Origin of the sequence: Citrobacter tructae, assembly GCF_004684345.1 — a bacterium.
Taxonomy (GTDB): Bacteria; Pseudomonadota; Gammaproteobacteria; order Enterobacterales; family Enterobacteriaceae; genus Citrobacter; species Citrobacter tructae.
Map to the genome: position 1 here is coordinate 2,120,863 of NZ_CP038469.1, position 57,671 is coordinate 2,178,533.

The 57,671-nt window shown below is 53.3% G+C and carries 52 protein-coding genes, 1 other RNA gene and 1 other annotated feature (2 of these 54 only partly in view); of the genes, 29 read left to right on the forward strand and 24 right to left on the reverse strand.

Annotation, left to right across the window (positions count from 1 at the left end):
• A protein-coding gene (locus E4Z61_RS11045; RefSeq protein ID WP_135322803.1) for a PA5441 family protein crosses the window boundary here: on the forward strand, positions 1-1,242 show its 3' portion. It extends 903 nt beyond the left edge of the window; the window shows 1,242 of its 2,145 coding nt (coding positions 904-2,145); its start codon lies off the left edge, out of view; its stop codon occupies positions 1,240-1,242.
• Entirely contained in the window at positions 1,212-1,928 is a 717-nt protein-coding gene (locus E4Z61_RS11050; protein WP_135322804.1) for a DUF3142 domain-containing protein, read from the forward strand. Before E4Z61_RS11045 ends, E4Z61_RS11050 begins: the two co-directional genes overlap by 31 nt.
• Here E4Z61_RS11050 and cueR read toward each other — a convergent pair.
• Positions 1,925-2,335 (reverse strand): Cu(I)-responsive transcriptional regulator, encoded by a 411-nt coding sequence (gene cueR, locus E4Z61_RS11055; RefSeq protein ID WP_135324924.1) that lies wholly within the window; start codon positions 2,333-2,335, stop codon positions 1,925-1,927. The genes E4Z61_RS11050 and cueR overlap by 4 nt on opposite strands.
• Before the next feature lie 290 nt (positions 2,336-2,625).
• On the opposite strand from cueR, the gene E4Z61_RS11060 reads away from it, so the two are divergent.
• The 10 genes from E4Z61_RS11060 (at position 2,626) to ybaK (ending at position 14,128) form a co-directional block, all read left to right on the forward strand.
• Positions 2,626-4,770: a TonB-dependent receptor plug domain-containing protein gene (locus E4Z61_RS11060; protein ID WP_135322805.1), complete on the forward strand. Its 2,145-nt coding sequence runs from the start codon at positions 2,626-2,628 to the stop codon at positions 4,768-4,770.
• A 2-nt stretch (positions 4,771-4,772) separates the two neighbouring features.
• Positions 4,773-5,597 carry a heme/hemin ABC transporter substrate-binding protein gene (locus tag E4Z61_RS11065; RefSeq protein ID WP_135322806.1) on the forward strand — a complete coding sequence of 275 codons (825 nt, stop codon included), beginning with the start codon at positions 4,773-4,775 and terminating at the stop codon, positions 5,595-5,597.
• Between the two features lie 18 nt (positions 5,598-5,615).
• Positions 5,616-6,953, forward strand: a complete 1,338-nt coding sequence (gene hutW / locus E4Z61_RS11070) for a heme anaerobic degradation radical SAM methyltransferase ChuW/HutW (RefSeq protein ID WP_135322807.1) — start codon at positions 5,616-5,618, stop codon at positions 6,951-6,953.
• Between the two features lie 12 nt (positions 6,954-6,965).
• On the forward strand, positions 6,966-7,460 hold the full coding sequence (hutX, locus tag E4Z61_RS11075) for a heme utilization cystosolic carrier protein HutX (protein ID WP_016155886.1): 495 nt from the start codon (positions 6,966-6,968) through the stop codon (positions 7,458-7,460).
• Positions 7,460-8,083, forward strand: a complete 624-nt coding sequence (chuY, locus tag E4Z61_RS11080; RefSeq protein ID WP_135322808.1) for an anaerobilin reductase — start codon at positions 7,460-7,462, stop codon at positions 8,081-8,083. Before hutX ends, chuY begins: the two co-directional genes overlap by 1 nt.
• 50 nt (positions 8,084-8,133) lie before the next feature.
• Positions 8,134-9,126: a FecCD family ABC transporter permease gene (locus E4Z61_RS11085; RefSeq protein ID WP_240703868.1), complete on the forward strand. Its 993-nt coding sequence runs from the start codon at positions 8,134-8,136 to the stop codon at positions 9,124-9,126.
• Positions 9,123-9,893, forward strand: a complete 771-nt coding sequence (locus E4Z61_RS11090; RefSeq protein WP_135322810.1) for a heme ABC transporter ATP-binding protein — start codon at positions 9,123-9,125, stop codon at positions 9,891-9,893. Before E4Z61_RS11085 ends, E4Z61_RS11090 begins: the two co-directional genes overlap by 4 nt.
• A 146-nt stretch (positions 9,894-10,039) precedes the next feature.
• Positions 10,040-12,541, forward strand: coding sequence for a copper-exporting P-type ATPase CopA (gene copA / locus E4Z61_RS11095; protein ID WP_135322811.1), 2,502 nt, complete (start codon positions 10,040-10,042; stop codon positions 12,539-12,541).
• 111 nt (positions 12,542-12,652) lie between these two features.
• Entirely contained in the window at positions 12,653-13,447 is a 795-nt protein-coding gene (locus tag E4Z61_RS11100) for a TraB/GumN family protein (RefSeq protein ID WP_135322812.1), read from the forward strand.
• Positions 13,448-13,648: 201 nt separating this feature from the next.
• Positions 13,649-14,128 (forward strand): Cys-tRNA(Pro)/Cys-tRNA(Cys) deacylase YbaK, encoded by a 480-nt coding sequence (ybaK, locus tag E4Z61_RS11105; protein ID WP_135322813.1) that lies wholly within the window; start codon positions 13,649-13,651, stop codon positions 14,126-14,128.
• A gap of 52 nt (positions 14,129-14,180) precedes the next feature.
• Here ybaK and ushA read toward each other — a convergent pair whose 3' ends face one another.
• The gene (gene ushA / locus E4Z61_RS11110; RefSeq protein ID WP_135322814.1) at positions 14,181-15,833 is read right to left on the reverse strand and encodes a bifunctional UDP-sugar hydrolase/5'-nucleotidase UshA; all 1,653 of its coding nucleotides are present in this window, start codon (positions 15,831-15,833) and stop codon (positions 14,181-14,183) included.
• Positions 15,834-15,995: 162 nt separating this feature from the next.
• Here ushA and E4Z61_RS11115 point away from each other — a divergent pair, with 162 nt between their 5' ends.
• Together E4Z61_RS11115 and ybaL are read left to right on the forward strand one after the other, a co-directional pair.
• Positions 15,996-17,216 carry an MFS transporter gene (locus E4Z61_RS11115; protein WP_135322815.1) on the forward strand — a complete coding sequence of 407 codons (1,221 nt, stop codon included), beginning with the start codon at positions 15,996-15,998 and terminating at the stop codon, positions 17,214-17,216.
• A gap of 225 nt (positions 17,217-17,441) precedes the next feature.
• Positions 17,442-19,118, forward strand: a complete 1,677-nt coding sequence (gene ybaL / locus E4Z61_RS11120) for a YbaL family putative K(+) efflux transporter (protein WP_135322816.1) — start codon at positions 17,442-17,444, stop codon at positions 19,116-19,118.
• 56 nt (positions 19,119-19,174) lie between these two features.
• On the opposite strand, the gene E4Z61_RS11125 is transcribed toward ybaL, so the two are convergent.
• Positions 19,175-20,479 (reverse strand): inosine/guanosine kinase, encoded by a 1,305-nt coding sequence (locus E4Z61_RS11125; protein ID WP_135322817.1) that lies wholly within the window; start codon positions 20,477-20,479, stop codon positions 19,175-19,177.
• Between the two features lie 153 nt (positions 20,480-20,632).
• On the opposite strand from E4Z61_RS11125, the gene aes reads away from it, so the two are divergent.
• Positions 20,633-21,592: an acetyl esterase gene (aes, locus tag E4Z61_RS11130; RefSeq protein ID WP_135322818.1), complete on the forward strand. Its 960-nt coding sequence runs from the start codon at positions 20,633-20,635 to the stop codon at positions 21,590-21,592.
• Here aes and hemH read toward each other — a convergent pair.
• The 4 genes from hemH to E4Z61_RS11150 form a co-directional block, all read right to left on the reverse strand.
• Positions 21,589-22,551, reverse strand: a complete 963-nt coding sequence (gene hemH / locus E4Z61_RS11135) for a ferrochelatase (RefSeq protein WP_135322819.1) — start codon at positions 22,549-22,551, stop codon at positions 21,589-21,591. The genes aes and hemH overlap by 4 nt on opposite strands.
• Before the next feature lie 119 nt (positions 22,552-22,670).
• A complete protein-coding gene (adk, locus tag E4Z61_RS11140; protein WP_096758027.1) occupies positions 22,671-23,315 on the reverse strand; it encodes an adenylate kinase in 645 nt (214 codons plus the stop codon).
• 166 nt (positions 23,316-23,481) lie between these two features.
• Positions 23,482-24,387, reverse strand: a complete 906-nt coding sequence (locus E4Z61_RS11145; RefSeq protein ID WP_135322820.1) for a glycyl-radical enzyme activating protein — start codon at positions 24,385-24,387, stop codon at positions 23,482-23,484.
• Between the two features lie 8 nt (positions 24,388-24,395).
• Positions 24,396-26,687 (reverse strand): pyruvate formate lyase family protein, encoded by a 2,292-nt coding sequence (locus E4Z61_RS11150; protein ID WP_135322821.1) that lies wholly within the window; start codon positions 26,685-26,687, stop codon positions 24,396-24,398.
• Between the two features lie 242 nt (positions 26,688-26,929).
• Here E4Z61_RS11150 and E4Z61_RS11155 point away from each other — a divergent pair, with 242 nt between their 5' ends.
• A complete protein-coding gene (locus tag E4Z61_RS11155; RefSeq protein WP_135322822.1) occupies positions 26,930-28,840 on the forward strand; it encodes a PTS fructose transporter subunit IIABC in 1,911 nt (636 codons plus the stop codon).
• Positions 28,841-28,877: 37 nt separating this feature from the next.
• Positions 28,878-29,564, forward strand: a complete 687-nt coding sequence (locus E4Z61_RS11160) for a GntR family transcriptional regulator (RefSeq protein ID WP_135322823.1) — start codon at positions 28,878-28,880, stop codon at positions 29,562-29,564.
• 59 nt (positions 29,565-29,623) lie between these two features.
• On the opposite strand, the gene htpG is transcribed toward E4Z61_RS11160, so the two are convergent.
• From htpG to E4Z61_RS11190, 6 genes are all read right to left on the reverse strand, one after another.
• The gene (htpG, locus tag E4Z61_RS11165) at positions 29,624-31,498 is read right to left on the reverse strand and encodes a molecular chaperone HtpG (protein WP_135322824.1); all 1,875 of its coding nucleotides are present in this window, start codon (positions 31,496-31,498) and stop codon (positions 29,624-29,626) included.
• 110 nt (positions 31,499-31,608) lie between these two features.
• A complete protein-coding gene (gene recR / locus E4Z61_RS11170; RefSeq protein ID WP_135322825.1) occupies positions 31,609-32,214 on the reverse strand; it encodes a recombination mediator RecR in 606 nt (201 codons plus the stop codon).
• The gene (locus E4Z61_RS11175) at positions 32,214-32,543 is read right to left on the reverse strand and encodes a YbaB/EbfC family nucleoid-associated protein (protein ID WP_003021764.1); all 330 of its coding nucleotides are present in this window, start codon (positions 32,541-32,543) and stop codon (positions 32,214-32,216) included. The genes recR and E4Z61_RS11175 overlap by 1 nt, the downstream gene beginning before the upstream one ends.
• 62 nt (positions 32,544-32,605) lie before the next feature.
• Entirely contained in the window at positions 32,606-34,531 is a 1,926-nt protein-coding gene (dnaX, locus tag E4Z61_RS11180; RefSeq protein ID WP_135322826.1) for a DNA polymerase III subunit gamma/tau, read from the reverse strand.
• Positions 33,209-33,273 (reverse strand) — a sequence feature (DnaX frameshifting element). It overlaps the preceding gene by 65 nt.
• 119 nt (positions 34,532-34,650) lie before the next feature.
• Positions 34,651-35,202, reverse strand: a complete 552-nt coding sequence (gene apt, locus E4Z61_RS11185; RefSeq protein ID WP_135322827.1) for an adenine phosphoribosyltransferase — start codon at positions 35,200-35,202, stop codon at positions 34,651-34,653.
• Positions 35,203-35,355: 153 nt separating this feature from the next.
• Positions 35,356-35,733 (reverse strand): DUF454 family protein, encoded by a 378-nt coding sequence (locus tag E4Z61_RS11190; protein WP_135322828.1) that lies wholly within the window; start codon positions 35,731-35,733, stop codon positions 35,356-35,358.
• A 69-nt stretch (positions 35,734-35,802) separates the two neighbouring features.
• Between E4Z61_RS11190 and priC the strand changes: the two genes are divergently transcribed.
• Both priC and rsmS read left to right on the forward strand, forming a co-directional pair.
• Positions 35,803-36,330 (forward strand): primosomal replication protein N'', encoded by a 528-nt coding sequence (gene priC / locus E4Z61_RS11195; protein WP_167817549.1) that lies wholly within the window; start codon positions 35,803-35,805, stop codon positions 36,328-36,330.
• Between the two features lie 14 nt (positions 36,331-36,344).
• Entirely contained in the window at positions 36,345-36,494 is a 150-nt protein-coding gene (gene rsmS / locus E4Z61_RS11200) for a pleiotropic regulatory protein RsmS (protein WP_135322829.1), read from the forward strand.
• A gap of 59 nt (positions 36,495-36,553) precedes the next feature.
• Here the strand turns inward: rsmS and mscK are convergent, their stop codons facing one another.
• Positions 36,554-39,919: a mechanosensitive channel MscK gene (gene mscK / locus E4Z61_RS11205; protein WP_135322830.1), complete on the reverse strand. Its 3,366-nt coding sequence runs from the start codon at positions 39,917-39,919 to the stop codon at positions 36,554-36,556.
• 125 nt (positions 39,920-40,044) lie between these two features.
• A complete protein-coding gene (gene acrR, locus E4Z61_RS11210; protein ID WP_135322831.1) occupies positions 40,045-40,689 on the reverse strand; it encodes a multidrug efflux transporter transcriptional repressor AcrR in 645 nt (214 codons plus the stop codon).
• A gap of 141 nt (positions 40,690-40,830) precedes the next feature.
• Between acrR and acrA the strand changes: the two genes are divergently transcribed.
• The 6 genes from acrA to E4Z61_RS11240 all read left to right on the forward strand — a co-directional run bounded on the left by acrA (position 40,831) and on the right by E4Z61_RS11240 (position 47,622).
• Positions 40,831-42,021, forward strand: a complete 1,191-nt coding sequence (gene acrA / locus E4Z61_RS11215; RefSeq protein WP_135322832.1) for a multidrug efflux RND transporter periplasmic adaptor subunit AcrA — start codon at positions 40,831-40,833, stop codon at positions 42,019-42,021.
• A gap of 22 nt (positions 42,022-42,043) precedes the next feature.
• Complete coding sequence (acrB, locus tag E4Z61_RS11220) at positions 42,044-45,193, forward strand: efflux RND transporter permease AcrB (protein ID WP_135322833.1); 3,150 nt, start codon at positions 42,044-42,046, stop codon at positions 45,191-45,193.
• Positions 45,194-45,677: 484 nt separating this feature from the next.
• The gene (tomB, locus tag E4Z61_RS11225; RefSeq protein ID WP_115259201.1) at positions 45,678-46,052 is read left to right on the forward strand and encodes an Hha toxicity modulator TomB; all 375 of its coding nucleotides are present in this window, start codon (positions 45,678-45,680) and stop codon (positions 46,050-46,052) included.
• Between the two features lie 27 nt (positions 46,053-46,079).
• Positions 46,080-46,298 carry an HHA domain-containing protein gene (locus tag E4Z61_RS11230; RefSeq protein ID WP_002892050.1) on the forward strand — a complete coding sequence of 73 codons (219 nt, stop codon included), beginning with the start codon at positions 46,080-46,082 and terminating at the stop codon, positions 46,296-46,298.
• A 185-nt stretch (positions 46,299-46,483) separates the two neighbouring features.
• Positions 46,484-47,035 (forward strand): maltose O-acetyltransferase, encoded by a 552-nt coding sequence (maa, locus tag E4Z61_RS11235; RefSeq protein ID WP_135322834.1) that lies wholly within the window; start codon positions 46,484-46,486, stop codon positions 47,033-47,035.
• Between the two features lie 116 nt (positions 47,036-47,151).
• Positions 47,152-47,622: a YlaC family protein gene (locus tag E4Z61_RS11240; protein ID WP_135322835.1), complete on the forward strand. Its 471-nt coding sequence runs from the start codon at positions 47,152-47,154 to the stop codon at positions 47,620-47,622.
• A gap of 73 nt (positions 47,623-47,695) precedes the next feature.
• Here the strand turns inward: E4Z61_RS11240 and ykgO are convergent, their stop codons facing one another.
• Both ykgO and E4Z61_RS11250 read right to left on the reverse strand, forming a co-directional pair.
• Entirely contained in the window at positions 47,696-47,836 is a 141-nt protein-coding gene (ykgO, locus tag E4Z61_RS11245) for a type B 50S ribosomal protein L36 (protein ID WP_005125190.1), read from the reverse strand.
• A 1-nt stretch (position 47,837) separates the two neighbouring features.
• Positions 47,838-48,098 carry a type B 50S ribosomal protein L31 gene (locus E4Z61_RS11250; RefSeq protein ID WP_135322836.1) on the reverse strand — a complete coding sequence of 87 codons (261 nt, stop codon included), beginning with the start codon at positions 48,096-48,098 and terminating at the stop codon, positions 47,838-47,840.
• 186 nt (positions 48,099-48,284) lie between these two features.
• On the opposite strand from E4Z61_RS11250, the gene E4Z61_RS11255 reads away from it, so the two are divergent.
• Complete coding sequence (locus tag E4Z61_RS11255) at positions 48,285-49,838, forward strand: EAL domain-containing protein (RefSeq protein WP_135322837.1); 1,554 nt, start codon at positions 48,285-48,287, stop codon at positions 49,836-49,838.
• Positions 49,839-49,901: 63 nt separating this feature from the next.
• Here E4Z61_RS11255 and E4Z61_RS11260 read toward each other — a convergent pair whose 3' ends face one another.
• Entirely contained in the window at positions 49,902-50,255 is a 354-nt protein-coding gene (locus tag E4Z61_RS11260; RefSeq protein WP_135322838.1) for a DUF1428 domain-containing protein, read from the reverse strand.
• Between the two features lie 82 nt (positions 50,256-50,337).
• Positions 50,338-50,949 (reverse strand): membrane protein YczE, encoded by a 612-nt coding sequence (gene yczE / locus E4Z61_RS11265; protein WP_135322839.1) that lies wholly within the window; start codon positions 50,947-50,949, stop codon positions 50,338-50,340.
• Positions 50,950-51,038: 89 nt separating this feature from the next.
• Here yczE and yczR point away from each other — a divergent pair, with 89 nt between their 5' ends.
• Positions 51,039-52,466, forward strand: a complete 1,428-nt coding sequence (gene yczR, locus E4Z61_RS11270) for a MocR-like transcription factor YczR (protein WP_135322840.1) — start codon at positions 51,039-51,041, stop codon at positions 52,464-52,466.
• Between the two features lie 54 nt (positions 52,467-52,520).
• Here the strand turns inward: yczR and ffs are convergent.
• Positions 52,521-52,617: signal recognition particle sRNA small type (gene ffs, locus E4Z61_RS11275), an RNA gene on the reverse strand.
• A gap of 162 nt (positions 52,618-52,779) precedes the next feature.
• Between ffs and E4Z61_RS11280 the strand changes: the two genes are divergently transcribed.
• Complete coding sequence (locus E4Z61_RS11280; protein WP_135322841.1) at positions 52,780-53,091, forward strand: MGMT family protein; 312 nt, start codon at positions 52,780-52,782, stop codon at positions 53,089-53,091.
• Positions 53,092-53,122: 31 nt separating this feature from the next.
• Here the strand turns inward: E4Z61_RS11280 and E4Z61_RS11285 are convergent, their stop codons facing one another.
• Entirely contained in the window at positions 53,123-53,692 is a 570-nt protein-coding gene (locus tag E4Z61_RS11285; RefSeq protein WP_135322842.1) for a YbaY family lipoprotein, read from the reverse strand.
• A gap of 212 nt (positions 53,693-53,904) precedes the next feature.
• Between E4Z61_RS11285 and tesB the strand changes: the two genes are divergently transcribed.
• A complete protein-coding gene (gene tesB, locus E4Z61_RS11290; RefSeq protein ID WP_135322843.1) occupies positions 53,905-54,765 on the forward strand; it encodes an acyl-CoA thioesterase II in 861 nt (286 codons plus the stop codon).
• Between the two features lie 57 nt (positions 54,766-54,822).
• Here the strand turns inward: tesB and amtB are convergent, their stop codons facing one another.
• From amtB to E4Z61_RS11310, 3 genes are all read right to left on the reverse strand, one after another.
• Positions 54,823-56,109 carry an ammonium transporter AmtB gene (amtB, locus tag E4Z61_RS11295; RefSeq protein WP_135322844.1) on the reverse strand — a complete coding sequence of 429 codons (1,287 nt, stop codon included), beginning with the start codon at positions 56,107-56,109 and terminating at the stop codon, positions 54,823-54,825.
• Between the two features lie 31 nt (positions 56,110-56,140).
• Positions 56,141-56,479 (reverse strand): P-II family nitrogen regulator, encoded by a 339-nt coding sequence (glnK, locus tag E4Z61_RS11300; RefSeq protein ID WP_096758051.1) that lies wholly within the window; start codon positions 56,477-56,479, stop codon positions 56,141-56,143.
• A gap of 202 nt (positions 56,480-56,681) precedes the next feature.
• A protein-coding gene (locus E4Z61_RS11310; protein ID WP_135322846.1) for a SmdB family multidrug efflux ABC transporter permease/ATP-binding protein crosses the window boundary here: on the reverse strand, positions 56,682-57,671 show its 3' portion. The gene runs 789 nt beyond the window's last position; only the last 990 of its 1,779 coding nucleotides appear in the window; the start codon falls outside the window, past its right edge — the gene reads right to left on this strand; its stop codon occupies positions 56,682-56,684.

Here is a 57,671-nt window from a genome sequence, read left to right on the forward strand (position 1 = left end):
TGGCCGCCGCTGGCAGGGCTGTATGAGCAGGCTTTTCAGCAGACAACCGACGCACAACAACTGCGCAAGACGGTCATCGAATACGATAATGTCTTTGGCATGCAGTTCCTGGAGCAATCCGCAGTTGAGACCTTCCCGGATGCCCCGCTCATCAGCTATATCGAACTTCTGCGCGCGCTGCGTCTGAATAACGATAACAAACCAACGCTGACGCAGGCCCAACTTGATGCCAACAAAGCGGTGTTTGAAAAGGGCGGAAAACTGCCGCTGTGGCGCGATCTGCAGCTAAATCTGTGGATGGCGACGGGTAACTACGCGGCCATTGTGCAAGCCGTAACTCCCGCACAAAAACTACCCGCACACGATATTCTCGCTTTCGGTGAGCAGGTGCTGTACGGCGAAGCGCTGATGGGGCAACAGCAGTGGCCCGCCGCGCGCACGTTCTGGCAGCAACTGCTGAAACTGAGCCAGGATCCCGAACAGCAGCAGTATGTGCAGGCCAAGCTGGCGGCAACGCTAGTCTACAGCGGCGACGTTGCTGCCATTTTCGCGCCGGACAGCGCGGTGACTAACCTGCGTTTTCGCTCGCAAGTGCTGAAAGCGCAGGCAACCCCGGAACTGCTGCGTCAGCAGGCCACTCAAGGCCCAAACAACGAAGAGCGCACCATCGCCCTGCATACATTGCTGGTACGCGATCTCACCGAGAACCGTTTTACTGACTGGCTGAATGACAGAAAACTGGCCAGCACCATCACGCCACCGGTCATTAGCGAGTCGTTTGCTGACGTTAATCTGAGCACCTTTGACTGGAATGGCGATGCCGCTCAAGCCGGTTACACCTGCCGCAGCCTCGATGAAACGGTCACGGTGTTAAGCAAAAAAGCGGATGATGCCCACGCACTGAACTGTCTGGGTGAATTCTTCCGCACTTCACAAACCCATGTTGATTTATGGACGGACAGCGCCGGTAACGACGTGCTGGCATCAGCAATCTCTCGCAAGGAACCCTTCGGTCAGTTCGACCGCCAGAGTTATTACCAGCAGGTGATCGCCTCACCCAAAGCAGAAGTCGAGGATAAGAGTTTTGCGCTGTACCGGGCCATCATGTGCTACGCGCCTTCGGGTTCGAACGAATGCGGCGGTGAAGAGGTGGATAAGTCGCAGCGTAAAAGCTGGTATACACAGTTGAAGTCGCAGTATCCGGGAAGCCCGTGGGCGCAAAAACTCAAATACTACTGGTAATCGCGCTGCTGGCCGCACAGGCTCAGGCCACAGAGACAGTCACGGCCCGCGAACATCCGGCTTTTTGGTTATGGTCTGGGGTGAAGGCCAGCGACGAACTGCGTGATGCGCAGACGGTCTACCTGCATCAGGGCGAAGTCCTGACCCGCTCGGGAAAGGTGGTTTTTCAGCGTCTCGGTCTGCCGGTTAGCCATCTGACCTTTCCGTCAATCTGGCTGACCGTGAGGTTTACCACGCTCGACGTGCCGGAAGCGATCCCGGCACGCATCATACGGTTGATGCAACGTTGGCAAGCGGCTGGCAATCACGTAGTCGGCCTGCAGGTTGATTTTGACGCCGCAACTCACCAGCTCGCCGATTACGCCCGTTTTCTACAACAGCTGCGCCAACAACTGCCGTCAGAGTACGCCCTTGGGGTGACCGGACTGCTGGACTGGGCTAAGACCGGCGATGTCGCCACGCTGAACGCGTTACCGGTTGATGAACTGGTGGTGCAGAGCTATCAGGGTCGTCACACGGTCGCCAACTATCAGGAGTATCTGCCCGCACTCACCCGATTACGCATTCCGTTTAAGCTCGGGCTGGTACAACACGGGAGCCGGGATGTGCAGGCTGAAGCGCAACTGAAGAAGTCAGCGTGGTATCGCGGTACGGTGGTCTTTATGCTGCAACCACCTCGCGGCTAGGCCTTCGCTTTGTGGTGGCAGCAGCCGGAGAGATTATCAATAATCGGACATTCGGCGCTATCATCACCAGGGCAACTGTCCGCCAGCGCCAGTAAATGTTGGCGCATAGCCTGTAGTTCACTAATGTGCCGCTCGATGTCCGCCACCTTTTCTAACGTACGCTTTTTTACATCTGCGCTGTGACGCGCCGGATCGTTAAACAGGTTCACCAGTTCGCCACACTCTTCGAGATTAAATCCAACCTGCCGCGCCTGGCGCAGCAGCGTCAGTTCATTCAGATGTTGTTGGTTGTATGTGCGATAGCCATTTTCGCTACGCAGCGGCGGCGTCACTAAGCCTTTTTCTTCATAAAAGCGTATCGCTTTGCTGGTTAAACCGGTTTTTTTCGCAACATCGCTAATATTCACATTTCCCCCGCAGATCTTGTTGGTACTGAGCCCCATTATAGCCCACATTGTCCTAATCCTTTACCCGAGAACCCCGCACATTTCCCACCATCAAAGCGATGCACAAATCCTTTTAATTCACATTGTTATATTCGATTCACATCACATTTCAGCATTTATCGACCGCTCAAAATTGACTCAAATCAAAAGATGTATTGATTCTACACCTTTCATATTGAACAAATGGAAACAATCTTATATACAAACGCGAATGATAATGATGATCATTTACATTCAATAAAGGTTCTCTTATGTTGCCACGGATTAACCAAAGGCCATTTACTCTTTCAGCCCTGACATTATGCATGTCCGGCGCTGCTTTTGCAGCTACCTCTACAACACACGCTTCTTCACCCGACGATGATACGGTGATCGTCACGGCTAACCGCACAGAAAGTAGTCTCTGGGATAGCCCGGCAACCATTCAGGTTATCGATCGCCAGACGCTGCAAAACTCCACCAGCGTTTCTATTGCTGATGATTTACAAGATATCCCCGGTGTCGAAGTCACCGATAACGCCCTCGCAGGCCGGAAACAAATTCGTATCCGTGGCGAAGCGTCTTCACGGGTGCTGATTTTGATAGACGGTCAGGTCGTCAGCTACCAACGTGCCGGACAAAACTACGGAGCCGGTTTGCTGATTGACGAATCCGCGCTGGAACGCATTGAGGTGGTCAAAGGCCCCTATTCTGTCCTCTACGGTTCGCAGGCGATTGGCGGCGTCGTGAATTTTATTACGAAAAAAGGCGGCGATAAGCCTCTCGGCGGCAGCGTTAAGGCCGTTTATAACTCCGCAACGGCAGGATGGGAAGAATCGGCAGCGGCCTGGGGCAGCATCGGAAACTTTGACTACCGCATCAATGGCAGCTATTCCGACCAGGGGGATCGCGACACACCTGACGGAAGATTGCCTGACACCAACTTCCGTAACAACAGCCAAGGTGTGTGGCTTGGCTACAACGTCGATCGCCACAAAATTGGACTCTCCCTCGACCGTTACAAGCTGTCCACTCAAACCTGGTTTGATGACCCGGAAGGCCAGTTCGACGACTTTAGCGTCAAAATTCCTAAGCTGGAACGCGAGAAAATTGGTCTTTTCTACGACTACGCAGCCGACGGGGATTACCTGAAGAACATACATATTGATGCATACACTCAGACAATAGAGCGTAAATTTGAAAACCGGGTCAAAACGACCCAGGTAATCCCCAGCCCGATGATTAAAGCGCTGACGGTAAGCAATCAAACCAATACCAACGACAAACAGTATACCCAGGGGTTAACACTGCAGGGCAACTTCTCCCTTCCTGCCAACAACGAGCTGGTGGTTGGCGCTCAGTATCAGCATGACAAAATAAAACAGGACACGGACGGCAGTACGCGCCAGACCGCGGCTACCGGCTTCTTCGATACGCAAACCCGCACCCTGTCATACAACGAAGCGGAGCAAAGCAACACCTCATTGTTCGCACAAAACGACTGGCGCTTTGCCGATGACTGGACGTGGACCGTGGGCGCACGCCAGTACTGGCTGTCTTCGAAACTCAATCGCAATGATACGCAAACCATCCAAAGCAGCGGTACTACCTGGCAATCCACCGGGGGAAATTCAGTTCACGATGATGAACTGGTTACCTCAACCAGCCTGCGCTATTCCGGTTTTGAAGATCTTGAACTCCGGGCAGCATACGCCCAGGGTTATGTTTTCCCCACGCTTACTCAGCTATTCACACAGACGTCCGCAGGTGGCAGCGTTACCTACGGCAACCCAAATCTGAAAGCGGAACACTCGAATAACTATGAGTTAGGTGCCCGTTACAAAGGGAATATGTGGCTGATTGACACTGCCATCTACTACTCAGAAGCCAAAGACTATATCGCCAGCCTGGCCTGTTCGGGCAAACCGGTTTGTAACGGCAACACCACCTCTTCGCGCGGCGGTTATTACTACTACGACAATATCGATCGTGCCAAAACCTGGGGCATGGAACTCACCGCAGAATACAACGGCTGGGCGGTTTCACCTTACCTGAGCGGTAATCTTATTCGCCGTCAGTACGAGGGCGACACCATTAAAACCTGGGATACCGGCGAACCCACGCTGACCGGGCGTGTTGGCCTGAAACATACCTGGTTGATGAATGTCGCTAACGTGACGTCCGATGTCTTTATCCGCGCGGCATCCAACGCCAAAGATAATACCGGCACCACGGAACTCAACTATCCAGGCTGGGCCACGCTTAACCTTGCATTCAACACCGAGTTTGGTCCGCAGGACCAGTATCAGGTCAACCTCGCGCTCAACAACCTGACCGACAAGCGTTACAGAACCGCGCATGAATCTATTCCAGATGCTGGTTTCAATGCCGCCGTTGGCTTTGCGTGGAATTTCTGACGATGAAAAAACTCCTGATTGGCTTACTGAGCCTCGCCTGCGTTTTCAGTGCCCAGTCCGCCGACCGCCTGGTAGTGGCGGGCGGCTCGCTTAGTGAACTGATTTACGCCATGGGCGTCGGCAACCGAGTGGTCGGCGTCGATGAAACCACTTCGTACCCGCCCGAAACTGCCGCACTCCCGCATATCGGCTACTGGAAGCAGTTAAGCAGCGAGGGCATTTTATCACTGCATCCGGACAGCTTTATCACCTGGCAGGATGCAGGCCCTCAAATCGTTTTGGATCAGCTGCGGGCGCAAAAAGTGAACGTCGTTACGTTGCCGCGCGTACCGGCCACCGTCGAGCAGATGTACGCCAACATCCGGAAACTGGCTCAAACACTGCATATTCCTGAACAAGGTGAAACGTTGGTCAATCGCATACATCAACGTCTGGATCGTGTTCAGCACAGCGTGGCGGGAAAAAACGCGCCGGTCAAAGCCATGTTCATTCTCTCCGCTGGCGGCAGTGCGCCACAGGTCGCCGGCAAGGGTAGCGTTGCCGATGCCATTATGACTCTCGCAGGCGCACAAAATGTCGCCAACCACGTGCAGTACAAAAGCTACAGCGCGGAATCGCTGATCGCTGCCAACCCGGAGGTCATTGTGGTGACGTCGCAAATGATCGACGGCGATCTGAATCGTCTGAGCGCAATCGCCGGTATTACTCACACTGCGGCCTGGAAAAATCAGCGCATTGTGGCGGTAGATCAGGCGCTGATTCTGGGAATGGGGCCTCGCGTCGCCGATGCGGTTGAAGCCCTGCACCAGCAATTCTGGCCTCACTAACTGGATTTATAAAGAAGAATGAAAACTGAACACTCTCTGGATCTCAGCGCGCATTTTGCGCTCGAAGGAAGTCAGCCATTTAAGGATCGCCGTGCCACAATGCCATGGCGCGGGGCGATCCCGGTTGCCAAAGAGCTATTGTCACAAACCTGGCAGGATGTCATCAGCCAGCCCACCCCGCCGCGTAAACGGCTGGTGTACTTGCATATCCCTTTTTGTGCTACGCATTGTACTTTCTGTGGGTTTTATCAAAACCGGTTTGAAGAGGATCACTGCGCCCACTACACCAACGCGCTATTACGCGAAATAGAGATGGAAGCCGATAGCGCATTACATCAGTCGGCCCCGATTCACGCCGTCTATTTTGGTGGCGGTACACCGTCTGCGCTGTCGGCACGGGATCTGGCGAGAATCATCACCGCGCTGCGTGAAAAACTACCGCTGGCACCGGATTGCGAAGTAACCATTGAAGGTCGGGTACTCAACTTTGACGATGCCCGCATCGATGCCTGCCTGGACGCTGGTGCCAATCGCTTTTCGATCGGCATTCAGTCCTTTAACAGCCGGATCCGCAAAAAAATGGCCCGCACCTCGGACGGCCCGACCGCCATAGCCTTTATGCAGGGGCTGGTTCGACGGGATCGCGCTGCGGTGGTGTGCGACCTGCTGTTTGGTCTACCCGGACAGGACGCAAAATTATGGGGCGAAGATCTGGCCATCGCGCGTGACATAGGTCTTGACGGCGTTGATCTCTACGCGCTTAACCTGATCCCGAATACGCCGCTGGGTAAAGCGGTTGAGGCGGGTCGCACGAGCGTTCCCTCTCCCGCCGAGCGCCGCGACCTTTATCTTCAGGGTTGCGATTTTATGGACCAGGCAGGCTGGCGCTGCATCAGCAACAGCCACTGGGCTCGCACCACACGGGAACGCAATCTGTACAACCTGCTGATTAAACAGGGAGCAGACTGTCTGGCATTCGGCTCTGGCGCAGGAGGGTCAGTCAATGGCTATTCCTGGATGGTCGAGCGCAATCTGACCACATGGCATGAATCCATCACCGCCGGAAAAAAACCGCTAATGATGATGATGCGTACCGCCGAGCGTGGTTTCCAGTGGCGACACACCCTCCAGGCTGGCATTGAAACGGCCCGCGTCCCACTGGATGAACTTACGCCTCATGCACAAAAACTGACCCCACTACTGACCCAATGGCATCACGCAGGACTGACGCGAGATGCCAGCACCTGTTTGCGCCTGACCAATGAAGGGCGTTTTTGGGCGAGCAATATTTTGCAGTCTCTTGATGAACTGATTCAGACACTTAACGCGCCGCGTATTGCGGTAGAGCAACCATAAAAGGAGTGAAGTATGAGCCATGTTTCTTTACAGGATTTTTTGAAAACTGAGCCGGACGGTACGCTGGAAGCTATCGCGGCCCAGTACAACACCACGCTGCTGGAGGTGGTGAAAAACCTCCCCTCCCCGACGCTGGTTTCCGGCGATCAATTTGATACCGTCTGGGAAACCGTCAGCGAATGGGGCAAAGTCACCACCCTGGTCCATACTGCTGATGTCATTTTGGAATTCACCGGTGAATTACCTTCCGGATTCCACCGCCACGGTTACTTCAACCTGCGCGGCAAAAAAGGCATGACCGGTCATATCAAGGCAGAAAACTGCACGCATATTGCCCTGATTGAACGCAAATTTATGGGAATGGACACCGCGTCCATTCTCTTCTTTAACCAGGCGGGTAGCGCAATGTTCAAAATTTTCCTCGGTCGGGATGAGCATCGCCAGCTATTGGCCGAACAGGTCAGCGCCTTTCACGCGCTATCTTCATCCTTAAAGGAACATGCTTGATGGCTCCATGGCTCATTTTTGGTGCGGGTGGTAGCGGCGTCGGCGCAAAAACGCTTGAGCTCGCACTCGCGGAACAACGTCCGGTGATTGCCGTCATTCGCAACGCACAGGCCGCTGCCAGGTTGCAGGAAAAAGGTGTGCAGGTCTTCATCGGCGACGCCTGCGATAGTCAAGTCACCGCCTGTGCTTGTCGCGCTGCGGGTCAACATGCCACGGTGATCTCCTCCATGGGCGGTGCCCAGGATTACCTGGCGCACAGAACCGTTATTGATGAAGCAGAAAAAGCTGAGATCAAACGCATGATTCTGGTGACGTCGCTAGGCTGTGGTGACAGTTGGCCCTTTTTGTCCCCACGCGCCAAGGCCGCATTTGGTCAGGCGGTACGGGAAAAATCGTTGGCTGAAAGCTGGCTACAAACCAGTCAACTGGACTACGCCATTCTCCGCCCTGGCGGTTTGCTGAACGGTGAAGCCACAGGCCAGGCGCAACGGATACAGGCTCAGGAGTGTCATGGTTTTGTGATGCGTACAGATGTTGCAAAGCACATTCACGAGCTGGCCACAGCGCCAGCACTCAATAACCAGATTTACAGTTTGGTTGAGCCAGGACTAAAACCCGCGTAAACCCCTCGCGGCGTGGAACTCCGCGCCGCAAAGACGTTATGGAGCGTTGCGTGCTTAAGGATTCGCTTTCTTCCGTCAGCATCCTGACGGGTCTTTCTCTCTTGCTGGTCGCTCTGATGCTCTTCGGTGCCAGCCAAGGGGCACTGAACATTAGCTTCAGCGCCCTGTTTAACGACGAATACCGTGATATCTGGTTGAACATCCGCCTGCCTCGCGTGCTATTGGCCGTTCTGGTAGGCGCCGCGCTGGCTACGGCTGGGGTCATCATGCAGGGACTTTTTCGCAATCCGATGGCCGATCCTGGCCTGCTTGGCGTCAGTAGCGGCTCCGCGCTGATGGTCGGCATCGCGATAGTTACCCCATTTTCATTCCCCGTGGTGCTGGTGCTGTATGAGCAAATGATTTTTGCCGTCGCGGGCAGCATGGTGGTCTGCACGATTATTTTCCTTATAAGCCAGCGTCATAACCACGGTGGAATGATGCAACTGCTGTTAGCCGGTATCGCTATCAATGCCCTGTGCGGTTCGGCTATTGGCGTGCTGAGCTATGTAGGCGATGAGCAGCAGCTACGTCAACTTACGCTGTGGATGATGGGAAATCTCGGTCAGGCCCAGTGGCCAACGCTGCTGGTTGCCAGCACTTTTGTGCTTCCAGCCATTGTTGTAACCGTCAGCATGGCGGGAACACTTAATTTGCTGCAATTGGGCGATGAAGAGGCGCATTACCTCGGCGTAAACGTCAAACGTAAGCGCCAGCAGTTATTGTTGCTCAGTTCGCTACTGGTTGGCGCTGCCGTTTCCGTCAGCGGCGTGATTGGCTTTATTGGCCTGGTGATCCCGCATTTGATCAGAATGACTACTGGCGCCGACCATCGCTGGTTGATTCCCTGCTCTACGCTGGCGGGCGCTTGTTTACTCCTGATTGCCGACACGCTGGCCCGTACTCTGGTGCAGCCTGCCGAAATGCCCGTTGGCCTGTTAACCAGCCTGATCGGTGGACCGTACTTTCTGTGGTTAATACTGCGTAGTCGGAGGGTGTCATGATCGTCGCTGAAAATCTGGTCTACCACATTCACGGGAGACGACTGACCGACAACGTTTCTCTGACGCTGCCCGATGGAGAGATCATCGCGATTCTTGGCCCGAATGGAGCCGGAAAATCGACGCTACTACGCCAGCTTACGGGGTATCTGCAGCCCCACAGCGGGCGTTGTAGCTTGTTTGGCAAGCCGCTGAACGAGTGGTCAATCACCGAGCTGGCAAAAACCCGTGCCGTGATGCGCCAGAATAATCATATGGCCTTCCCGTTTAGCGTTCAGGAGGTCATTCGCATGGGCAGGCATCCGTATCGCACGCGCAACACGGGCGATGAAACGGAGCACATCATGACGTTGTGTGATTGCCAGGCGCTGGCCGCGCGTGATTATCGACATCTATCGGGAGGAGAACAACAGCGGGTACAGTTGGCGCGCCTGCTGGTTCAGCTTTGGGAGCCCGAGCCTGGGCCGAAATGGTTGTTTCTCGATGAACCCACCTCCGCCCTGGATATTCACCACCAGCAGCATCTTTTTCGTCTGCTGCGTCGTCTAGTTCGTGAACGGCAGTTTAGCGTCTGCTGCGTCCTGCATGACCTCAACCTTGCCGCGCGCTATGCCGACCGCGTGGTATTGATGGAAAACGGCAGGATAGTGGATAACGGTCGTCCACAGGATGTCCTGAAGCAACCGTCGCTAAATGCGCTGTACGGCGCCGATCTCACGGTGATGAATGAACCGGAGCATCGAACGCCGCTTATCGTCCTTAATCAGTAAATCACCGGGAACGGCCTGTCGCTGCGTTCCCGTTTTCTCTCCTTTTCCTGTTTTTTCATCTTTTTTAAAAACACCCTTGACCTTCACCTTGCTGGAAGGTTTAACCTTTATCACAGTCAGTTAAACCCGTAATAAAGGAGTGTGTTATGTCTCAAACCATCGACCTGACTCTGGACGGATTGTCCTGTGGTCACTGCGTTAAACGCGTCAAAGAAAGCCTCGAGCAACGTCCTGACGTTGAGCAAGCGGATGTCACCGTGACACAAGCGCACATCACCGGGAGCGCCAGCGCCGAAGCGTTAATTGAAACCATCAAACAAGCCGGCTATGGCGCGGAGTTAAGCCACCCAAAGGCTAAACCGCTGGCGGAGTCATCAATCCCGTCGGAAGCGCTGACAGCGGTCTCTCCTGAGCTTCCGGTAGCGACGGCTGAAGATGACAGCCAACAGTTGCTGTTAAGCGGCATGAGCTGCGCCAGCTGTGTTTCCCGCGTACAAAATGCGTTGCAAAACGTACCGGGCGTCACACAGGCACGGGTAAACCTGGCGGAGCGTACTGCGCTGGTGATGGGCAGTGCATCCGCCGCAGATTTAGTCCAGGCGGTTGAAAAAGCAGGCTACGGTGCGGAGGCGATCGAAGATGACGTTAAGCGTCGCGAACGCCAGCAGGAAACAGCCGTTGCTACCATGAAACGCTTCCGCTGGCAGGCCGCCGTCGCACTGCTGTTGGGCGTACCGGTCATGGTGTGGGGCATGATTGGCGATAACATGATGGTCACCGCTGATAACCGCAGCCTGTGGCTGGTGATTGGTCTGGCAACGCTTGCTGTGATGGTCTTCGCGGGCGGTCATTTCTACCGCAGCGCGTGGAAAAGCCTGATGAACGGCACCGCCACCATGGATACACTGGTGGCGCTGGGTACAGGTGTAGCATGGATCTATTCCATGAGTGTCAACCTCTGGCCGCAGTGGTTCCCGATGGAAGCACGACACCTTTATTATGAAGCCAGTGCGATGATTATTGGTCTGATTAACCTCGGACATATGCTGGAAGCCCGCGCCCGCCAACGCTCTTCCAAAGCACTGGAAAAACTGCTCGACCTCACGCCACCGACGGCGCGCGTGGTGACGGAAGAAGGCGAAAAAAACGTGCCGCTGGCCGACGTTCAGGCAGGCATGTTACTGCGCCTGACTACCGGTGACCGCGTACCGGTAGATGGCGAAATCACCCAGGGCGAAGCCTGGCTGGATGAAGCCATGCTCACCGGCGAACCGATCCCACAACAAAAAGGTGAAGGCGACAGCGTCCACGCAGGTACCGTGGTTCAGGACGGCAGCGTGCTGTTCCGCGCCAGCGCCGTGGGTAGCCACACCACACTGTCGCGTATTATTCGCATGGTCCGTCAGGCGCAAAGCAGCAAACCTGAGATTGGCAAGCTGGCCGACCGCATCTCCTCGGTGTTCGTTCCGGTGGTGGTGGTTATTGCACTGGTCAGCGCCGCTATCTGGTATTTCTTTGGCCCGGCCCCGCAAATTGTCTACACGCTGGTGATTGCCACCACCGTACTGATTATCGCCTGCCCTTGCGCATTGGGCCTGGCAACGCCGATGTCGATTATTTCCGGTGTCGGTCGTGCCGCAGAGTTTGGGGTTCTGGTACGTGATGCCGATGCACTACAGCGTGCCAGCACACTGGATACCGTGGTATTTGATAAAACCGGGACGCTGACCGAAGGTAAACCACAGGTTGTCGCCATCAAAACGTTTGGCAATACCGATGAAGCGCTGGCAATTCGTCTGGCAGCGGCCCTTGAACAGGGTTCCAGCCACCCGTTGGCCCGCGCGATTCTGGACAAAGCCGGTGATGTCACGCTGCCGCAGGTCAACGGTTTCCGCACGCTGCGCGGTTTGGGCGTCAGCGGCGAAGCGGAAGGGCATACGCTGCTGTTGGGCAACCAGGCACTGCTCAATGAACAGAAGGTAATCACTACAGAGATGGAAGCCGAAATCACCGCACAGGCCTCTCAGGGTTCAACCCCGGTCCTGCTGGCGATTGACGGCAAAGTGGCCGCGCTACTCGCGGTACGTGACCCACTGCGCAGCGACAGCGTGGCGGCACTGCAGCGTTTGCACCGCGCCGGGTATCGTCTGGTGATGCTCACCGGTGACAACCCGACTACCGCTAACGCCATTGCCAAAGAAGCGGGCATTGACGAAGTGATCGCGGGTGTCCTGCCGGATGGTAAAGCCGAAGCGATTAAACGCCTGCAAAGCCAGGGACGTCAGGTCGCAATGGTTGGTGATGGGATTAACGATGCTCCGGCACTCGCCCAAGCCGACGTAGGGATTGCGATGGGTGGCGGTAGCGATGTCGCCATTGAAACCGCGGCGATTACGCTGATGCGCCATAGTCTGATGGGCGTGGCAGACGCACTGTCTATCTCGCGGGCCACGCTGCGTAACATGAAGCAGAACCTGCTCGGCGCGTTTATCTATAACAGCATCGGCATCCCCGTTGCCGCCGGGATCCTGTGGCCGTTTACCGGAACTCTGCTCAACCCGGTGGTTGCCGGGGCGGCGATGGCGCTCTCGTCTATAACAGTAGTGAGCAACGCCAACCGGTTGTTACGCTTTAAACCGAAAGAGTAAGCCTTTGCCGGATACCGTTCATTAACGCGTATCCGGCATTTCATCATCGGGTGAACTTATTGCGACTTTCCTGACCACGCGCTAGCATGGGATTTTTCAACGGGAGGCCGCATGGATCTGTTATACCGGGTAAAAGCATTATGGTCTGCACTGCGCGGCCACCATTATACCTGGCCTGCTATAGACATCTCGTTGCCCGGCAATCGCCATTTTCATCTGATTGGCAGTATTCATATGGGCAGCCGTGAAATGGCCCCCCTGCCAGCAAAACTACTGAAAAAACTCAACCGCGCTGACGCGCTGATCGTTGAAGCCGATGTTTCCGGAGACGATGCGCCGTTTGCTAACCTCCCCACTTTTGCTGCACTGGAAGACCGCATCAACGACGAGCAGCTCAGCCATCTGCAGAAAGTCAGCGCAGAGCTGGGTATTTCCCCTTCCCTGTTTTCCACCCAGCCTTTGTGGCAAATCGCCATGATATTACAGGCAACCCAGGCGCAGCAGCTGGGATTACGCGCGGAGTACGGGATTGATTACCAACTGCTGAAAGCGGCAAAACAGGCGCAGAAACCGATCGTTGAGCTTGAAGGTGCATCCAGTCAGATTGACCTGTTATGTCAGCTGCCGGATAACGGTCTGGCGTTGCTGGACGATACCCTGACGCACTGGCACACCAATGCCCGACTGCTGCAGCAGATGATGGGATGGTGGTTAAAAACGCCGCCGCAGAATAGCGATCTCACATTACCCAATACATTCAGTCAGTCGTTATATGACGTCCTGATGCACCAGCGTAATCTGGCCTGGCGGGACAAACTCTACGCGATGCCTGCGGGCCACTATGTGGTGGCAGTTGGCGCACTGCATCTTTATGGCGAAGGGAATTTACCGGAGATGTTGCGATAAAAAAATGGCCAATATTTCTATTGGCCCGTCAAAGAGGAATTTCATCGTTATTATTATGCCGATGCTTAAAGCGTCGGTGTAGATCGATTGTCGCTCAAAGTCAGCATCCTGCCAATACTAATGCGCAAGATGGTACTATTTTTTAGACCGCCATCAGGCGTATGCTTTAGCCGTATTTTGTCTGAGCTAGGAAAAATTGCTATGACACCCGCTGTTAAATTGCTCGAAAAAAACAAAATTTCGTTCCAGATCCACACCTACGATCACGATCCGTCCGAGACCAACTTTGGTGACGAAGTCGTGCGCAAGCTAGGTCTGAACGCGGACCAGGTCTACAAAACGCTGCTGGTTGCCGTGAATGGCGATATGAAACATCTGGCCGTAGCCGTCACGCCGGTGGCAGGTCAGTTGGATCTGAAAAAGGTCGCCAAGGCGCTGGGCGCGAAAAAGGTCGACATGGCCGACCCAATGGTGGCTCAACGTACAACCGGTTATCTGGTAGGGGGCATCAGCCCGCTGGGGCAGAAAAAAAAATTGCCGACGCTCATCGACGCGCCAGCCCAAACGTTTGACACCATTTATGTTTCCGGCGGCAAACGCGGGCTGGACATCGAACTGGCGGCGGGCGATCTGGCGAAAATTCTGGATGCTACATTCGCCGATATCGCGCGCCGGGATTAAGTACCCGTAGGCCGGATAAGGTGCTTGCACCGCCATCCGGCACTCCGCCCTGTTATTGCCAGATCACCTCACCCTTCGGCTCATACTCACCGACATCCAACGGTGAATTTTTCTGCACGTACTCTTTCAACACTTCCGCATCAATAAATCCAGTATTCACATAGCCCGGCTTGTTATCAATTCGCGGATAGCCGTCACCGCCGGTGGCGTTGAAACTCAGCGTTGCCATGCGATAGGTTTTTGTCGGATCGACGGGCTCGCCCTTGATCTTCAAATCGTTCAGTTTGCCGTCTTTCGCCACAAAACTAACGTTGGCAAATTGCGGGTAAGCACCAGAGTCCGGCTTCATTTGCGCGACGGCGGTCAGATAGTCAATCACCTCTTTGCCGCTCATATCGGCATACACCACGATGTTGCCAAACGGCTGCACCTTGAGCACACTTTTATAGGTAATGTCTCCGCCTTCAATAGAGTCACGAACACCGCCGCCGCTCATCACGCCAAAATCAGCGCTGGTACGCGCCATTTGTGCAGCCAGCAGCAGACGTCCCATATTGGTCTGCACAAAACGGACTTTACTGCGATCTCCTTCCAGACGCCCGTTGACGCTACCAATTTTTACCTCCAGCTGCGCTTTGCCTTTATTCTGGAACGGCGTCAGCAACGAGAGCATTTGCTGATTTTCAGCGATTTCCGGGGTGAAAAGTACGCGCTCACTTTTACCGTTATCCCAGGTCACTTTCTTCTTCAGGTTTACCGGAATGAGCTGGTAGTTAACCATTTTCATTTCGCCATTGCGGAATTCAAAGTCCGCGCGGCCTACATATTTTCCCCACTCATGCGCCTGCACGATCCAGATACCGTTTTGCTTATCGGGCGCACACGGGGTTCCCGGTACGTAATCAACCTGCTTTTTGTTTTCGGATGCCATGCATACCGGATCCTGTGAGTGACCACCCACAATCATCGCCAGCGCGCCTGCGGGCAGGCTGCGCGCCATTTCCACATCGCCAGGGGCGTTCGAGCCGTGGTTGCCGTTGTCGTAATGTCCCATGTGAGTGGTGGCAATAATGACGTCGGGCTTTTCACCCATATTGAGTTCCTGGATCACCAGCTTCGCTTCGTCCGCGGGTTTGCGGAACTCGATATCGGTGAAAAATTCCGGATTACCAATTTTCGCCGTGTCGTCAGTGGTTAAACCGATAACGGCAATTTTTAAATCCTGGCGCTTAAAGATGGCCCAGGGTTTAAATAAACGCTCGCCGGTGCTTTTCTGGTAGATATTAGCGGAGAGAAACGGGAATTTAGCCCATTTTTCCTGCTGTCGCAGCACGGTAAGCGGATTATCAAATTCGTGGTTTCCCACCGCCATCGCGTCATAGCCTACCAGGTTCATACCGCGAAAATCAGGTTCAGCATCCTGGAGATCAGACTCCGGTACGCCGGTATTAATATCGCCGCCGGAAAGCAGCAGCACGCTTCCGCCTTCGGCTGCAACCTCGTGACGAATACCGTCCACCAGCGTTTTTTGCGCTGAAAGCCCGTATTCGCCGTATTCGCTGCGCCAGAAGTGGCCGTGGTGATCGTTGGTATGCAGAATGGTTATTTTATAGGTTTTATCTTTTTCGTACGCCTGAGCAGGCTGACCTGCCAGCGCAAATGCGGCAAATAATGCCAGCGCCACGCCCCGTTTCAAAAATTTCATGCTTCTCTCCCTGACTCAATATCAACCGCTGAAATTACAATGATATGAAATAATAGCCGAAAATGTTTTCAGAAATGAGACTTCCTTCAAACACCTTCCGCAGGTATGTTAGTCGGATAATAATTACACCTGCTCCTATCTCACCATTATTGAAGTGGACCTATGGCAACGAATCAAACCGCTCAACCGCTCCCCGGCTCTGCTGCGCCGTCGCAAAAAGCACGCACCTCATTTGGCATTTTAGGAGCGATCAGTCTCTCCCATCTGTTAAACGATATGATCCAGTCGCTGATCCTGGCGATTTATCCGCTGTTGCAGTCAGAGTTCTCGCTGAGCTTTATGCAGATCGGGATGATTACCCTGACCTTCCAGCTCACCTCCTCCCTGCTTCAACCGGTGGTGGGTTACTGGACAGATAAATATCCGATGCCGTGGTCGCTACCTATTGGCATGTGCTTTACGCTGAGCGGGCTGGTGTTGCTGGCGATGGCTGGCAACTTCCACATGGTACTGCTCGCCGCCGCGCTGGTCGGTACGGGTTCATCGGTGTTTCACCCGGAATCGTCCCGCGTGGCGCGGATGGCCTCCGGTGGTCGTCATGGTCTTGCCCAGTCTATTTTCCAGGTTGGCGGCAACTTCGGCAGCTCTCTGGGGCCATTGCTGGCAGCTGTCATCATCGCGCCATACGGTAAGGGTAATGTAGCGTGGTTCGTGCTGGCAGCATTGTTAGCGATTGTGGTGCTGGCGCAAATCAGCCGTTGGTATGCAGCCCAACATCGGATGAGCAAAGGTAAGCCGAAAGTCGCCATCGTTAACCCACTGCCGCGGAACAAAGTGGTGCTGGCGATTAGCATTCTGTTGGTGCTGATTTTCTCCAAATATTTCTATATGGCGAGCATCAGCAGCTATTACACCTTTTATCTGATGCAAAAATTCGGATTATCGGTACAAAACGCGCAGTTCCACCTGTTTGCCTTCCTGTTTGCCGTTGCGGCCGGGACGGTAATTGGCGGACCGCTAGGCGATAAGATCGGCAGAAAATATGTTATTTGGGGCTCTATCCTCGGCGTAGCGCCATTTACCCTCGTTTTACCCTACGCAACGCTTGAATGGACCGGGATTTTAACCGTGATCATTGGTTTTATCCTTGCATCAGCCTTTTCTGCCATTCTGGTCTACGCACAGGAGCTGCTTCCGGGACGTATCGGCATGGTTTCTGGGCTGTTTTTCGGTTTTGCCTTTGGCATGGGTGGCTTAGGTGCTGCTGTGTTAGGGCTGGTTGCCGACCATACCAGTATAGATTTGGTCTACAAAATATGTGCTTTCCTGCCACTTCTTGGGATACTGACCATATTCTTACCTGATAACCGACATAAAGCCTGATTTTATGACGGCCAAAAGTAAACTTTGGCCGTCATCACTTACAGTGACCATCAGCGTTTGCTCTATGCATACCCCCACAGTTTTCCGATCCGTGCCTTTTTACGCCTAAATTCCCATTTTTATCAAATTTCAATAATTATTCATAAACATAAACATTAAAATTGTCATAAACTATTACTCGGAATTAGGGTTTTCAGGATCATCACAGCAACCAAAGGAGACGGAATGCATCACGCCACCCCGCTTATCACCACCATTGTTGGTGGCCTTGTGCTCGCTTTTATATTTGGCATGCTTGCCAATAAACTGCGTATTTCTCCTCTGGTGGGATATCTGTTAGCGGGCGTTCTGGCCGGTCCATTTACACCTGGTTTTGTTGCTGATACTAAGCTTGCGCCGGAATTGGCGGAACTTGGCGTGATCCTGCTGATGTTTGGTGTGGGACTGCACTTTTCGTTGAAGGACCTGATGGCGGTAAAGTCCATCGCCATTCCCGGGGCGATCGCCCAGATAGCCGTGGCGACGTTGCTGGGTATGGCGCTTTCAGCAGTGCTCGGATGGTCGCTGATGGTCGGTATCGTCTTTGGATTATGTCTGTCAACCGCCAGTACCGTGGTGTTACTGCGTGCGCTTGAAGAACGGCAGTTGATTGACAGCCAGCGCGGGCAAATCGCCATTGGCTGGTTGATTGTCGAAGACTTGATGATGGTGCTGACGCTGGTTCTCCTGCCAGCCATCGCCGGTATGCTGGAAAAAGAAGATGTCGGCTTTGCTTCGCTGGCCGTCGATATGGGCATAACCATCGGTAAAGTGGTGGCGTTTATCGCCATTATGATGCTGGTTGGCCGTCGCCTGGTTCCGTGGATTATGGCCCGCAGTGCCGCCACGGGCTCGCGTGAACTGTTTACCTTGTCGGTGCTGGCTCTCGCCTTAGGTATCGCTTTTGGTGCCGTGGAGGTGTTCGACGTTTCCTTCGCTCTGGGCGCGTTCTTCGCTGGTATGGTGCTAAACGAGTCTGAGCTGAGTCACCGTGCGGCGCATGACACTCTGCCTCTGCGCGATGCTTTTGCGGTACTGTTCTTTGTTTCCGTCGGCATGTTATTCGACCCATTAGTTCTGATTCAGCAACCGCTGGCAGTGCTGGGCACGCTGGCGATTATCATCTTTGGTAAATCTCTTGCAGCCTATTTCCTGGTACGCCTGTTCGGTCACTCCCAGCGCACAGCGCTCACCATTGCCACCAGCCTGGCGCAGATTGGTGAATTTGCCTTTATTCTCGCAGGCCTTGGAATGGCGCTTGGCCTGTTACCGCAGGCTGGACAAAACCTAGTGCTAGCTGGGGCAATCCTGTCCATCATGCTGAATCCAGTCCTGTTCGCCGTGCTGGAAAAATACCTCGCGAAAACCGAAACACTGGAAGAGCAGACGCTGGAAGAAGCTATCGAAGAAGAGAAGCAGATCCCGGTCGATATTTGCAATCATGCCCTGCTGGTTGGCTTTGGCCGCGTCGGCAGTCTGCTCGGGGAAAAGTTGATGGCTGCGGGTATTCCGCTGGTGGTTATTGAAACGTCACGTACTCGCGTTGACGAGCTGCGTGAACGCGGGATCCGCGCCGTGCTGGGCAATGCGGCCAACGAAGAGATCATGAACCTTGCGCATCTGGACTGCGCGCGCTGGCTGCTGCTGACCATCCCCAACGGTTATGAAGCGGGTGAGATTGTCGCTTCCGCACGTGAGAAATGCCCTTCGATTGAGATTATCGCCCGCGCGCATTATGACGATGAGGTGGAATACATCACCGAGCGCGGTGCTAATCAGGTGGTGATGGGCGAACGTGAGATCGCCCGCACCATGCTGGAACTGATTGAAACACCGCCCGCAGGTGAAGTGGTGACGGGTTAACCAAAACGTAGGCCCGGTGAGCGATAACACCACCGGGCAATTTCACGCAATGCCCCTTAACGTTCCCAGTAAGCCTCTTCGAGGCTGTCTTCCCGCTCCGGCAATCCGCGCGTCAGGCGCGGTGAATGCTGGTTGAGCACTTGATAACTCACGCGATTGGCATATTTACACACCTGCGCTAACGAGGAATAGGTCAGCCAGGTGTATTTGTGTTTGCTGGAATTTGGCACATTTCCGCGATGGTAGCTGTTCGCCGTAATATCATGCAGCAGGGCTGCCAGCGCACCGTCGCCCGCGCCGTTAGTGTTCATGATTTTTTCCGGCCCGCCCATATACGGGGCGATGTGCGAATAAATGCGCAGCGGTTGGGTACAGTCTTTATGGCGCATCGCGCGGCTGAACTCGTACTGGTTGAATTCGGCAATGGCTCCTGGCAGCAGTGGATGCTGGGTTTTGCGTTTGACCTCATCTTCCGTAAAACCGGCCATATACAGCCCCACCGGACCTGCGGTACAGAGTACCAGGTCTACCCAATCCAGCGCTTTGTCGGACGCCAGCAGCGGGTCATTCAGGCCGGTCAGCGCTTCTGCCTCTTCTTCATTCATCGCCAGAATGGAAACATTCTCTTTCAGGAATTCCTGCCACCACTGCGGGTTATCCGCAATAACGAATTTGGTCCCTAAGGTCAGCACCACTGGGACATTGTGTTTTTTGGCGAACTCAATGGCCTTCATGGTCGCTTCCGGCATCGGCTCACCCGGCTCACAGCGCACCAGATACGAGGTCAGCACCAGCGCAGAGGCTCCGGCAATCACCGACTCAGGAATGCTGTCCGCCTGCAGTTTGTTCATGTGACCTGGGCTGATGGCGAAAGTACGCTCACCGGATTCCCCAATCAGAGTGAAGCAGCGACCAATAGGACCATCAACGCCTTGCAGGTAGTTCAGATCGGTACGGCTGGAGGTATTGCATAAATAGCGATACGCGTAGCTGCCAATCTCAATATTACTGCACATGACGCCCAGCAGTACCGAGCGGTCATCCGCCAGCACAGAGTAGTTGTGCATGGTGTTACCAATAGTGCCGCCCGCAAACTGATGGGTGATTAAGTTTTCACGCACCAGCTCCTGGTAGAGCGCCTCAGCAACATCATCAGCAATCACCAGAGAATGCCCAGCGCTTAATCCATAACGTTTCACAAAGTCGTCATCGACTTTGGCTTCTATATCCACCAGAGTTTGATCGATACCGACGACCCAGGCGGCGCTGGTCTCGTTTTCAGGCTGAATTTGTTGCAGCAACGGATCGCGCGCGCTGACGGGAAAATAGTGTTTGGATTTGCGTTTGCCGGGAAATTTCATGGTCGATTTTACGGGTGGTTAACTGAGCGATGCATGGTAGCACATTCCATCCTGCGCACGCGACGCAGCGCTAACTTTCAATATCGGACGGTGAGATCGCAGTTTATCCGGCGTTAATTTCTACAATAGCTCACCGTTCACAAGGAGCGTTTTATGAAGCCGGAAAACAAAATCCCTGTCCTTGACCTCATTTCAGACGAAATGAAAACCGTGGTGAATTTTCATCGCGATGACCTGCCCCCATGGCCCGCAGCGGATGATTTCGTTGCCCAGCGCCAACACTACATACATGAGCGCCAGTTCTGGAATGCCGATGCCCCACAGATGAGCACCCGAGAGTGCGTCATCTCTACCGCTTGCGGCCCGGTGGCTACGCGGATTTATTCTCCACAGTCCCACAGTCAGGCCACGCTGTACTATTTGCACGGCGGCGGTTTTATACTCGGTAATCTGGATACGCATGATCGCATTATGCGTTTGCTGGCGAACTACACACGATGCACAGTGATTGGCATCGACTATTCACTTTCACCGGAGGCCCGCTTCCCACAGGCCATCGAAGAAATTGTCGCCGCCTGCCAGTACTTTTATCATCATGCAGCTGACTATTCTCTCAACGTGGAGAATATTGGTTTTGCTGGTGATTCCGCTGGCGCCATGCTGGCACTCGCCAGCGCGCTGTGGCTACGCGACAAACAGATTGCCTGCGGTAAGGTCGCGGGCGTGCTGTTGTGGTACGGACTGTACGGTTTACGGGATTCGCTCAGCCGAAGGCTGATGGGCGGAGCATGGGATGGTTTAGCGCGCGAAGATCTGCAGATGTACGAAGATGCCTATCTGCGCAGCGCCGAGGATCGCGAGTCACCCTACTATTGTTTGTTTAACAACGATCTCACTCGCGATGTACCACCGTGTTTTATCGCTGGCGCGGAGTTTGATCCACTGATTGACGACAGCCGCTTACTGTTTCAGACGCTACAGGCGCATCAGCAGCCCTGTCAGTACAAAATGTACTCCGGCACGCTGCACGCCTTCCTGCACTACTCGCGAATGATGAAAACCGCCGACGATGCCTTACGAGATGGTGCACGTTTCTTCAGAGCGCAGCTTTAGCGATAGGCTGCGGTCAATTTCAACATCATCTCGATATGCTCCGGTGCGTCATTCAGCGCCGGAATGTACTCATATTTCTGACCGCCCGCCTCGAGGAAAATCTCCCGGTTTTGTTCGGCGATTTCCTCCAGCGTTTCGAGACAATCGGCAGCAAAGCCCGGACACATGACCTGAATATGCCGGGTGCCTTTTTCCGCCAGCATTTTCAGCGTTTCGTCGGTATACGGCGTCAGCCACGGCTCCCGACCGAAGCGCGACTGGAAGGTCATCATTACTTTTTCCGGCGCTAAACCCAGTGCCGATACCAGCTCACGCGTGGTATCGCGACAGCGTTGCGGGTAGTCATCACCTTCATCGGCGTAACGCTGCGGAATGCCGTGGTAGGAAAGCAGCAGTAAATCGGGTTCGCCGTGCCGGGCAAAGGCGTCGCGGGCGCTTTTGGCCAGCGCGTCAATATAGGCGCTATCGTCCGCGTAATCGCGAATAAAAGAGACTCCGGGGATCGCGCGCTTGCGCGCTAAAATTCGCGCCAGTTCATCCCACACTGCGGCCACCGTTGAACAGGAATATTGTGGGTACAGCGTTAGCACCACAATGTGATCAACGCCACTTGCCAGCAATTCATCGACCGCACTCTCCAGCGAGGGTGAACCATAGCTCATCCCCAGGGCGACTGGCGTATCCGGCAGGGATTCTGCCAGCGCCTGCTGTTGACGGCGGCTGTAGACCATCAGCGGCGAGCCTTCATCCATCCAGATTGACTGGTACAGCTTCGCCACACGTGGTGCGCGTAGCGGTAAGATCACACCGCGCAGCAGCGGCCACCACAGCAGACGGGAGGTATCGACCACGCGCGTGTCGCTTAAAAATTGACGCAGATAACGTTTAACTGCTTCGGGAGTTGGGGCATCGGGGGTGCCGAGATTAGCCAGCAGGATACCGGTTTTCGTCTGACGCATTACCGCCTCGTATTGATTCAAATTGTTGATAATTGTAGCGGAAAAGCGAGGAAGAAGAACTAATTGCTGTGAGAGGTAAAGATTTGCCCGAAAGCGTAGCGCCATCGGGCATTCACGGATTAACCGAGGATTTTTTCCAGGTCTGCGCGAACGGCGGCAACGGCCTGAGTACCGTCAACTTTCGCGTATTTAGTTTGACCCGCTTCCGCTTCTTTCTGGTAGTAACCAATCAGCGGAGCAGTCATCTGATGGTATTCAACCAGACGCTTACGCACGGTCTCTTCCTGGTCATCTTTACGGGTGGTCAGCTCATCGCCGGTCACATCGTCTTTGCCTTCAACTTTAGGTGGGTTGAATTTGATGTGATACACACGGCCAGATGCCGCGTGAACGCGACGACCAACGATACGGTCAACGATCAGTTCGTCCGGTACAGCAAATTCCAGAACGTAATCAACCACAATACCCGCTTCTTTCATGGCGTCAGCCTGCGGAATAGTGCGTGGGAAGCCGTCCAGCAGGAAGCCATTACGGCAGTCTTCCTGTGCAATACGCTCTTTTACCAGCGCGATCACCAGCTCATCAGTCACCAGTTTACCAGCGTCCATGATGTCTTTAGCTTGTTTGCCCAGCTCGGAGCCAGATTTCACGGCAGCACGCAGCATATCACCGGTGGAGATTTGCGGAATACCATACTTCTCCATGATGAACTGAGCCTGAGTTCCTTTACCCGCGCCCGGAGCGCCAAGCAGAATGATACGCATTACGAAAATCCCCTTAAAGGTTGTCGATATTTTTTAAAAAGCGCTAAACGATACCACCATCACGCAATTGGCTCAAGAAAGGTGCTTGGCGCTGAAACGTTTAACAGCAGGATATCGTGAAATATCGTTAATTGCGTATTCTAAATTCTACTTATGCACCCCACGTTTACCCCCGACGCACGACCTTTTCCCCGTTCTGATTCAATTTTTCCAGCGCCTGCGCCACCGTTGCCTCATCCGGTACGCTGATCGTGCAAACGGGGATCTGTCCCAGCTCACGGTGTTTCGCCATGCCCAGGTTATGATATGGCAATATTTCGCTGTGCAGGACAGCAGCGTAGCGCTCGGTTATCGCGCGGATCGCGGCCAGATGTTCATCATTGAGGTTATAGCCCGGAATCAGCGGACAGCGCAGGATCACCTGTGCGCCAATCTCGTTGAGCGTTTCCAGCGTGGCCTCCACCACGCGCTTCGCAATACCGGTGTGCGCCTTGTGCGCACGCGCGTCGGTCACTTTATAATCGAGGAGAAAAAGGTCCACCCATGGGGCAATTTCGCGATACCGCTCTGGACGAGAAGCGCCATTTGTTTCAATACAGACGTGCAAACCAGCGGCTTTCGCCGCTTTTACCAGCGCCAGCGCAAAGGGAAACTGAAACATCGCTTCCCCACCGGACAAGGTTATTCCGCCCCCTGTTTTGTCAAAGTAAGGTTTATCCTTGATGACCTCAGCAATGATTTCAGCAACCTCTCGGGTCTGCCCGTAGATTTTAAGCGCCTGCGCCGGACACGCCTCAACACAGCGTCCGCACGCCTGGCAGGCGGCATAGTCAATCTCATGCCGTCCTTGTGCAAACTGGTGACACCCGTGCGGGCAGACCTCTGCGCAGCGCCGACATTGCAGGCACTTATGTTCCAGAAACGCCAGCTGCTTTTCCGCCCTCAACGACTCCGGATTGTGACACCAGACGCAGCGCATCTGGCATCCTTTCAGAAAGACGGTGGTGCGGATCCCCGGCCCATCGTGCAGTGAAAATTTCTGAATATCAAAAACCGTGCCCGCTTCGCTCATCGTCCACCTCAGTCATTCAGCGTACGGTTCAGGATTTCCTGCTGCACATCTCTGTCCAGATTGACGAAACGCGCGCTAAATCCGCCAACGCGAACAATCAGATTGGGGTAGTTTTCCGGGTGCTGATACGCCGCCTCCAGCTCGCCCTTTCCGACCACGCTGACCATCAACTGCGGCCCACCGCGCTCAAAATATGAGTGCATCAACGCTTCCACCAGCGGACGGCGGGCGTTGAACAAACCTTTGCTAAATTTGATGTTTTGTACCGAACCGGCGTGATATTTCGCTTCCAATTTCAGCAGCGAGTTCAGCATCGCCGTCGGGCCATTTTTATCCGCACCGCTCTGCGGGTTGTTGGCGTTGCTCATGTAAATGCCTTTATGCCGCCCGTCTGCAGACGCGCTGGTCGCCCGCCCCCATTCGGTATTCACCTGGTTGTTAATGATCACCACCAGATAACTGTCCAGACCTACCCGCTTGGCCGCGTCACGCACGCCGTTGCAGACATAATGATGCTGCATCACCGCAAGGTCATCGGCCGCATTGTCGTCATTACCAAATTTAGTCGCAGCAATCAGCGCCCGCTTCAGGTCGTCATAGCCCACAAAATCCGCTTTCAGCGCCGCAATTAGCGTTGTGTAGCTGTAACGTTGCTCGGTAAAAATCACCTGTTTGATCGCCGCCAGTGAATCTGCCGCATTGGTATTGCCGTACGTTTCGTTGGTGCCACCGAGGTAACGTACGCCGCCGTCAAGCAGCGCTTTGCTGCGCGCCACGCAGTCTGCCGTCAGAATCGAGGTAAACAAAAAGCCAACCTGTTCATTCATCACCTGATAAGACAACGCCTGAGCGTGCGCCGTAATATCGATGTAGTAATCCAGCAATCGCTGGAAGTTACCCAGCACCTCATCAAAACACGTTATCTGTTCTGGCGGGGTTAACGCCACGCCGCCGCTTTTTTGTTTGTCATCCCAAAAATCGATGCCGCCACTGAGCGAAATATTGAGAATTTTAAGCAGGTTAATACAGGTATTCGGGGTGCCCACGCTTCGCCCGGCCAGCACAAACTCACCGCAACCAAAGGGAACATACTGCTCGGCCTCGGTTTCCGGCACCTGCATCGCATTCATCACCGCCGGAATATTGACGTCATCGTTATACAGGATGGGGTAGGTCAGGCCGGTGCCAATCACCGTCAGCGCCTGTTGCCAGATAGCACTGCCCATTCCCTGATAAATACGCAAGGTAAATTGCGGTTCTGTATCGCCATTTTCCTCAACGGCCTGGATCGCCAGTCGACAATAAACATCCGCATTTTTCGGGTTACGTCGCCCTTTCCCGCCGACCACCACGCGCCCATTCACCGTGGTTTTCCGCGCTTCAATCAGGCGGTAGTGGGAGCGGATGTAATCAATAGCCATGCGTTCCGTGAGACGTCCGGCTTCGAGATCCGCCACCAGCAAATCGCCCAAATAGTCATCCATACGCCCGTAATTCACTACGCCAGCACACAAGCTATAGAGCCAGCTCAGCTCAATGCCCTGAATGAAAGTCGCAGGTTTGTCATTACGAATGGCGGCCAGTTCACTCATTAACAGCAACAGGTGCTTGCAACGCCTGGCGTCCGTGCAATTCACCATTTCATCGGCGGCAATTTCAATGTGACGGTCAATCACCTGCTGCAAAATGCCAAGCACGTCCTTGAAAGATTGCTGTAATTGCACCGCTGCCTCATCTCCGGCGAGTTCAGACTGCTGTTGCTGCTGATCGATGCGTTGCAGCAACCCGCCGATCCCGAGATCCATCAGTTGCGGATAATCCAGATACATGCCGCTTAAACGCGCCGTCGCAATCGCTGGGAAGTTAACGTCAACAAACTTGCCGAGCGTGTCATCAGTTAGCGCCTGACGAAAATAGACGGAACGGGTGTCATGCTCACGCCAGTAGCGCTCAAGCACATCGATCTGTTGTTGTTGGGCAGGCGTTTCCAGCGTTTCACGCAGCTGGTCTAGTTTTGCAAAATTACAGTAGTGACCTACGCCACCGACAGAAGTAACACAGCCAAAACCAATCGGCAGCGCATCGACACGTCCCAGAATCAGGTCATCTGCACAGGGGCGGCGGAACAGCGTGGGATACAGCGCCTGCAGACAGCGGACCTCGCGCTGAAAACGCTCTGGGGTTGACTGAAATGCCTTGGTGTAGGCTTCCATAATCACGAGTTGTTCTTCCGGGCTCTTTTCGCACGGGATCTTTTTATTCACATCAACTTGTTCGGCGATAATCGCTTGTTTGCTCACAGCCCTGCCTCCAAAAGAAACTTCCCCCTATTAAGTTGTAATTACAAATTACAATCTTTGACCTAAATCAAAAATCAGTAAAAGAACAAATAATCGCCAGTCACAATGTGTGAAATCGCCTGCATAACGAAAAAAACAGCCAATTACGCGTCTGAAGAGATGATCAATATCAAGATCATTTCACTGGTAAACTTTTAGCCTCTGCAAAAGTTGTAATTACAAATAATTATAGAGAGTCTACTGTGAAGATAAACGACCTTGTTCAACCGGCGTTGATTTGTCTGGACCTTAAATCAACCCAAAAAGATACAGCACTCACTGAACTCGCCGACCTGTTATTGCGCGCGAATAAAATTCGCGACACCGAAGCGTTTCTCCAGGAGGTATGGGCAAGAGAAGAAACAGGAAATACCGGATTTGAAGGTGGCGTTGCGCTGCCGCACGCACGCTGCGACAGCGTTTTATTCCCGGCGGTGGCGATTGGTATCAGCCGTCAGGGTATTGACTATGGCGCGGAAGATGACCAGCCGACTCACCTGATCCTGATGATCGCTTCTGCAAAACAGGCTAGCGCTGCGCATATCGATGTATTGGCGCAGATCTCCTCGCGTCTGGTTGAAGATGATAGCGTCAGGCAAATCCTCGCCTGCCAGGACGCTCAGGCAGTCGTGGACTATTTCTGCCAGCAAGAAGAGCCTCACGCAAAAATCAATATTGCGGCTTCGCGTGGGCTGATTATCGGCGTAACCGGCTGCCCGGTAGGCATTGCGCACACCTACCTGGCCGCAGAGATGCTGGAAAAAGCCGCAGCGGAAATGGGCTATGAAGCCATTGTTGAAACCAACGGTTCTATTGGCGTCAAAAACGCACCAACCGAGGAAGAGATCGCCCGGGCGGACGCCATTGTTGTCGCCTGTGATAAACAGGTCTCCCTGGATCGCTTTAACGGTAAGAAAGTGATTATTACAGGCGTTAAAGCCGCCATCAAAGATGCGCAGGGATTAATTCACCAGGCACTGTCAGCACAGCCCTACCAGGCGAAAAGCACCACAAAAACCCAGGCGTCGAGTACCACGGTGCGCAGCCAGTTGTACAAGTCGCTGATGAACGGGGTCTCCTATATGATCCCATTCGTGGTTACTGGCGGGCTGATGATCGCCCTCGCGCTGGCGCTGGGTGGCGTACCAACACCGTCCGGGCTGGCTATCCCGGAAGGAAGCCTGTGGAATCAGGTGCTTAATGTCGGCGTCGTTGGCTTCACGCTGATGATCCCGGTGCTCGCTGGGTATATTGCTTTCGCCATTGGCGAACGGCCTGCACTCGCGCCTGGGCTTATCGGTGGCTGGATCGCCAATACTGGTTCATTTTACGGTGCCAGCGCCGGTTGTGGATTTATCGGTGCAATTATTGCCGGACTGCTAGTGGGCTATTTCATCCGCTGGCTGACCCACCTTTCATGGCACAAAATGCTGTTACCGCTGGTGCCTATCATGATCGCGCCCATTGCGGGTACGGCCTTCATCGCCGCGTTGTTTATCTTCGTTATCGGCGCACCGGTGGCCGATCTGATGGCCTTCCTGAATCATCTGCTGACCAACCTTTCCACAGGCAACATCATTTTAATTGGCCTGGTGATGGGGCTGATGCAGGGCTTTGATATGGGGGGACCGTTTGGCAAAGTGGTCTTTATGTTTAGCGTGGGTCTTATCGCCCAAGGGCAAACTCAGTTTATGGGTGCGCAGGCGGCAGCTATTCCGGTTGCGCCGCTGGGTATGGCACTGGCGGCATTTATCGGCAGACGCTTTAATTTGTTTGACGATGAAGAGTTCGAAAACGGTAAGGCGGCGGCAGCCATGGGGCTGGTCGGGATTTCTGAAGGAGCGATTCCTTTTGCCGCCCGCGATCCGCTGTCTGTGATCCCGGCCAACATGATTGGATCTGCGGTGGCGTGCATCCTCGGCTTTGTATTCGGTTTGCATTGCAATGTCGCACATGGCGGGCCAATCATCGTTCTGCTTGGCGGTTTCGATCAGCCGCTGATGGCATTGATCGCAATGAGCGGTGGCATTATCACGACTGCCACAATTGCTATTGCGCTCAAACGACTTAGAATGGCGAAAAAACAGCAATTTCTCGTTCAATCGCAAGCCTAACCAAGGGCGCGTCGCCAGACGCGCCAGAACGGACGCCATGAAGTATCTTGATATCTATCTGTTGTTAAGAGAGAAAATCCTCAAAGGGGAATACGCTGCCGGTGAGCCGGTGGAAGGTGAACATGCTCTTGCAGAGCGCTATGGTGTCAGTCGACCGACCATTCAGAAAGCCGTTGCGCGCCTGAAAAGAGAGTCTTTTGTCCATACCCGGCAGGGTTCAGGGATCTTTGTGAATCCGCCGGAGTTTTATCAGGACAACAACGTCATTACCCTGTCAGAACGTATTCATCGGGATCAAACGCTGGATAACGTGGTGCTCAGTTATGACATGCTGTCTAACGATGCAGAGATAGCGGCGCTTTTCGGCTTGCCACCAGAAACGCCGCTGATCCACTTTCGCAGAATGCGCATCATCAACCAGCAACCCACCATCATTGAAGAAACCTGGATGCCCCGAACGCTATTCCCAGAGTTTACTCAGGAAAACTGTCGACAGTCGGTGTTGCACTACATTGAGCAAACCTGCGGTTATACCATTAGCCATGATGTAAAGGTCTGGTCAGGAAAAATACTTAATGCAGATGAGGCCTGGTTGTTACGTTTACCGGAAGGTCAAATAACACTTTGCATCGAACACAAAGTCTATCTGCAAAACGGTGAATTGGCGCAGTACACACTGGAGACGCTAGCGACAAACAGCGTCACCACGGTGTCGATGCGCTAAGCGTAAAAAAGGGCAACTTGCGTTGCCCTTTTATGGTGATGCTCAGTGTGTCGTGAAAATTACGACACCAGCAGTTGGTTCATGCGACGGATGAACTGGTTAGGATCTTCCAGTGTGCCGCGCTCAGCGAACAGCGCCTGATCCAACAGCAGTTCAACCCACTCTTTAAACTGCGCTTCGTCCTCGGTATCCGCCGTGCGTTTTACCAGCACGTGGTCCGGGTTAAGTTCAAAGATGTATTTTACTTCCGGTACGGCCTGGCCTGCAGCAGCAAACAGCTTCGCCATCTGGGTGCTCATTTCGTCCGCATCGGTGGTCACAATGGCCGGGGTGTCGGTCAGACGGTGCGTCAGACGGACCTCTTTAACGCGGTCACCCAGTAGGGTTTTCACGCGCTCAACGAACGGCGTCAGCGCTTTTTCGGCTTCTTTCGCATTCTCGTCAACTTCATCCGCCAGCTTGTCGATAGATTCATCGGCTTTCGCCACAGACTGGAACGGCTTGCCATCGAACTCGGTCAGATAGTTCATCATCCACTCATCGATGCGGTCAGAAAGCAGCAGGACTTCGATGCCTTTCTTACGCAGCAGCTCCAGGTGTGGGCTGCTCTTCGCCGCCGCATAGCTGTCTGCGGTGATGTAGTAGATCTTCTCCTGACCTTCTTTCATCCGCGACACGTAGTCTTCCAGCGACACGGTCTGCGCGGAAGAGTCAGTGTGCGTGGAGGCAAAGCGCATCAGCTTAGCGATGGTTTCCTGGTTGGCATGGTCTTCCGCCGGACCTTCTTTCAGTACCAAGCCGAACTGTTTCCAGAAGGTCTGGTATTTTTCTGCATCGTCTTTCGCCAGTTTTTCCAGCATTTGCAACACACGTTTAGTCAGCGCGCTGCGCAGGTTACGGGTGACGGTGCTGTCCTGCAGGATCTCACGAGAAACGTTCAGCGGCAGATCGTTGGAATCTATCAGACCACGCACAAAGCGCAGGTAGTTCGGCATAAACTGCTCAGCGTCGTCCATGATGAACACGCGCTGGACGTACAGTTTCAGACCGTGTTTGTGATCGCGGTTCCACATGTCCCATGGTGCCTGCGACGGGATATACAGCAGGCTGGTGTATTCCTGCTTACCTTCCACACGGTTGTGACTCCAGGTCAGCGGATCAGTGAAGTCATGCGCGATATGTTTGTAGAACTCGTTGTACTCGTCGTCTTTGATTTCCGACTTGTTACGCGTCCACAGCGCCTGTGCCTTGTTGATTTTCTCCCAGGAAACTACGGTTTCACCGTCTTTCTCTTCCTGTTTTTCAATTTCTACCGGCAGTGCGATATGGTCGGAATATTTGCTGATGATGGAGCGTACGCGCCAATCATCGAGGAACTCATCCTCCCCTTCACGCAGGTGCAGAGTAATTTCTGTGCCACGATCGTCTTTGGTGATATCGGCCACGGTGTATTCACCTTCGCCCGCCGACTCCCAGAACACACCGTTCTCAGGCTTGTCGCCCGCCGCACGGGTGCGTACGGTGACTTTATCTGCAACGATAAACGCCGAATAGAAACCGACCCCGAACTGACCGATCAGCTGGCTGTCTTTCGCCTGATCGGAACCCATAGATTCGAGGAAAGATTTGGTACCGGATTTGGCAATGGTCCCCAGATGATCGATAACGTCATCGCGGTTCATCCCCACACCGTTATCGGCAATGGTCAACGTACGCTTATCTTTATCGAAGGAGACGCGCACGCGCAGTTCACCGTCACCTTCATACAGGTCCGGGTTCGACAGTGCACGGAAACGCAGCTTGTCAGCCGCATCCGAGGCGTTAGAGATAAGCTCACGCAGGAAGATTTCTTTATTGGAATACAGAGAATGGATCATCAGGTGCAGAAGCTGTTTTACCTCTGACTGAAAACCACGAGTTTCTTGTCCTTTCATGTAGGTCTACCTCAACAATGCCATTTTTAATGGTAAAAACACGTTGAGGGTGAAATGGGGACAAGCGGGAAGGATTTCAAGCGGAAGCCGCCGTCGCGGCTTCCGTTTGTTCAGAATTTAATCTTATGACGCCCTGCCAGAGAATGTGACAGCGTGGTGCCATCGACCATTTCCAGCTCGCCGCCTACCGGTACGCCATGGGCGATACGGCTGGCTTCAACGTCATATTGCATGCACAGCTCAGCAATGTAGTTGGCAGTAGCCTCGCCCTCGACCGTCGGGTTGGTCGCCAGGATCACTTCATTGATTTGCTCAGACGCCAGTCGCTGCTCCAGACGATCAAGCCCGATATCATCAGGCCCGATACCGTCCAGCGGCGACAGGTGTCCCATCAGCACGAAGTAGCGGCCAGAAAACTGCCCCGTTTGCTCAATGGCGTAGATATCCGCTGGACTCTCTACCACGCAAATTTGGCCGTTTTCCCGACGACGTGGATTCGCACAGATGTTGCATACATCCTGCTCGGTGAAGGTGCGGCAATCAGCACAGTGGCCGATTTCCGACATCGCCTTCGTTAACGACTGCGCCAGACGCATCCCGCCGCTGCGATCGCGCTGGAGTAGCGCGAACGCCATGCGCTGTGCTGATTTCGGGCCAACGCCCGGTAGACAGCGCAGCGCTTCCATAAGCTGAGTTAACAGCGGGCTGGTTTGCATCAGAACGGCATCTTAAAGCCAGGAGGCAGTTGCATACCGGAGGAAACGGAGGCCATTTTCTCTTTCTGGGTCTCTTCAATGCGACGTGCCGCGTCGTTGAATGCCGCAGCAACCAGATCTTCCAGCATCTCTTTGTCGTCTTCCAGCAGGCTTGGATCGATTTCCACGCGACGGCAGTTATGCGCGCCGTTGATGGTCACTTTCACCAGACCAGCGCCAGACTCGCCGGTCACTTCCAGCTTGGCGACTTCTTCCTGCATCTGCTGCATTTTTTCTTGCATCTGCTGGGCCTGTTTCATCAGGTTACCCAGACCGCCTTTACCAAACATAGGCTTCTCTCTCAATCACGTTAAGGGATGACAACCATAAAACCATGGAAAATGGCTCACGATCAAATGGGGCGAATACTCTCTTCGTCCAGCTCCGCATCAAAGAAACGACGCAGCGTCTGAATGTTATTATCCGCAATAATTGACTCACGCGCCTGCGCGAGTTTTTCTTCATAAATGGCCTGACGCCACTCCAGCGGCGTGCGCACCGCAGGATTATCATCTTCAACGATGGTCAATTCAACCGCTGAGCCCGTTAAGGTGCTCAACGCTTCGGCAAGACGCTGCTGTGCACCGCTGGAATTGAGGTGCCGCTGCGTGGAACGCAGGTGCAGGCAAACCACGTTACCTTTCTCTTCTTTCCACGCATTGAGCGCCACCTGCTCCACCAGCTTGGGCAGCGAAAGCTGACTGACCTGCGCGGCCCACGGGTCGCGCTCAATGGCTTCGGCCGCAAGCTTAGCCGCCAGTTCCGGCGTTTTTTCATGCTCAAGCGCTTTTTTCAACGCTTTCGGCGTGGCAACGACTTCTTTTACTTCTGCAACGGGATTGGTCGTCTTCCAGCGATAGGCTTCTTTTTTCGCAGGCGCCTGCTCCAGTGCAGAGGCAGCAGGGCGAGCCTGAACGCGTTCCGACACCGAAGCCAGTCTTTCCAGCGCAGCATTATTCACCGGCCGCGCGCGGGATGCGGCTGCCGGTTCACTCTTTTTTGCTTTGGTCGCTCCCTGAGCACGCTGCAGCTGACTACGCGCAGCCAGCACCTGGCTGGTCGCCTCAGACAACGGTACGTCCTGATGCGCAGGAGCAGAATGTTGCTCCTGAGTCTGCGTCGGCGTCATTACTGTGGCGGGAGCCACGGGCGTAAACGACTGGCGCGGTACTTCGGGTTCCGGTAGCGGCACGCGCGGATGAAAAGCCAGCGCCCGCAGCAGCGTCATTTCTACGCCCATGCGCCGATCCGGTGCATACGGGAGCTCTTTACGCCCGATCAACAGGGTCTGGTAATACAGTTGAATATCAGTCGGCGGCACGGTCCGCGCCAGCTCGCGCATACGCTGTTCAATAGCGGCCATATCGCTACCGAGCGCCGCGGGCGATAGCTGAACCATCGCAATACGGTGTAGCAATGCCAGCATTTCAACCAGCAGCGCTTCCCATTCAATGCCGCGTGCGGCAGCATCATTGACCAGCGCCATTGCACGTTCGCCATTACCGGCAACCACCGCCTCAACCAGAGACAGCGCCTGGTCGTCGTCAAGCGTGCCGAGCATGGTGCTCACCGCCTGAGTTGAAACCTGTCCATCGCCGCTGGCAATCGCCTGATCGGTCAGGCTCAGCGCATCGCGCAGGCTGCCATCCGCCGCGCGAGACAGCAGTTGCAGCGCGCGCGGTTCGTGAGCGATATGTTCCTCATTGAGGATATGCTCAAGCTGATGGCGAATTTGCTCAACATCCAGCGCTTTAAGATGAAATTGCAAACAGCGCGACAGGATAGTGACCGGCAGCTTCTGCGGATCGGTGGTCGCCAGCAGGAACTTAACGTGTGCCGGCGGCTCTTCGAGCGTTTTCAGTAAAGCGTTAAAACTGTGGCGCGACAGCATGTGCACTTCATCGATCAGATAGACCTTGAAGCGTCCACGCGCGGGCGCGTACTGGACGTTATCCAGCAGGTCGCGAGTGTCTTCGACCTTGGTGCGCGATGCGGCGTCGATTTCAATCAGATCGACAAAACGCCCCTGCTCGATTTCACGGCAGTTGTCGCACACCCCGCAAGGCGTGGCGGTAATGCCGGTTTCACAGTTGAGTCCCTTCGCCAACAGACGGGCGATAGAGGTTTTTCCGACGCCACGGGTGCCGGAAAAAAGATAAGCATGATGAATACGCCCTAACGACAAGCCGTTAGCCAGTGCCGTCAGCACATGTTCCTGGCCGACGACGTCAGCAAAGGTTTGTGGGCGCCATTTTCGGGCTAAGACCTGATAACTCATTGGCAGGCTCTGAAAGGCTGGAGGGTGGATTCACAGGAGGATAATGCTACCACAACCTCGCACCGACGGCGAGGTTGTGTGTCTCGGTATTACTTCAGCCGGGAAAAGATAGCCCGAACTCAGTGTCCCGGGAATGGAACCAGGCTGTAGCAGGTCAAACCCTGTTTTTCCAGACGCTGTTCGCCGCCCAGATCAAACAGGTTGATGATAAACGCAGCGTCGGTCACTTCACCACCCAGACGGCGGATCAACTTCACGGTCGCTTCAATCGTTCCGCCGGTTGCCAGCAGATCGTCCACAACCAGAACTTTGTCACCTGGCTTGATAGCATCAACATGGATTTCCAGCTGATCGGTGCCGTATTCCAGCTCATAGCTTTCAGCAATCACTTCACGTGGCAGTTTACGTGGTTTACGCACCGGAACAAACCCAACGCCCAAACCCAATGCTACTGGCGCGCCAAACAGGAAACCACGCGCTTCGGTGCCGACAACTTTGGTGATGCCCGCATTTTTGTAACGCTCAACCAGCAGTTCAATGCTGAGTGCGTAGGCTTTCGGGTCTTCCAGCAAGCTGGTGACATCGCGGAAAAGAATGCCCGGTTTTGGGTAGTCGTTGATGCTTTTGATGCTATCTTTGAGAAACTCAAGCTGCTGTGCAGTTGCGGTCATAAGTTTGTGCCTGATTGATACGGTATTACTTCACGGCGCACGTGAAAAAGAGCAAAGGTTACATCTGTTTAACCTTTGACCGCCTGCGCCTGTGCTCGAAAACGGTCAAATCTACTGGCTGCGTGAGACAATTGCAACAGCGATTATTATGCTTCAGTGCTTTTGTTGCTCTTCATCAATCACCGGTATCCGCCACATAAATATCAGCAGGCAGGCAAGAATAATCAACAACAATATGCGAACCCAATTCATATGCACTAACCACAGCGAAACGCCAAACGTCACCAAAATAAACAGAATAGCGCGCGGCTTTGCCCCAGGCGGCATCGCGCGGTGTTTCTGCCAGTGGCGTAGATAACCGCCGAACCACGAACGGTAAAGCAGCCAGTCGTGAAAACGCGGCGATGAACGGGCAAAACACCAGGCAGCCAGCAGGATAAATGGCGTCGTGGGCAACAGTGGCAATACCACACCCAACGTGCCGAGTACTACCGCTATCCAGCCAATGATGATTAGAATAATGCGTTGCATAATATCAATACTTAACACAGAGAATCGCTACTTTAGCATAACGGTTCTCATTTTCATCGGAGTGTTCTCGTGAAAATCGCCCTGCTGTTTCAGAAGCTCGAAAGCCAGCTCAACAGCCTGCGGCAGCTTTGCGCCCCGCTGGCGCACCACGCGACACTGAGCGCCCGTTTCGATCGCCATCTTTTCCGCACCCGCAGCACACGGTTACAGGCCTGTCTGGATGAAGCTGATGCTAACCTGAGCGCGTTACGTCATGCCGTTGAACACCAGCAACGCCCACAAGTTGCCTGGCTTGCAGAACATCTGGCCTCACAACTGGAAGCTATTGCGCGCGAAACGGCTACCTGGTCGCTAAGAGAGTGGGACAGCGCATCGCCAGGGCTTGCCCGCTGGCAGCGCAAACGCGTTCAGCATCAGGAATATGAGCGCCGGTTGGTCGAGATGACGCGCGAGCGTAAGGCTCAACTGGCTCAGGCAACCGGTTTTGAGGAGCAGCAGCGCCTGCACCGGGAAGTGGAAGCCTTCGAGGCGCGTCTGGCACGCTGTCGCCATGCGCTGGAAAGAATAGAAAACGTGCTTGCGCGTATAACCCGTTAGTCGTCGGAGAATGTATGTCACTTGAAAACGCCCCGGACGAGGTCAAACTGGCCGTCGATTTGATTGTCTTGCTTGAAGAGAATCAGGTTGCGCCTGAAATCGTGCTGAAAGCACTGGAGATTGTTAAGCGGGATTACGAAAAGAAACAGCTATCTACATCCTAAAAAGAACGGTAGCAGGAATGTCGGATGGCGCTGCGCCATCCGACAATCACATTTACCCATTAACCTACTGAAGGTGTCGGATCATCACCTTTGATGATGTCACGCTTAACCTCGGTCACGGTATCACCTTTGGCGTTATGCAGGTGCACTTCGAGTTGGTTAAAAGCGATATCAATGTTGTTTTCACGGCACAGACGGTCGACCGCACGGTTAAGTTCATCTACCGTGTGGCTACGATCGCGCAGTTCACGGACATACAGACGCAGTTCGTGATCCAGCGTGCTGGCACCGAAAGCAGTGAAGAACACGGCCGGTTCAGGATCGTGCATCACTTTCGGGTGTTCCACTGCCGCTTGCAGTAGCACTTTCTTCACTTTATCGAGATCTGAGCCGTAGGCGACACCGATGCGGATCACCAAACGCGTGGTGGTATCCGAGAGCGACCAGTTGATCAGTCGCTCGGTCACAAACGCTTTATTCGGGATGATCACTTCTTTGCGATCAAAGTCGGTAATGGTGGTCGCGCGAATACGAATTTTACTGACTGTTCCGGAGTAAGTACCGATCGTGACGGTATCGCCGATACGCACCGGGCGTTCGAACAAAATAATCAGACCCGAGACAAAGTTACCGAAGATTTCCTGTAAGCCGAAACCGAGACCAACCGACAAGGCCGCTGCCAGCCACTGTAATTTATCCCACGATACGCCGAGCGATCCAAAGACCGTCATCGCACCGATGGCGATAATCGCGTAGTTAAGGATCGTGGTGATTGCGTACGATGCCCCCTGGCGCATTTTCAGGCGCGAGAGCACCAAGACTTCCAGCAGGCCGGGTAAGTTGCGGATCAGCGCCCATGCCACCATTGACGCAATGATCGCGAACAGCAGGCTACCCATAGTGACATTTTTCACCACGGCGGCCCCGGCCTCTGTACCGTTGTAATGCCAGAGCGTGATGCTGTCGAGATAGCTGAACACAGTGATCAGATCGGACCATATAGCCCAGAACATAACGCCAAACAGAGCCACCATCAGCAGCATCGTAATGCGCAATGTTTGCTGGTTTACCTGCTCAAGCGCAATAGTGGGTTCTTCTTGCGGCTCAGCGCCTTCAGCCCCTTCTTTTACCAGGTTTTCGCGACGGGCAAGCGCACGACGCCAGGCAATTCGGCGCGCCGCAACGCTTAACCCACGCAGCACCGTCTGGTACAGCAGGTTCCAGATGATCACCAGATATACGGTCTCAATCCAGCGACCGGATAAACGCAGCGTGGTATAGAAATAACCGGTCGCCGTCAGCACCATTAGCGCGATCGGAATAATCGACAGTACGGTAATCGTCACCAGACGCAAACCATGCGATTCCTTATCACGCCAGCTTTCGCGGCACATTGGCCACACCAGGAACGCGATCAGCAGCAGGTTCAGGAAAATAACGACCTGACCGAGCACATCGTCCATCAGGTTGAGCGGCGAAAGTTCAGCGACCACCGACCAGAAATTCAGTGGCAACAGCGCGAGGCTAATGCGCACAATCTGGCGGCGCCAGTGGCTGGTCTGCTTCGCTGGCATACCGAAGTGGCGGATTGCCACGCCATCTTTTTCCAGAACCTTCCAGCACAGGCCAAACACCAGCCAGAAGACGGCCATCTTCTTGCTAAATGCCCACAGCAGATCGCTGACGTTCAACTGCATAGTCAGCAGAATCAAACCTACGGCGAGGATTATCAGGCAAGCTGGTAAGGCACGAATCAGATCAATGAGTATCGCTTTTGGCGTGTTCAACTGGCTGTCATTACGCAAGTTACCCACCGCGGCGGCGAGCTTCGCCTGATACGCCTTCAGCCATTTCAGCCGCCAACGGATAAGCCCAGCCACCAGCAACAGCGGCAAGCCGGCCAGAAATGCGATAAACACCGCTGGCCAGGCTTTTTCCCAGTTCACAGTGATTTTCATCGACTTAAACTGGTCTTTCAGCGTTTGCGGGAAAGATTTGACCCAATCCCAGTCCATTGGGCGGTTACTGTTAACCCAGAAGATTTGCTGAGTGAGGATGCTCTTGAGGTTTTTCGACACACTCATTAACTGCTGCTGATTGATCTGCAGGTTAATGGCCATCATTAGCTGATTGCCCAACTGCTTATTCAGCTGATCCAGCAGTTCACGACGCATATCCACAACCTGTAGCAGCGCATCATGCACTTCGCCGTTCACTTCATTGCTGTGCCCTTCTTCCAGTTTGGCAACGAAGGCATCATTCTGGAACAGAGCATCGCGCTGCTGGTTGACTTCAAATTGCTCCAGACGCAGATCGGCAATTCGGTTGGTCATATCGGCAAGCTCATCCGCCGACGGCAACGTTTGTTGCTGCTGATACAGAATGCGCGACAGCAGCAGGCTGCCCTTCAGCACGGCGATTTGTTCTTTAATATTGCGTTCTGACTGCAGCGCACGATCAAGCCAGTTTTTGACTTTAATATTTTGCTGCATCAGCGAGTTGCCGTTTTCCGTGGCGGAAATCAGGCGCTGGCTGAGCTGATGGTTAATATCCAGTTCCTGTTTCACCAACGGGTTGGTCTGGATACGCTCTGCCTCGTCAGGCGTTACGGCTTCCTGCGCAGTTTTTTCGGTTAACGTCAGACGCTTACTGTTCACCGCTTCCTGCAGTAGTTGGAGCTGATGCTCGAGCCGATTACTGTTGGCCGTCACATAATCCCGTTGTTTTTGTAAGGTATCCTGCAAAACGGTATTGCCTTCCAGGCTTTTACGCTGCTGGTCGATCTGAGCATTCAGCAATGCCTGCTGCGCCTGAAGCAGTACCTGCTGGCTGGGGCGTAACGCCGCTTCGCCGACACTGGTGCCATCCAGTCGATTGCGGATTTGCTGCAGTTGCTGTGAAGCGGTGTACATCGCGTTTTGCACGCGCTCAGGCTGCGTCTGAAGCGATACCAGTTGGCTGTTATAAGCCGCCAGATCGTTTTGCGCGCTTTGCAGATCATCCAGTACCTGGGCGACGCGCGATTCGAGTTGTCGCAGAGAGAGCGTACTCAGCGTTTTTCGCGTTTCATCGTCATTATCGACATCGCTGAGCGAACTTAATGCATCCGTCGCCTCGCGCATTTTTTCCGGCGCCTGTGCCACTTTCTGGCGTAGCTGAACGGTCTCGTCTTTCACGCGCTCAATTTTGTCCAGCGCGGCGAGGGTATCGATGAGATCCTGCTGAACCAGTTTATCCTGCGCGGAAAGGTCTTTTTGTTTATTCAGCGTGTCTAGTTGGCTCTGAATATCCGCTTTCGTCGGCAGTTCGCCATTCTGTTGCGCTCGCGCAAATGCTGATGACTGGCAAGACAGCAATAGAATGAAGAAAATAATGGTAATAGCAATGAGATGCTGTGAACGTTTATATAGCTGCAACATAGTCATGAGAATGAACGTTTCTAACCGGAAAAGTGACCGAAAATAGTCAAGCGGCTAGAATATCACGGCTGTGACAGACAGAATAGCGGGAGGGAAAGCGTCCAGGAAAATTCCTGGTATCGGCCCGCAGATTAGCAGGTCTCCGGCACACGTAGTGTAGGACAAAGCAGACACATTTCCAGCAGCACGGCGACATATTCACGCGCATCTTTTTTGAGATCAAAAGACTCAGGGGCAAATAACCAGTTTTCTAAAATACCGGAAAGATAGCTGCGCAGTAACACCGCCACGCGACGTGTGTTCAGGTTCTCCGGCAGCATTTTTGCATTCATGCAGTTGCGTAACGTCTGCTCGATACGGTCGTAGTTTTCAAGGCACAGGCTGCGTTGCGCTAGTTGGACGGTGGCTATTTCCCCGACAAATTCGCATTTGTGGAATATAATCTCCATTAATAAACGTCGGCGTTCTTCTGTCACAGTAGCTTCAAGAACGTAAACTAAAATTTCTCTTAATACTGATAGTGGATCGTCAGGGAATTTTGCCTGATACTCAGACTCTAGTTCATCAATATTGGGTTTTGCCAGCTCCCAGATTTCACTGAATAAATCCGACTTGTTTTTGAAATGCCAATAGATTGCACCGCGTGTGACGCCAGCGGCTTTTGCGATCTCCGCAAGCGAGGTGGAAGATACCCCTTGTTGCGAGAACAAACGCAGAGCGACATCAAGAATGTGCTGACGCGTTTCCTGCGCTTGTTGTTTGGTTTTTCGTGCCATATGTTAGTGAATTTACAGGCGTTAGATTTACATACATTTGTGAATGTATGTACCATAGCACGACGATAATATAAACGCAGCAATGGGTTTATGGGCTTTAAGCCATTGATCAATTTGAAATCGGACACTCGAGGTTTACATATGAACAAAAACAGAGGGTTAACGCCTCTGGCAGTCGTTCTGATGCTCTCAGGCAGCTTAGCGCTAACAGGATGTGACGACAAACAGGCCCAACAAGGCCAGCAGATGCCAGAGGTTGGAGTTGTGACGCTCAAAACTGAACCTCTACAGATCACAACTGAACTCCCGGGTCGCACCAGTGCTTTCCGCATTGCAGAAGTTCGCCCTCAGGTTAGCGGCATCATCCTGAAGCGTAATTTCACAGAAGGCGGTGACATTGAAGCGGGTGTGTCTCTCTATCAGATTGATCCTGCTACTTACCAGGCCGCGTATGAAAGCGCAAAAGGCGATCTGGCTAAAGCACAGGCGGCGGCTAATATCGCTCAACTGACGGTGAAACGTTATCAGAAACTGTTGGGTACCAAATACATCAGTCAACAGGACTACGATACCGCTCAGGCCGATGCACAACAGGCGAATGCCGCCGTTGTTGCAGCTAAAGCTGCAGTAGAAACGGCTCGCATCAACCTGGCGTATACCAAAGTCACGTCGCCAATTAGCGGCCGCATTGGTAAGTCTGCCGTCACGGAAGGTGCTCTGGTGCAAAATGGTCAGGCGACCGCACTGGCAACCGTTCAGCAGTTGGATCCCATCTATGTCGACGTTACGCAGTCAAGCAACGATTTCCTGCGTCTGAAACAAGAGCTGGCAAATGGCAAACTGAAGCAAGAGAACGGCAAGGCGAAAGTTGAGCTGGTGACCAGTGACGGCATTAAGTTCCCGCAGTCCGGTACGCTGGAATTTTCTGACGTGACGGTTGATCAGACCACCGGTTCTATCACGTTGCGCGCCATCTTCCCTAACCCGGATCACACCTTACTACCGGGTATGTTCGTCCGTGCTCGTCTGGAAGAAGGGATCAACCCAACGGCAATACTGGTTCCGCAGCAAGGCGTGACCCGTACACCGCGCGGTGAGGCCAGTGCGTTAGTGATCGGTGCAGATGACAAAGTGGAAACCCGCCAAATTGTGGCAGCACAAGCAATTGGCGATAAATGGTTGGTCACAGAAGGACTGAAACCGGGCGACCGCGTGATTGTGAGTGGGCTGCAAAAAGTACGTCCTGGCGCGCAGGTAAAAGCACAGGAAGTCACCGCGGATAACAACCAGCAAGCCGCAAGCGGTAACCAGCCTGAACAGTCCAAGTCTTAACTTAAACAGGAGCCGTTAAGACATGCCTAATTTCTTTATCGATCGCCCCATATTTGCATGGGTGATCGCCATTATCATCATGTTGGCAGGGGGGCTCGCGATCCTCAAATTGCCGGTAGCGCAATATCCGACTATTGCACCGCCAGCAGTGACGATCTCCGCGACCTACCCTGGCGCTGATGCGAAAACAGTACAGGATACTGTTACGCAGGTTATCGAACAGAATATGAACGGTATCGATAACCTGATGTACATGTCCTCAAACAGTGACTCCACGGGTACCGTGCAGATCACCCTTACTTTCCAGTCAGGTACTGATGCGGATATCGCGCAGGTGCAGGTTCAGAACAAACTGCAGCTGGCGATGCCGTTATTGCCTCAGGAAGTTCAACAACAAGGGGTTAGCGTTGAGAAGTCCTCAAGTAGCTTCCTGATGGTTGTTGGTGTTATCAACACCAACGGCACCATGACGCAGGAGGATATTTCCGACTACGTGGGCGCCAACATGAAGGACGCCATCAGCCGTACTTCGGGTGTGGGTGACGTTCAGTTGTTCGGTTCCCAGTACGCGATGCGTATCTGGATGGATCCGAACAAACTGAACAACTTCCAGTTGACGCCGGTTGATGTGATCAGCGCGATTAAAGCACAAAACGCCCAGGTTGCAGCCGGCCAGCTTGGTGGTACGCCACCGGTGAAAGGCCAGCAGCTTAACGCGTCAATCATCGCACAAACCCGTCTGACCTCTGCCGATGAGTTCAGCAAAATTCTGCTGAAAGTAAATCAGGATGGCTCTCAGGTTCGTTTGCGTGACGTGGCGAAAGTGGAGTTGGGTGGCGAAAACTACGACATCATTGCGAAGTTTAACGGCAAACCAGCCTCCGGTCTGGGTATCAAACTGGCAACAGGCGCTAACGCTCTGGATACTGCTAACGCCATCCGCGCTGAACTGGCGAAGATGGAGCCGTACTTCCCTTCAGGCCTGAAAATTGTTTACCCGTATGACACCACGCCGTTCGTGAAAATCTCGATTCACGAAGTGGTGAAAACGCTGGCGGAAGCGATCATCCTCGTGTTCCTGGTAATGTATCTGTTCTTGCAGAACTTCCGTGCGACGTTGATTCCAACAATTGCCGTACCGGTGGTGCTGCTAGGTACTTTTGCCGTCCTGGCTATTTTCGGCTTCTCGATAAACACCCTAACAATGTTCGGGATGGTGCTCGCCATCGGCCTGTTGGTGGATGACGCCATCGTGGTGGTCGAAAACGTTGAACGTGTTATGGCTGAGGAAGGGCTACCGCCGAAGGAAGCAACGCGTAAATCAATGGGCCAGATTCAGGGCGCACTGGTGGGTATCGCGATGGTGCTGTCAGCGGTATTTATCCCGATGGCGTTCTTCGGTGGTTCTACCGGGGCAATTTACCGTCAGTTCTCCATCACCATTGTTTCCGCGATGGCGTTGTCAGTCCTGGTGGCATTGATTCTGACCCCTGCCCTGTGTGCGACCATGCTCAAACCGATTGCTAAGGGCGATCACGGAGAAGGCAAAAAAGGCTTCTTCGGCTGGTTTAACCGCATGTTCGATAAGAGCACGCACCATTACACCGACAGCGTAGGCGGTATTCTGCGCAGCACCGGTCGTTATCTGGCGCTGTATCTGATCATCGTCGTGGGTATGGCATATCTGTTCGTTCGTCTGCCAAGCTCCTTCCTGCCTGATGAAGATCAGGGGGTATTCCTGTCTATGGCTCAGCTACCAGCGGGTGCAACGCAAGAGCGTACTCAGAAGGTGCTGGACGAAATGACGGATTACTATCTGACCAAAGAAAAAGCGAACGTTGAATCGGTGTTTGCCGTTAACGGCTTCGGTTTTGCGGGACGTGGTCAGAACACCGGTATTGCCTTCGTGTCGTTGAAAGACTGGAGCGAACGTCCGGGCGAAGAGAACAAGGTCGAGGCGATCACCGCTCGCGCAATGGGGGCGTTCTCGAAGATTAAAGATGCGATGGTGTTCGCCTTTAACCTGCCAGCGATTGTCGAACTGGGTACCGCTACCGGTTTTGACTTCCAGTTGATTGACCAGGGCGGTCTGGGCCATGAAAAACTGACCCAGGCGCGTAACCAGTTGTTTGGTGAAGTGGCCAAACATCCTGATCTGTTGGTGGGTGTTCGTCCTAACGGTCTGGAAGATACGCCGCAGTTCAAGATTGATATCGATCAGGAAAAAGCACAGGCACTGGGCGTTTCCATTAGTGATATTAATACAACGCTGGGTGCAGCATGGGGCGGAAGCTACGTGAACGACTTCATCGACCGTGGTCGTGTGAAGAAAGTTTACGTTATGTCTGAAGCTAAATACCGTATGTTGCCGGAAGATATCGGAAACTGGTACGTCCGCGGTAGCGATGGACAAATGGTACCATTCTCCGCCTTCTCCACCTCACGTTGGGAGTACGGTTCACCGCGTCTGGAACGCTATAACGGCCTGCCTTCCATGGAAATCTTAGGCCAGGCCGCACCGGGTAAAAGTACCGGTGAAGCCATGGCAATGATGGAGCAACTGGCGAGCAAACTGCCGTCAGGTATCGGCTATGACTGGACCGGCATGTCCTATCAGGAACGACTGTCTGGCAACCAGGCCCCTGCCCTGTATGCCATTTCACTGATTGTCGTCTTCCTGTGTCTGGCTGCACTGTATGAGAGCTGGTCAATTCCGTTCTCCGTTATGCTGGTGGTTCCGCTGGGGGTTATCGGTGCGTTGCTGGCCGCGACGTTCCGCGGGCTGACCAACGATGTTTACTTCCAGGTAGGCCTGCTCACAACCATTGGGTTGTCGGCGAAGAACGCGATATTGATCGTCGAATTCGCCAAAGACTTGATGGATAAAGAGGGTAAAGGTCTGATCGAGGCAACGTTGGACGCGGTCCGCATGCGTTTACGTCCGATCCTGATGACCTCGCTGGCCTTTATTCTGGGTGTTATGCCGCTGGTTATCAGCTCTGGCGCAGGTAGTGGCGCGCAGAATGCCGTCGGTACAGGCGTAATGGGCGGGATGGTCACAGCAACCGTACTGGCTATCTTCTTCGTTCCGGTGTTCTTTGTGGTGGTCCGCCGCCGCTTTAGCCGCAAGAGTGAAGATGTTGAGCACAACCACCCGGTTGATCACCATTGATTCATCGCTAATGAAAAGGCCGCGCAAGCGGCCTTTTTTCTGTCAAAATCATAAAATTCACTTATTGTGATTACGTTTATTTTATGTCGGATGAATAAACGATATAATCCCTGTAGGCTTAAAGGCTATTCTTAAAACCCATAAGATTTCTTATTTAGTTTAATAAACATTAAGATTAATCCTAGCCACTCATCGACATTGTTCGAGGCTACCTTTGATTACTAAAGCTAAACCGGTTAACCTGATGATTGCCCAAACAATAAAGAAGTTGTTCCATTTCGAATACCTACATTTATCAGGTAGAATGTAAAAAGGGGACCCCATCATAATTTTGCGTAATTGTAATTTTTCGTGATATGACGATGAAATCTTTTTTAGAGTAGATTATAGTTAAATCATCAGGAGTCACGGGCAAGTTCCAGGTAGTTTGTTGTATCCACCCCGAAGGTGTTCGGTTAGTTAACCACTAAGAAGGGGATGCGTTATGGACGAGTACTCACCCAAAAGACATGATATAGCACAGCTTAAATTTCTCTGTGAAACCCTGTATCATGACTGTCTTGCAAACCTTGAACAAAGCAACCATGGCTGGGTTAATGACCCAACCTCTGCAACCAGCTTGCAGCTCAATGAACTGATAGAGCATATTGCAACCTTCGCACTTAATTATAAAATTAAGTACAATGAGGACAATAAGCTGATCGCACAGATTGATGAATACCTGGATGACACTTTTATGTTGTTCAGCAATTATGGTATTAATACGCAGGATTTGCAGAAATGGCGAAAGTCCGGGAATCGACTGTTTCGCTGTTTTGTCAATGCCACCAGGGCTAATCCTGTTAGTTTGTCTTGTTAAAAATTATTACAATCATAGGTAAGAGTTATGTCTGATAAACCATTAACTAAAACAGATTATTTGATGCGCCTGCGACGCTGCCAGACAATTGACACGCTTGAGCGCGTTATTGAGAAAAATAAATATGAATTGTCCGACAATGAACTGGCTGTATTTTACTCAGCAGCAGATCATCGCCTTGCTGAATTGACGATGAATAAGCTCTACGACAAGATCCCAACTTCCGTTTGGAAATTTATACGCTAATTGCTCACGAGGTTAAGTCAGGTATCGCGGTACATTTGTCTGGCTGACCAATTCCTCATTTATACAACTATTATTTAATCCAAATCACGTGATTGCGATCACAGCGAATCGACGGGAACGTTCCCCTTTCGCACATAGCGTTTTACTGTATTGCAATGAGCCATCAGCAAACAGGAAAAGTCGTAATGAGTGAGGAAAAAACAAAGATGATCGCCGGCGAACTGTATCGCCCGGCAGACGATACGTTGCGCAACGACCGACTACGCGCCCGTCAGTTGACTCATCGATACAATCTCACCACGCCCGATGAAATCAGCGAACGTCAGGCTATCCTGCATGACCTGTTGGATCAGAGCGAAGGGGCTTACATTGAACCCTCTTTCCGTTGCGACTACGGCTATAACATCACTCTCGGTAAAGAATTTTACGCCAACTTCGACTGCGTGATGCTTGATGTCTGCCCGATCCATATTGGCGATAACTGCATGCTGGCACCGGGAGTCCATATCTATACCGCAACACATCCCCTGAATGCTGATGAGCGAAACAGTGGTAAAGAATTGGGTAAACCCGTTACCATCGGCAATAACGTCTGGATAGGCGGACGCGCAGTGATAAACCCTGGCGTAACGCTGGGAGACAACGTGGTAGTGGCTTCAGGGGCAGTGGTAACCAAAAACGTCCCGGCCAATACCGTTGTAGGCGGCAATCCTGCACGGATCATCAAAACGCTTTGAGCTCAAATGTAACTGTTATGCTAAATTGTGGTTAATCTGTTACTTTTTTCAGGCGCTATCCCCTTTTAAAATAGGTCGATCCTACCTGAATATTGAAGACATCACGAAGGCAAGAGATGACAGAAATACAGCGCCTGCTCACCGAAACAATTGACGACTTAAATACTCGCGAGAAGCGCGATAACAGACCACGTTTTAGCATCAGTTTCATTCGCAAACATCCGGGACTGTTTATTGGCATGTATGTCGCCTGGTTTGCTACGCTGGCGGTGATGCTGCAATCAGAAACGCTGGTCGATTCGGTGTGGCTGCTGGTGGTGCTGTTTGTGATTCTGAACGGTTTTTTCTTTTTTGACGTCGCGCCGCGTTACCGCTTTGAAGACATTGATGTGCTGGACTTCAGAGTCTGCTACAACGGCGAATGGTACAACACGCGTTTTGTTCCGCCGACGCTCATAGAGACCATACTGCATTCACCACGGGTGGATAGCGAACGTAAGGCACAACTGCAAAAAATGATGACGCGTAAAGGCGAACTCTCTTTCTACGATGTCTTCACACTCACCCGCGCAGAGGTCAGCCAGTAACCTGCCTGCCCGCCGATAAAAAAGTGCGTACCCTCTGGTACGCACCTGGCTCCCTGGAATGTTGGCAAAATAACTACCGTCTTTTCTTCCGGCCCTGCACCGCTTTAAATCGCGGATTCGTTTTGCAGATAACATACAAGCGCCCTTTACGTTTGACTATCTGGCAGTCAGGGTGGCGCTGTTTGGCACTACGAAGTGAATTAAGAACCTGCATTTTAACCTCGCTTAGTACCAATGAAGTGACCAAAACGTTTCTGGAAGCGCGCCGCGCTGCCTTCGTTGTCGAAGGTTTTTTGTTTCCCGGTATAGTACGGGTGCGACTTAGAAGAGATATCAAGGGTCACGTACGGATACGTTTCACCCTCAAACTCAATCTCACGTTCCGTTTTGATGGTTGAGCCAACCTTAAAGTATTCATTGGCACTGGTATCGTGGAACACCACGGTACGATAAAAGGGATGGATATCCGGCTTCATAGCAACTCCATATTGTTACAATATAACATAACACATAAAGTACACCACTCTTCCCCCTGGCTCAACCTGATTTACACTGTGGGTAATTAATTCAGGAAATACCCTCTCTAAATATATGATGTCGTTCGAATAGCTTTTTCACTTTCAGATATACTTTCCCTACGCTGTGTAAATAAGGATATCACTGTGACAACACGACATCTGATCGGCCTGGTGACCGGGATACTGATCCTGTCCATCCTTGTACCAGTAGGTTTGAGCCTGTGGCTGGCATATCGCCAGGTCGAAACAAAATTTTTTGATGAGCTTGATTCTTACACCAGTCGGGTCGCTTTGCGGACGGAAAGAGTCGGCGAACAGGCAAAAAAAGCATTACGCGAAATTGAAACCTTTCAGGGAGAACCTTGCGGGGAGGAACATTTGCTGGAAATGCGTCGATTGTCATACAGCTATCGCTATATTCAGGAGGTGATGTACCTCAAGGACAACGTTCCGCAATGCTCTTCCCTCGAGAAAAAAAGTCGCGCCGCCGCCTTCCCTCCCCCCATGAAAATTACACAGGATGGTTACCGTGCCTGGTTAACCACTGAGAACGATTTGGGCATACAGCGTTTTATGGCCGCATTAGGCAGCGAGCATTATGTAGTGATGATCGATCCCGGCACTTTCATTGACGTTGTTCCGTTTGGTTCGTGGCCGATTGATGTCGCCATCATTGGCGCCGATAAAAAAAGGATCGTCACCAGTAGCGATATGCTTCCCGCTGATGTTTTGCAGAATCTTCGACAAGATAATGCCACGTCACATTTGCAAAAAGAGGGGGTTATATACAATGCCCGCCCGTTCCCTGAATTAGGGATCACCGTCGTAAGCTGGGCATCAACGCTGCCGCTGCAAAAAATATGGCACCGGCAGGCGCTTATCTGGCTCCCAGCGGGGATTGTTATCGGCCTGCTCACCGCAGCCTTTACTTTGCGCATTTTGCGTCGTTTGCAATCTCCCCATCACCAATTGCAGGAGGCCATCCAGCGCCGGGAAATTAAAGTGTACTATCAGCCAATCATTTCCCTTCGTACCGGGAAAGTGGTGGGTGCCGAAGCGCTGGCCCGTTGGCCACAGCCCGATGGCAGCTTTCTCTCTCCAGAGATTTTCGTCGCGCTGGCACAACAAACCGGACTAACGACGCCACTCACTCGCCTGATTATCGAAAGCGTTTTTGACGATCTGGGAAAATGGCTGCATCACCATCCAGAGCAGCATATCTCCGTCAATCTTGAAGCAGATAATCTGACGTCAGAAACGCTGCCGGGTCTGCTCAGCCGGAAGATCAATCATTGTCAGATAAAACCGTCACAAATTGCCCTCGAACTCACAGAACGAGCCTTTGCCGATCCGAAAACCAGCGGTCCGTTCATCGCCAAATACCGCCAGGCAGGTCATTCTATTTATATTGATGATTTTGGCACCGGCTATTCCAGTCTCAGTTATTTGCAGGATCTGGATGTCGACATCCTGAAGATCGACAAATCGTTCGTCGATGCGCTGGAATACAACAACGTGACGCCGCATATTATTGAGATAGCAAAAACGCTGAAGCTGGAAATGGTGGCGGAAGGTATCGAGACAAAAAATCAGGAAGAATGGCTACGGCAACATGGCGTGCAGTACGGTCAAGGCTGGTTATACAGCAAAGCATTACCGAAGGCGGAGTTTATTCTATGGGCGGAAACACGACTGTAACGTGGCATCAGTGAATATTGAGATGGCTGGCGGCACGCCGCACAGCCAGTCACATCAGTCACATCAGTCATCCATAATGGGCGAGAATCCACCGTAAATCATACGTTTTCCATCAAAGGGCATCGAGTCGCCGAATTCCTTCATTCGGGGATCGGACATCATCTTTTGATTCGCCGCATCACGGGCTTCTTTTGAGGGATATTCAATCCAGCTGAATACCACTTCTTCATGATCCTGTGCTTTCACTGCCATGCGAAAATCGGTCAATTTACCGTCGGGGACATCATCTGCCCAACACTCCACCACGCGCAATGCACCGAATTCCTTGAAAAGCGGAGCAGCTTTTGCCGCCATCGCAATGTACGCCTCCTTGTTTTCAGCGGGAACGGCAACGACAAAACCATCGACATACTTCATGAGAAAAGCCTCCGAAGTTTACTGCACGGCAAGCCGATTCCGGCCGCGTCAGTCGAGATTAAGTTTAGTCGTCAGCTCGCGATCATGCCGTAGGTTCATTCCGAACCCGAATGCGTGACTGCGGTTGATGCCGAAACCACGGCAGACAAAGTTGAATGAGCGGGCCAATAGCCAGCGCATACAGGACCGTGCCAACGCCTACGGTTCCCCCCAGTAGCCAGCCGATCAGCAACACTGACACTTCGATTGCCGTACGAATTCGCCTTACCGGCCAACCGGTACGCGCGTGAATGCCGGTCATCAGACCGTCGCGCGGACCGGCGCCAAAACCCGCACCGATATACAGGCTGGTCGCTAAGGCATTCAGTACCACTGCGGACACTAACAGCCCACTGCGCGCGAACAGGGACTCAAATCCCGGAATGACTACCAGCGCCACATCAGCCGCCAGCCCGATCATAATCACATTACTCAACGTGCCAAACCCCGGGCGCTGGCGCAGCGGTATCCATGCCAACAGTACCAATACGCCTACGGCAATAATCACCACACCGATATTCATCGACAACAAATTTGCCACACCCAGATGAAAGACGTTCCAGGGGTCAGCCCCTAAATCCGCACGCACAAACATGGCAGTCGACACACCGTAAAGCGTCAGCCCGATAAACAATTGCAGTAAACGACGCAGCATGTTTTTTCACCTCTCCCCACTCAGATTATTTTCATCTTCGCTGCAATTGGCACTATGATTAATGTCCAGTTTTCAAAAAGTGGACTGCTATGTCATCTCGCCGTTACGGAAGTCAGTCTCTTCAGCGCCTGCTTGGGCACTGGCAGGAGATCCCCTCTCGCACCCCAATCTGGCGACAGTTGGCTGAGGCGCTACGTCTACTGATACTGGATGGTCGGCTGGCGCTGGATAGCCGACTGCCCGGCGAGCGCGAACTCGCGGCGGTACTGGAAGTCAGCCGCACGACTATCGCCAGCGCAATGGCGCAACTGCGTGAAGAGGGGTATCTGGAAAGTCGCCATGGAAGCGGCTCGCGGGTGATCCTACCGGATCATATTCGACATGTGCCTACGCGCACCGGCACCAGCACCGCGCTCGATCTGTCCACAGCCGCACTCAGCGCCGGTCCTGAAATTCACCAGGCTTACCAGCAGGCGCTGTTTGCCATGCCGCAGCATCTGCTAAATTCGGGGTATCTGCCTCAGGGTCTGCCCTCGTTGCGTGAATCTATTGCCCGCCATTATTGCGAACGCGGATTGCCTACGCAGCCCGACGAGGTAATGGTGGTGAATGGCGCAGTCAGCGGGCTGGCGCTGATCCTGAGATTACTTACCGGTCCTGGCGATCGCGTGGTAGTCGATCATCCCACTTACCCGCTCGCCATTGCGGCTATCCAGGGAGCCTCCTGCCGACCGGTGGGTGTGTCGCTGCCCGAGCAGGGCTGGGATACCGCAGGCCTTGTGGCGACCATCGCGCAAACCGCCCCGCGCATGGCCTACCTGATGCCGGATTTTCACAATCCTACTGGACGCTGTATGGATGCCGCCACACGCCAGGTTGTGGCCGATATAGCCGCCAGGACGCACACCACATTGGTGGTGGACGAAACCATGGTCAACCTGTGGTATGACGCCCCACCACCGCCGCCGCTCGCCGCCTTCAATCGCGACGCCCCAATTATTTTGCTGGGATCTGCGGGGAAAAGTTTCTGGGGAGGATTACGTCTGGGATGGGTGCGGGCGCCGTCACGAACCATTGCCGCACTGGTACAAACCCGCGATACCTTTGATTTAGGCTCACCAGTGCTGGAACAACTCGCTACTGGCTGGCTGCTGGAGAACGCCGTACATTTTCTCCCCGACAGAAGGCAATTACTCACCGCCAGACGCGACCAGTGTCGCACCCTGATGACGTCTCATTTCCCGGAATGGCAATTTACCCAGCCGCAGGGCGGGTTATCTTTCTGGGTTGAATTGCCTGATACGCTGGCGACGCTGTTTGCTACCCGCGCCGAAAGCGCCGGTATTCAACTGGGCACAGGAACGCGCTTCGGATTAGCCGGTGCATTCGATCGTTTCTTACGCATGCCCTTCGCGCTGCCGGATGACACAATGTGCTCCGCCTTCAGAACATTGCAGCCGATTTGGGACAACTTACGTTTACAGGCAATCCACGGAAAAATACGCAAAATAATCTAGGCGACAAACAGGAGGGATCGTTATTGATTGCCGGACGGCAGAATTGGGTGGGGGCCCTGCCAGCTACATCCCGGCACACACGTCATCTGCCTTGGCTGCTTCCTTCCGGACCTGACCTGGTAAACAGAGTAGTGTTGCGGGAGAACCAACAGAGCCCCCATTGAGAGCGTTGTTAACCAACGCGCAGGCGCATTATCACTGCTGCACCCTGTAATTGCAACCCATCCAGCACTAGATGCTGTTTTCTTGTGCAATGCTGCTTCACTCACTCGGCTTTCCAGATTATGCTGGAGGATTAGTGCAGGAATAAACGATGGATATACAAGACTCTTTTCCCCAACGTGTCTGGCAAATCGTCGCCGCAATCCCCGAAGGATTCGTGACCACCTATGGTGAAGTTGCCAGGCTTGCCGGATCGCCACGTGCAGCACGTCAGGTCGGCGGCGTGCTCAAACGACTTCCCGAAGGCAGCACCCTGCCCTGGTATCGCGTCGTCAATCGTCATGGCGCTATATCGCTAACCGGGCCGGATTTACAGCGCCAGCGTCAGGCATTACTGGCTGAAGGTGTCGTGGTTTCTGGGAGTGGGCAAATCGATTTACAGCGTTATCGCTGGGTGTATTAACCCTCCCCTTGCGGAGAGGGTTATAACAACCTTAGTACTGCGTAGGTGCTGGAACAGCAGAAGACGGATTCACCTGCGTGGGTGACGTTGACGGCACCGTAGTTGTCGCGCCACCGCTGGCCTGAACCGGAACTTCCGTGTGCTGGACAGGGACCAGTGTCAGATCGGCCTTGGTGCCGCCCTGATTGATGACCGGCTGAACGGTATCCGTAATAAACACCAGTTTGTCATTCACCATGATCGCCGCGCTCAACAAAATGCGGGCATTCGGTTGAATATCCGCTGGGTTAAACGGTAACACGAAGCTGAATGGTGCCTGCTTACCTTCAGTACGGACCGCTTTTTGCGACAGGACTTTTGACGGTGCATCGGCCAGCGAAGCATCCGACAGCGTGACGGTCAGCACAGCATCCGGTGGCAAGGCAACTTTCTGGCGGATCCATACTGTACCAGAAACATTCGGCTGTTGAATTTTTGACTGTGTGTCAGCAATTGACGTAGTAGGGCTTGGCGCAGGTGTCTGAATATCTGCACTTTTATCAGCACAGGCCGCCAGAGCGACCGCAACTGCTAAACCACTTACCATGTGCACGAGTTTCATTAAATTCTCCTTCTCATCTATGCACCAGCGAGAATTTTCCTCGCCAGAAGAGTGGTTAACAAAAACATAACGTGAATAAGTGTGGCACAAATCACCTATTTTTACCTGTAATCGACCGATTATTCAGACAATTGCACCCATCGGACCACTTTCAAATTTGCGTTATACTCTGCCTACCTCGCTGCGACATCGATATAACCTGGAGAGCACGTATGAGTCTGGCACTGAAAAATTTGCTGACATTGTTGAATTTGGAAAAAATTGAAGAAGGGCTCTTTCGCGGCCAAAGTGAAGACTTAGGGTTACGTCAGGTTTTTGGGGGACAGGTCGTCGGTCAGGCACTGTATGCCGCTAAAGAAACCGTGCCAGAAGAACGCCTGGTACACTCATTTCACAGTTACTTTTTACGCCCCGGGGATAGCCAAAAACCGATAATCTACGATGTCGAAGTTCTGCGCGATGGTAACAGTTTCAGCGCTCGACGTATTGCCGCTATCCAAAATGGAAAACCCATTTTCTACATGACTGCCTCTTTTCAGGCACCGGAAGAAGGCTTTGAACATCAGAAAACCATGCCGCAAGCGCCAGGACCTGAATCGCTGAAGTCCGAAACGGAAATAGCTCGCTCGGTAGCGCATCTGCTGCCACCGCTATTGAAAGAGAAATTTATCAATGACCGCCCACTGGAAGTGCGTCCGGTGGAATTTCATAACCCGTTAAAAGGCCACGTCGCGGCCCCAACTCGCCAAGTATGGATCCGCGCCAACGGTATGCTGGAGGACGATCTGCGTGTGCATCAGTATCTGCTGGGCTACGCCTCTGACCTGAACTTCCTGCCCGTGGCGTTACAGCCTTACGGTATTGGTTTCCTTGAGAAAGGGATTCAGATAGCCACTATTGACCATTCAATGTGGTTCCACCGTCCTTTCAATATCAATGAGTGGTTGCTATATAACGTGGAAAGCACCTCCGCCTCCGGTGCCCGGGGCTTTGTGCGCGGGGAGTTTTATACTCAGGACGGCGTGCTGGTCGCTTCTACTGTGCAGGAAGGGGTAATGCGTAATCGCAATTGATTGACAATGTAGGCCGGATACGCGTCAGCTAACTGCGTCATCCGGCCTGGTGAGGCATTAAGCGTTATAGGCGTTTTCACCGTGGCTGTTCACATCCAGCCCTTCACGCTCCTGCTCTTCCGGTACGCGCAGCCCCACGGTCATATCTGCCAGCTTATAACCGATGAACGCCACCACGCCGGACCAGACGATGGTAATCGCCACACTTTCCAGTTGAACCAGTAGCTGATGCCCCATTGTAACGCCTTCAGCAAAGCCCACGCCTCCCAGAGAACTGGCGGCGAACACCCCGGTCAGGATACAACCGACAATGCCGCAAACGCCGTGCACTCCGAACACATCGCACGGATCATCAACGCGCAGAAAACGTTTCAGCATCGTCACGCCCCATAGCCCCGCCAGACCGGCAATTGCGCCGATGATCAACGCGCCGCCGACACCGATGTAACCACAAGCAGGCGTCACGCCAACCAAGCCCGCGATGGCACCAGAACACGCGCCCAGTAACGATGGTTTGCCACGCAGCGCCCACTCACCGAAGATCCAGCCGAGGATGGCAGCCGCGGTCGCTATCACGGTATTCACAAAGGCGAGTGCCGCGATTTCGTTAGCCGTGCCCGCAGAACCAGCGTTAAAACCAAACCAACCGATGTAGAGAACGGCAGTACCGGTAAAAACCATCGGCAGGTTATGCGGTTTAAAGGCTTCTTTGCCAAAACCGACGCGTTTGCCAATCAGATAAGCGCCAACCAGCCCAGCGATCGCCGCGTTAATATGCACCACCGTCCCGCCCGCAAAATCCAGCGCGCCATGGGAAGCCAGCAGACCACCGCCCCAGACCATATGCGCAATCGGAATGTAAGACAGCGTCAGCCACACCACCACAAAAATGAGCACCGCAGAAAAGCGAATACGTTCAGCCAGCGCACCAACGATAAGCCCAACGGTGATGCAGGCAAACGAGCCCTGGAACGCAACGTGAATGTACTGGTAGAAACTCCCCGTTACCGCCGTCAGCGCAATGTTTTTCAGCATCACCCAGTTGAAGTTGCCGAAGAAGCTATTCCCCTCGCCAAAGGCCAGCGAGTAGCCGTAAACCACCCATAAAATGCAGACCAGGGCGAACGTCACCGTGACCTGCGTCAGCATCGACAGGACGTTCTTGCCGCGAATCAAACCGCCGTAGAACAACGCAATGCCTGGAATGGTCATAAACAGCACCAGCGCGGTGCATATCATCATAAAGGCGTTATCGGCTTTGTCCGCGACGGCCGGCGCTGCCATCGCCAGTCCCGGCAGCAGCGCCAGTGAAGCGATACCCGTTTTCATCGTTGCTATCTTCATTTTTTGGTTTCCTATCACTGTGTGCCAGAAATTACAGTGCGGCTTCGTCGGCTTCACCGGTACGAATGCGAATCACACGTTGCAGCTCGGCGACGAAAATTTTGCCGTCGCCAATTTTTCCGGTGTAGGCCGACTTGCTGATGACATCGATCACTTCATCAAGCTGATCGTCGGCAATCGCCACATCAATCTTCACCTTCGGTAAGAAATTGACGCTATATTCGGCCCCCCGGTACAGCTCGGCATGGCCTTTCTGTCGTCCAAAGCCCTTCACTTCGGTGACGGTCAGCCCCTGAATACCAATAGACGACAGTGCTTCGCGGACGTCTTCCAGTTTGAACGGTTTGATTACCACGGTAACCAGCTTCATAGATCCCCTCCAGTCAGAATTCAGTAGTGGCTACAGATACACAGGAGGAATATTGCAAGGGGTGTGCCAGGAATGAAAAATGCGGAATGATTCAGGCTTGCAGGGTACTGCCGGGAGAGAAAAAGAAAAAACGCACTATGACGGTGCATAGTGCGTTACATTTTTGCACCAGATTGTTGATTGTCGTGTCAGAGCAGCGCCATCAAGCGATAACAGAATCCTCAAGTGCGCTGGCCGCCAGCTCTTCGCCTGCCAGTTGCAGTTGATACATTTGCCAGTAGCGCCCTTGCGCCGCCAGTAATTGCTGGTGCGTACCGCGCTCAACCGCCTGCCCACGATGCAGCACCAGAATGGTATCGGCTTCCACAATCGTGGAGAGTCGATGAGCAATCACCACCAGCGTGGTGTGTTCGCGCACTGCCGCCAACGCCTGCTGAATGGCCTGCTCCGTGCCAGAGTCGATACTGGCGGTGGCTTCATCCAGAATCAGCACCTGCGGCGTTTCGACCAGAACCCGCGCCAGCGCCAGTAGCTGCTTCTGCCCCACAGATAAATTATTGCCCTGTTCGCCGAGTCGGGTATGAATCCCGTCACTCAGGCCGCGCGCCAGCTCAGCCAGTTGTACGGTCTCCAGCGCCTGCCACACCCGTTCCTCAGAAATATCGCGACCCAGCGTGACGTTTGCCAGGAAGGTATCCGCCATCACCACCGGGTCCTGCTGCACCATCGCCACGCCCTGACGCAAGACGCCATGGCTCAGTGAGGAGAGCGGTCGCCCGTCAAGACGGATCTCCCCTTGCGTCAGCGGATAGTAGCCCATCATCAGGCTGGCGAGCGTACTCTTGCCGCTGCCGGTATGCCCGACCAACGCCACAAAACTGCGCGAAGGCACGGACAGACTGATATTTTGCAGCACCAGATTGTCATCACGATAAGCAAATGAAACGTTATCAACGTCGATGTTGCCACTCTTCAACGGTTGGTCATCGTCACCGTAATGCTGACGCGGCCCATCCATCAGTTCGAAAACACGTTCACCGGCGACAACTGCCTGCTGCAACATGGATTGTTGAGTCGTCAGCTCAATCAGCGGCTCGTTCAGACGCCCGAGGTAGCTGATAAACGCATACAGCACGCCAACCTCGATGGAGGTTCCAGAAGTCACGCTGAACAGCATCAGCAACCCGCAGAG

What these genes read in the sequence shown, in the direction of transcription:
- mscK (WP_135322830.1), bottom strand. Translation starts at nt 39,919, where the DNA reads ATGACTATGTTGCAGCTATATAAACGTTCACAGCATCTCATTGCTATT.
- tesB (WP_135322843.1), top strand. Translation starts at nt 53,905, where the DNA reads ATGAGTCTGGCACTGAAAAATTTGCTGACATTGTTGAATTTGGAAAAA.
- hutX (WP_016155886.1), top strand. Translation starts at nt 6,966, where the DNA reads ATGAGCCATGTTTCTTTACAGGATTTTTTGAAAACTGAGCCGGACGGT.
- E4Z61_RS11260 (WP_135322838.1), bottom strand. Translation starts at nt 50,255, where the DNA reads ATGAAGTATGTCGATGGTTTTGTCGTTGCCGTTCCCGCTGAAAACAAG.
- dnaX (WP_135322826.1), bottom strand. Translation starts at nt 34,531, where the DNA reads ATGAGTTATCAGGTCTTAGCCCGAAAATGGCGCCCACAAACCTTTGCT.
- recR (WP_135322825.1), bottom strand. Translation starts at nt 32,214, where the DNA reads ATGCAAACCAGCCCGCTGTTAACTCAGCTTATGGAAGCGCTGCGCTGT.
- rsmS (WP_135322829.1), top strand. Translation starts at nt 36,345, where the DNA reads ATGTCACTTGAAAACGCCCCGGACGAGGTCAAACTGGCCGTCGATTTG.
- ybaL (WP_135322816.1), top strand. Translation starts at nt 17,442, where the DNA reads ATGCATCACGCCACCCCGCTTATCACCACCATTGTTGGTGGCCTTGTG.
- yczR (WP_135322840.1), top strand. Translation starts at nt 51,039, where the DNA reads ATGTCATCTCGCCGTTACGGAAGTCAGTCTCTTCAGCGCCTGCTTGGG.
- E4Z61_RS11065 (WP_135322806.1), top strand. Translation starts at nt 4,773, where the DNA reads ATGAAAAAACTCCTGATTGGCTTACTGAGCCTCGCCTGCGTTTTCAGT.
- E4Z61_RS11090 (WP_135322810.1), top strand. Translation starts at nt 9,123, where the DNA reads ATGATCGTCGCTGAAAATCTGGTCTACCACATTCACGGGAGACGACTG.
- E4Z61_RS11250 (WP_135322836.1), bottom strand. Translation starts at nt 48,098, where the DNA reads ATGAAGCCGGATATCCATCCCTTTTATCGTACCGTGGTGTTCCACGAT.
- adk (WP_096758027.1), bottom strand. Translation starts at nt 23,315, where the DNA reads ATGCGTATCATTCTGCTTGGCGCTCCGGGCGCGGGTAAAGGAACTCAG.
- E4Z61_RS11285 (WP_135322842.1), bottom strand. Translation starts at nt 53,692, where the DNA reads ATGAAACTCGTGCACATGGTAAGTGGTTTAGCAGTTGCGGTCGCTCTG.
- E4Z61_RS11125 (WP_135322817.1), bottom strand. Translation starts at nt 20,479, where the DNA reads ATGAAATTTCCCGGCAAACGCAAATCCAAACACTATTTTCCCGTCAGC.
- E4Z61_RS11115 (WP_135322815.1), top strand. Translation starts at nt 15,996, where the DNA reads ATGGCAACGAATCAAACCGCTCAACCGCTCCCCGGCTCTGCTGCGCCG.
- tomB (WP_115259201.1), top strand. Translation starts at nt 45,678, where the DNA reads ATGGACGAGTACTCACCCAAAAGACATGATATAGCACAGCTTAAATTT.
- E4Z61_RS11145 (WP_135322820.1), bottom strand. Translation starts at nt 24,387, where the DNA reads ATGAGCGAAGCGGGCACGGTTTTTGATATTCAGAAATTTTCACTGCAC.
- hemH (WP_135322819.1), bottom strand. Translation starts at nt 22,551, where the DNA reads ATGCGTCAGACGAAAACCGGTATCCTGCTGGCTAATCTCGGCACCCCC.
- E4Z61_RS11160 (WP_135322823.1), top strand. Translation starts at nt 28,878, where the DNA reads ATGAAGTATCTTGATATCTATCTGTTGTTAAGAGAGAAAATCCTCAAA.
- E4Z61_RS11190 (WP_135322828.1), bottom strand. Translation starts at nt 35,733, where the DNA reads ATGCAACGCATTATTCTAATCATCATTGGCTGGATAGCGGTAGTACTC.
- acrA (WP_135322832.1), top strand. Translation starts at nt 40,831, where the DNA reads ATGAACAAAAACAGAGGGTTAACGCCTCTGGCAGTCGTTCTGATGCTC.
- E4Z61_RS11175 (WP_003021764.1), bottom strand. Translation starts at nt 32,543, where the DNA reads ATGTTTGGTAAAGGCGGTCTGGGTAACCTGATGAAACAGGCCCAGCAG.
- apt (WP_135322827.1), bottom strand. Translation starts at nt 35,202, where the DNA reads ATGACCGCAACTGCACAGCAGCTTGAGTTTCTCAAAGATAGCATCAAA.
- E4Z61_RS11280 (WP_135322841.1), top strand. Translation starts at nt 52,780, where the DNA reads ATGGATATACAAGACTCTTTTCCCCAACGTGTCTGGCAAATCGTCGCC.
- E4Z61_RS11100 (WP_135322812.1), top strand. Translation starts at nt 12,653, where the DNA reads ATGGATCTGTTATACCGGGTAAAAGCATTATGGTCTGCACTGCGCGGC.
- ushA (WP_135322814.1), bottom strand. Translation starts at nt 15,833, where the DNA reads ATGAAATTTTTGAAACGGGGCGTGGCGCTGGCATTATTTGCCGCATTT.
- acrB (WP_135322833.1), top strand. Translation starts at nt 42,044, where the DNA reads ATGCCTAATTTCTTTATCGATCGCCCCATATTTGCATGGGTGATCGCC.
- copA (WP_135322811.1), top strand. Translation starts at nt 10,040, where the DNA reads ATGTCTCAAACCATCGACCTGACTCTGGACGGATTGTCCTGTGGTCAC.
- aes (WP_135322818.1), top strand. Translation starts at nt 20,633, where the DNA reads ATGAAGCCGGAAAACAAAATCCCTGTCCTTGACCTCATTTCAGACGAA.
- E4Z61_RS11060 (WP_135322805.1), top strand. Translation starts at nt 2,626, where the DNA reads ATGTTGCCACGGATTAACCAAAGGCCATTTACTCTTTCAGCCCTGACA.
- amtB (WP_135322844.1), bottom strand. Translation starts at nt 56,109, where the DNA reads ATGAAGATAGCAACGATGAAAACGGGTATCGCTTCACTGGCGCTGCTG.
- E4Z61_RS11240 (WP_135322835.1), top strand. Translation starts at nt 47,152, where the DNA reads ATGACAGAAATACAGCGCCTGCTCACCGAAACAATTGACGACTTAAAT.
- glnK (WP_096758051.1), bottom strand. Translation starts at nt 56,479, where the DNA reads ATGAAGCTGGTTACCGTGGTAATCAAACCGTTCAAACTGGAAGACGTC.
- htpG (WP_135322824.1), bottom strand. Translation starts at nt 31,498, where the DNA reads ATGAAAGGACAAGAAACTCGTGGTTTTCAGTCAGAGGTAAAACAGCTT.
- yczE (WP_135322839.1), bottom strand. Translation starts at nt 50,949, where the DNA reads ATGCTGCGTCGTTTACTGCAATTGTTTATCGGGCTGACGCTTTACGGT.
- acrR (WP_135322831.1), bottom strand. Translation starts at nt 40,689, where the DNA reads ATGGCACGAAAAACCAAACAACAAGCGCAGGAAACGCGTCAGCACATT.
- ybaK (WP_135322813.1), top strand. Translation starts at nt 13,649, where the DNA reads ATGACACCCGCTGTTAAATTGCTCGAAAAAAACAAAATTTCGTTCCAG.
- hutW (WP_135322807.1), top strand. Translation starts at nt 5,616, where the DNA reads ATGAAAACTGAACACTCTCTGGATCTCAGCGCGCATTTTGCGCTCGAA.
- ykgO (WP_005125190.1), bottom strand. Translation starts at nt 47,836, where the DNA reads ATGCAGGTTCTTAATTCACTTCGTAGTGCCAAACAGCGCCACCCTGAC.
- chuY (WP_135322808.1), top strand. Translation starts at nt 7,460, where the DNA reads ATGGCTCCATGGCTCATTTTTGGTGCGGGTGGTAGCGGCGTCGGCGCA.
- maa (WP_135322834.1), top strand. Translation starts at nt 46,484, where the DNA reads ATGAGTGAGGAAAAAACAAAGATGATCGCCGGCGAACTGTATCGCCCG.
- E4Z61_RS11230 (WP_002892050.1), top strand. Translation starts at nt 46,080, where the DNA reads ATGTCTGATAAACCATTAACTAAAACAGATTATTTGATGCGCCTGCGA.